The sequence below is a fragment of the Moorena sp. SIO1G6 genome, assembly GCF_010672795.1.
GTDB classification, from domain to species: Bacteria; Cyanobacteriota; Cyanobacteriia; order Cyanobacteriales; family Coleofasciculaceae; genus Moorena; species Moorena producens.
Genome location: NZ_JAAHFZ010000002.1, coordinates 202935 through 260605 on the forward strand (window position 1 = coordinate 202935; position 57671 = coordinate 260605).

The window sequence follows — 57671 nt, forward strand, 5'->3', positions numbered from 1 at the left end:
TGAAGCTTGCAAAGCGCGTTGGTAGGCACTGCCCACCCTACGATTAATGACAATGGTGCAAGATCTCAGTTATACAGATTTTTTGGCGTTGCTGAATCAAGGAATGAATGCGCGATCATCTGGTTTTGGTCAAGCCCCCGTGGGTCCCCCAACTTTGCGGTGCGACCCAAGGGCGATTTACTCGCCCTAGGAGGCGCGCACCGGAAGGGACGCAAGAAAGTCTTGTTCCCCCACCGGTGCGCTTTCCGTCGGCGAATTAAATTCGCCACGGGTCGCACCGCAAAATTGGGGGGCTAGGGGGGCAAAACCATACCCATAATCAGCAACGCCGATTTTTTTACTGTTATCTTTTTACTGTTCCATAAAATCAAAAATGGACATAAACTAGTTGATAAATACTATATCAATACCCGTTGATGGAGCCTTAACTATGAGTAGTCTATCTCAACTTCAAAGCCGAAAACTTGGATTAATCGAATTAATCTCAATGGGGTTTGATGTTTATCTGAAAAATTTGAAGCCTATCCTACTGTTGTTTTGTACAATTTATTTACCTTTGCTGATAATTTTATCAGCTTTGAACCCGGAAAATATAAATAACCCTTCAGGATTGTTTTTAGCATTTTTTGTAGTTGTTTCGATCATTGTCAATTTAGCAAGTTTGATCTATTACATAGCCCTATCGCTGATTACAGAAAATTATATTCATGGAAGAGATACCAGTTATCAGAGTGCAGTCCAAAAAATAGTTTCGAATTTACTTCCTCTAGTTGGGCTATGTTTGAGATTTAGTATTAACTATTTTATCCGATTTATGCTACTTATAATCCCAGGGATAGTTTATGCGGTAAATAATCAATACTATGGGCTGGCTTTTATTCTCCGAGACCAAAGGGGAAAAGATGCTTTCGATTACAGTCGCTCCAGAGTTGAAGGTAATTGGTGGAAAGTATTTTTCTTCATTTTTCTAAGTGGATTGAGTGCTTTATGCTTACAATTTATCTTGAATAGTGTATTAACTAGTCTTCCTTTTATGAAAAATTTTTGGGGTGATTTACTTTCAGTAATTTTACCTCAATTTATCGTCATCGGGATTGCCATTGGTAATATACTTCTATTTCTTAACTTAGATGATCAGAAAAGTTTGGAGAGCTGATTAAAATTGAAGCATTAATAGGCTAGCTCAATCCGGTGACTTAAAACCAAGTTCTGTATTCATCTAAATAACCGTCGTAGTACAATTCTTCTTCTTCAAGGCAATCTGGAGTATCGACAGTCGTCTCTTGTGTTAAGTCTATTCCGTGGTACTCTTCCTCTAGTTTTTTCATCTCTTCAAACAGACCTTGTTTCTTCAGCTTAGATCTTTCTGCAACAAATTTGTTCCATTTTTTACACTTTTTCCTAGCCCGTTCTCCTGGGACGTTTTTACAGTTTACCGGCCTGTAGTCGCTAGGTTCATAAAACTTATGTCCCCCAGGATGTTTTTTCTTTTTTTTCTTACTCATATTAATAGATTTTACTTTTTATGAATTTTTATAATTTTTGGCCGAAAGTCAATTGATTAAGGTTTGATACCAGATTGTTATAAGTCACTAGTTAATCTCTGTCTTATTTTACCTCATAAGTAGGATAAACGTAAGCATATGCTGATAGCTGATAGCTGATAGCTGTTCGCGTAGCGTGTGCGTAGCACATAAGCTGATAGCTTACTCGCTCTTTCATCAGTCCAGACACCCTAAAAGGGTTCACGCTCCCAAGTTGTAGTAATACCCAACGTCTCAAAGGAATTTTCTACCAGAGTTCGGAAATCCTTACTATAGCCACCAAACAGATGAACTCGTGGTTTTCGACCTGGAAAGTAGGGAGCATACAGAAGCACTTTAGTGCCGTCCTTCCAGACTTTAACGTGTTTGACCTCAATTACATAATCATCAGTTAACAAATCAACGTAGCCAACTGGTGACTCCACCTCACGTTCTCCACCTTCTCGTTCTTGAAGGATAGCTTGAATCATCCTTTCATCTTCATAAGACTGACCGGTATATTTTTTCTCGGCAAGAGGTTGTGGAATAGGTTCTCCAGAGGCTTCCATATCTTCGAGCACTTCTGCGACTAAATTAGTAATGCCTTGTAAGGCAGCAAAACCAGATGTGTCAAGGTGAGATAAACTGGGAAATTCTGCACACAATCCTACAAAATCTCCGTCTTCTTTTGACCATTTGATGCTATAAGTGTAGTGTTGGGGATTAACTTTCATTACTCTGCTCCAACTTATCAATAGTTTTTAATACTTGAGGAACTTGATAAACTTTAGCCTTTACACTCTTTACCTTTTGAATATTGAAACAAAGATTTCCTTCCCACAGAGTCTTATAAACAGAGGTCAAGATGATACAAACACCTGCGAGTCCAGAAACCGAAACTCTATTGATTGAGTTGCCTAGGACAATCGGGTTGTACGTCACCCAGGAACAGTTTGCAGCCCTCGCAGCAGCCAACCGCGACTTGAGACTGGAAAGAACGGCACTTGGAGAGTTAATTGTGAACCCACCAACAGGCTGGAAAACTGGAAAGCTAAATTGGAGTATTTCTGGAGAGTTGTATGTGTGGTGGCGTAATGCGGGGGAACCGGGTAAAGCTTTTGATTCTTCCACTGGCTTCATTTTACCTAATGGTGCCACTCGTTCTCCCGATGCCTGTTGGGTGAGCGGAGAACGTTGGCAGGCACTTACTCCAGAACAAAAAGGAACGTTTGCTAATATTTGCCCGGATTTTGTGGTTGAGTTACGGTCTAGCTCAGATCGGGTTCAGTCTCTGGAAGCTAAAATGACCGAGTATATCGACAATGGGGCGAGATTGGGTTGGTTAATCGATCCACAGCAGCGACTGGTGGAAGTTTATCGACCAGGTTTGGCGGTGGAAGTGTTGGAGAATCCAACTGAGTTGTCGGGGGAAGAAGTGTTACCGGGTTTTGTGTTGGATTTGCGTCGGGTGTGGGATTGAAAAGACCTCTTGCATAAGTCTCATAAACCGTGGGTTTTGACAAGGCAATAGGCAATAGGCAATAGGCAAAAGGGATAGATTTTGATTTGATATTTATTTTTGCAAGAGGTCTAAAACTGAAATGCCATCGCCTTTGGCGGGCTCTTCGAGCCATCGCACTATAGTATTTCTATTTGAGTTGTGAACAGAATCTCTTCGGGAAAGGCAAGAGGCATGCATACAAGAGGCAAGAGGTAATCAAGTAGCGATGCAGTGCTTTTTACAATTAATTATCAAACGCTGTATCATTCTCACACTCAATTGAAAAGCGATTGCTTGTTCTCGATTGCTGTATGATGGTGCTATAGGAGAGGTGCGAAACCTTCCCACGGAATTATCTGGTGAGAATCTATTGCCCGGATTTAGGTTGACTTTATCCCGGTATTTGTAAGGCGACAGGAATATAGGTTTTGCTCATTGAGCCTCAGTTTCGTTTAGCTTCAAAAATGCCCTAGCTTTGGCGATTCTAACAATATTCTCTAAATATTGATAATGTTGCCAGAGCTGTTCTTCCGCTGGAGTCAAACCTACTGTCCGATTTTTCTCTTTGAGGATAGATAACTGAGATTGTAAGGCTTCTGAGGGGCGTAGAGCAATAATAGCTGATTCTGTAGGGAGGCTTGCCAAAAATTCCAAGACTTCAGCCAGACCAGAAAAACCTTCTTGAGGAATAGCATTAAATTCTCGCAATCCTAAGGCTAGGATTTGAGGTAGCTGATCACAAAAGGGTTGAAGCTGAGTGACCACTTCATCAGGTAGATCAAAGGTAACTTGCATGGGCTTTTCTTTCTGGGATTGTTATGCCGTTAAATCCATTTTAGTTATTCAATCATCGATTTAGGACTCTTTGAAATCCTGTAAAGTTCAGCTTTTAAGGCAGTCTGAATTGGCACCGGCACTAAATAGTCTCCGCTTTCCGGGGGTGAGGGATTGGGGATGTCGAGTTGGTGATCAATTCCTGGGGGGGCGACATGAGAGCTAAAAAGTAGACTGTATAAGCTTCATAGCTCTCATACCTCGTAAATAATGATCGAGCTTATGACGACTTAAATGCATCAAATTTTCAACTAATCCCCAACATTTATTTGGTATAATTCTGGTATCATTCTAACTTGATAGGTCGTCTTGACAATTTCTGACCTATCTTTTTTTACCATAATTCGCTCAATTTAATATATATCAAGGTTTACGGGGCGCTTGTCGCCCCCCCAGCTAGTAATCATGAAATTAGACATAGCATCACATATTCCTTTATCCTTTGACGATATCGTTAATGAAATTACTAAATTTACAGATTTATCGGAGCAAGAAGTTAGACACAGAGTATGGATGGAAGGTATGAATCTGGGCTGGAATGTCCTACAGGATATACCTGTCTTCCAGGTAACACCCCACCACTATGACGAACATATGGAGCAACTCTACCGCGAGAGCTACGGATTTATCTTTGAAACCCTTGTTTTCTGGATAAACCCTGCTCGACAAAAATGGACTGAGTCAGCACTAAACCGAATCAGCTTATACACTGAAAAGTGGGGATTAGATCCTAAGCAAATCAAAATTCTCATGCTAGGTGACGGTAGCGGTAATGATTCTATTTCTTTAGTTAAAAATGGCTTCAATGTTAATTATTTTGATTTCCCAGGTAGCAAAACCTTCGACTTTACTACAAAACGGTTTGCTAATTATGGTTTATTAGATGAATCTATAACTCTTATAAGTGATTACAACCAATGTCTATCTAGTAAATATGACGTAGTCTTATCCTTTGAAGTGCTAGAGCATCTGAGTGATCCATTTGCTGCTATTGGAGATATACACTCCATGCTAAAACCAAATGGCATTGCACTGATCACCGAGGCATTTAGAAAGGTGAATCCTAATCTACCTACCCATCTAGCAGCAAATGCTAAATATGATGGGCTGACACCATTTATGTTTCTAAAGCAAGGCATGTTGTTGTCTTGGTATGATCGCAAAATGGGGGGGAAACCCATGGAATTTTTAAGATTAAACAATAATGTATCATTTATAACTAAACTTCTCAAGTTTATGGATCTGATCAAAGACAAAACCATCAGAGCAGGCTATTTCAAGGCGATCAGGCGAAATTACCAGAATGCTGTCAAGCATTCTATCAAAAAATGTATAGGTAAATAGGTTTTAATAAAGTATTTTTATACCTGTATACCTGTATATAGGTATAACATAAACCACAGTTAAATCTAGTTCATAATGATACTATAATATAAAAAATATCAACTAGTTTTTATTAAAAAAAATAATATATGATGAGATATGTTATATGAATAAAATCATCAAAACCAGGTTGATACTTCCACCAAATTGGTTAAAATTACTGATTATATGTTTATTGATATTAGGGGTATTTTTTAGATTTTGTAATCTTGAAACAAGAGCTTATTGGCATGATGAGACTTACACCTTACTAAGAATTTCTGGTTATACGGTACCGGAGGTAATTCAACAAGTATTTACGGGTCACATAATTGGAGTTGAAGAACTAAGACAGTATCAAAGTGTTAATCATGAAAAAACAATTTTTGACACTCTCAATGGGCTGGTAACAGAAGATCAACATCATCCGCCCATCTACTTTTTAATAGCACGGTTTTGGTTTCAGTGGTTAGGGGATTCTGTAAGCATCAACAGAAGCTTACCTGTCTTAATCAGCCTGTTGGCACTCCCTTGTATCTACTGGCTTTGTCTGGAACTTTTTAAGTCCTATTTGACAGCATGGATAGCGATGGGATTAGTAGCTATCTCTCCTTTCCATGTGTACTATGCACAAGAAATACGGGAGTACGGTTTGTGGGCAGTTACGACTTTACTAATGAGCGTGTCACTGCTGCGGGCAATGAGGTTAGGAACAAAATCTGCATGGGTGATTTATACAGTAACTACAATACTATCGCTCTATTCTGCTGTATTTTCTGTCTTTGTCTTATTTGGTCATGGAATTTACGTGGCTGTCAATGAGGGATTTCGGCTAAGTCAGAAAGCTGTTGCTTACTTATTAACATCATTTGTTTCAGTTGTGGCGTTCTCGCCCTGGCTTCTGGTGATTTTGACCCATCTGGACAAACTAAAGGAAGTAACAGCCTGGATGGATATGTCACTGCCAGTAAACACTTTAGTAAAAAGTTGGATTTTCAATCTTCAATCCGTCTTTTTTAAAACCCAATTTTGGCTTCCAGAATCTCTGAAAACCTTGCTAGCCTTTGCTATGGCAATTCTAGTGGGGTACTCAATTTATGTTCTGTGCCGACACACCCCCAAGCAAATATGGCTATTTGTTGTCACCTTAATCATACCAATTTCACTGAGTCTAGCTCTTCCAGATTTAGTGTCTGGTGGAATACGTTCAACTAACGCTCGTTATTTCGTTCCGTCTTACTTAGGATGCCAACTCGCCGTTGCTTACTTTCTTTCTACTCAGTTCACTTCCACGAAAATAAAATTTTTGCAGCGGAAGCATTTGCGAATAATTACCATAACAATCATGGCAGCAGGAGTTTTGTCTGGTGCTATTCAATCAGTGAGACCTAGTCGCAGTGATAATCAAAAAATCGCGGAGATTATTAATCGAGCAAATATGCCATTAGTAGTTAGCGGTGAAGCCTCCAAAAATGGCGGTGGTACCTTTGGTGACATCATGGAATTGAGTCATTTACTAGATCCCAAGGTCAAACTTCAGCTAGTTATCGAGCCTAACCAACCTACTATTCCTGAGGAATTCCAGGATGTTTTTTTATATAAGACGCCAGAATTATTTAAGCATAAAATTGAGCAAAAATACAGGATAACTTCTGCCTATAAAAAACAAATATTTTTATTAAAAAAATAAAATAACTTCCAATAATATTGATATTTTTTTTATAAAATATATTTAATATATATCCGTTATTTATGTGAAATATCAACAAAATAAACGATAATTGTATTGTTATACAATGGCGATTATAGGTTGCTTGTTATGTTCTCTAACTCAGAAGACGATATCGAAATTTCCGTTGTGATTCCTCTTTATAATGAAGAGTCCAACATTGATTACCTGTTTGAACGCCTTACGATAGGGCTAGACAATCTCAACATCAACTATGAGATTGTTTGTATCAACGATGGCAGCAAGGATAACACGCTAAAGTTACTGCTCCAGCACCATTACTCAAATCCTGTAATTAAGGTTATCAATCTATCTCGTAATTTTGGTAAAGAGGCTGCTCTAAGTGCTGGTATCGATTTTGCTAGTGGTGCAGCCATTATACCAATTGATGCAGATCTCCAAGATCCGCCTGAAATCATGGGGGAGATGATTAACAAATGGCGTGAGGGCTACGATGTTGTTTATGCAACACGCCGTTCTCGTCAGGGAGACACTTGGGCTAAGCGTTTTACTGCCAATCTTTTCTACCGAGTTATTGGTCAAATAAGCCATGTGCAAATTCCCTCCAATACTGGAGATTTTCGTTTGCTTGATCGGCGTGTAGTTGATGCTGTCAAGCAAATGCCAGAACGAACCCGTTTTATGAAAGGGATATTTGCTTGGGTTGGTTTTAAGCAAACTTCTATACTCTACGATCGCCCTCCACGTTATGATGGAATCACTAAGTGGAACTATTGGCGACTTTGGAATTTTGCCATTGATGGTATTACATCATTTAGTCTCCTGCCTTTAAAGGTTTGGAGTTATGTCGGTCTCATCCTTTCTATAGCTGGATTCCTCTATGCTGCTTTCCTAATAGTTCGTACGTTACTGTTTGGGATTGATCTTCCTGGCTACGCCTCATTAATGGTAGTCATACTTTTTTTAGGAGGAGTGCAATTGCTGACACTAGGTATAATTGGTGAATACATTGGTCGCATCTTTGAAGAATCGAAACAAAGACCGATTTATCTAGTTCGTGAACTCTACGGTTTACCAAAAACATATTCACTAAATGAGAAAGTTATTTCCTCAAAAAAATAATATAAAAATAGGTTATAATTACGGTATTATATATGATTAAATTTAATTTAATTTACTATTACGGTAGATAAAAATAACTTTTTATCGGAGATAAATGTAATGACTGATTGGATAATTAGGAGCGTTATTTGATGCTCAACTATAAGCGGTTTGTTGTCTTGCTCACATTTGTTTGTCTCTTTGCAACTGCTTTAGTGATGCATTTACTTGGAGGCATTGAGCCAGAGCAACTTCAGTCTTGGCTGAGACAGGCTGGGATCTGGGCACCAGTGATCTATATCATCTTTTATGTTGTAGCGACTGTGTTAATACTCCCTTCAACAGCACTTAATTTAACTGGAGGAGCCATCTTTGGTCCGTGGTTAGGTACACTCTGGACTAGTGTTGCTGCGGTAATTGCCGCAGTGGTATCCTTCGCTTATACCCGCACTGTCGGGCGTAAGCTAGTGGTTGAGAAGCTAGCTAAAAGTTGGCGGGCGATGGACACTGAAGTGCGTCGCGGAGGGGTGTTATACATATTTGCGATTCGACTACTGCCAATCATTCCCTATGGTTTAGTCAATTTTGCTGCTGGTCTCACCTCAGTTAGCTTCAAGGACTATTTTCTGGGTACGGTTCTAGGCATCATTCCGGGTGTTTTCCCTTTTGTGTTAATAGGTAGCTCTGGTTTAAAGGCACTGAGAACAGGAGACATACTGCCACTGATTGCAGCATTAGGGTTGACAGGAGTTTTAGTCATGGGAGCTACCTGGTACCGAAGTCACCGAACCTAATCTTAAAAATTTGGTTGACAGCTCTAGCTTTAATTGATGGTACCTGTATATAGCAACTATCATACTCATCAGGTACAAATCTCTGGGTTTTAGGGAGCAGGGAGCAGGTAATAGGCAATAGGCAATAGGCAATAGGCAATAGGAACCCACCCCTAACCCCTCCCAGGAGGGGAAGGCAATAGGCAATAGGCAATAGGCAATAGGCAATAGGCAATAGGCAATAGGCAATAGGCAATAGGCAATAGGTAAAAAATAATGTGTACCTCATAGCTATGATAAACGCTATATTATGTCAGATTATTTAACAATAATTTTTTTATACATTTAAAAAAATATGAAACTATCGGTTTTAATTAACAACTATAACTATCAGCATTATGTTAGTGATGCTATCGATAGTGTGCTCCAACAATCATTTCCCGTAGATGAGATTATTGTTGTCGATGATAAATCAACAGATAAATCTGCCAAAATCTTAAAAGAAAAATTTTCAGATCACGAAAAAGTCAAGCTGGTATTGAAAAATAAAAATGAGGGGCAGCTTTCAAGTTTTAATGCGGGATTTATTGCTTCTTGTGGAGAGATTATCTGTTTTCTTGATGCCGATGACCTTTATAAAGAAAATTACATTGCAGAAGTAGTAAAATTTTACCAAGAGCACCCAGAGTGTGATTTTCTGTTTTGTAGCGCTGAGGTATTTGGAAATGAAGAACGAATCGCCAGTTGCTACAACAATACAAGAGATTTGGGCTATTCCAGAATCGCCACTCTCTATAAAAAAGCATGGGTAGGTCATCGAACTTCGACAGTTTCGATGCGTAGACATGTACTCGAGAAGTTCCTACCGCTTCCCCAGCAAGAAGATTGGCGCATTCGTGCAGATGACTGCTTAGTTTTCGGAGCTTCAATAGTAGGAGCTAGAAAATTTTATCTAGCCAAACCTCTGGTAAGGTATAGAGCCCATGGTAACAACAATCACTATGGGCAGAAGCAAAAAAGAACGCCGGAATACCTAGATAAATATAAACAGGCTGTAGATCACTTGTTAGGATTCTTAGCCGAAAAGATGAGCTATCCAAGTAACCTATATGAACAGGCCCATATCGAATTTAGGACAATTCCGAAACCGAATGAACAAGAATTTAACATCTACGAATCTATTATTGATAAATCTGAGCTTCTTGTCTTGAATAAGCTTTCCAGATTTTTGTCTATTTACATCCACTTTATCAGCAGAGGCGGATTCCTATCCCTAGTCAGGATAAAATTACTTTGGCTAAGGAACAAGATCCAACAATTTGCACTGAGGTTATATAGACTCCCTCAATCCAAGACCAATACCACTGCCTAAATCAGTGGAGTTCAGTTAAACCTGGAGTACCGCTCCGAATTAGAGAACCGTGAACAAAGGGACTTGCCTGTAAAAAAAATATCAATTAAAACTATCAATTAAAGTAGAGTGGGCAAAGTAATCTAATCTAGAATACTCAAAAGAAGCCAACTTTTTTTGCCCACCCTACAAGCTGGAGTACCGATCATAATGAGAGAACCATGAACAAATTTAGGAAACTCCAAGATGTTATTTAACTCATTTATTTTTGTCCTTTTATTCATCATTGTCTACACGCTTTACCTGTTTTTAAATAGGAACTATAAAGCCCAGAACATTCTGCTGCTGATTGCTAGCTATGTGTTCTACGGATGGTGGGATTGGCGGTTTCTCTCGCTCCTAGCTCTCTCCACGGTTGTTGATTTTACAGTAGGAAAACAGCTCCAAGACATCAAAGAAGAGCGAAAACGAAAACTACTCCTGTGTATCTCTTTAATTTTTAATCTTTCCCTACTGGGTTTATTCAAATATTTTAACTTTTTCGCAGAAAGTTTCAGCAGTTTGCTTAAACTTGTTGGACTCCAGGTTGACTGGGTTACCTTAACTATCCTGCTGCCTGTAGGGATTTCTTTCTACACTTTCCAAACGATGAGTTACACCATCGACATCTACCGAGGAAAGTTGAAGCCGATTAGTAATTTCCTGGATTTTGCACTTTTTGTTTCCTTTTTTCCCCAGTTGGTGGCAGGCCCGATCGAACGAGCAACTACGCTAATACCCCAAATCATATTACCACGTAATCTCAATATAGAACAAATTAATGCTGGGATATTACTAATTATTTGGGGGTATTTTAAAAAGGTAGTCATTGCTGATAATATGGCGACTATCGCCAATCCAATATTCAATAACTACACCCAATATCAGGGGTTGGATGTCCTGATCGGTATTCTGGCTTTTACCGTGCAAATCTACGGAGATTTCTCTGGTTACTCTGACATTGCGCGAGGAATTTCCAAGCTGATGGGCTTTGAGTTGATGGTGAATTTCAAGCTACCCTATTTTGCTCTCAATCCCAGTGATTTTTGGTTACGATGGCATATTTCTCTATCTACTTGGTTACGAGATTATCTTTATATTCCCTTAGGTGGTAACCGCCAGGGGAGTTTAAACACCTACCGTAACTTATTTTTAACAATGCTTCTGGGCGGTCTTTGGCATGGAGCTGCCTGGAACTTTGTGATCTGGGGTGCATTTCACGGGCTGATTCTGATCATCTACCGCATCTTTGATAAGAATCCAGAACATCAAGATCCTTGGAGCGGTAAGTATTCCTATCTAAGGATCTTGGGCAAAATGTTGTTGATGTTTATCCTGACTAACATTGGCTGGGTAATCTTCCGTTCCAGTTCAGCCGATCAAATCTATTACATGCTTACCAGAGTGGGGGTGGGTAGATCAGATCAGAGTTTACTCTTGGGATATGACTTAGTGTTTTTCTGCTTGCCATTGGTCATAGTTCAGATCTATCAGTATGTGACCCGTGACCTGCTTATCCTAACAAAGCTAAACTATTGGTGTCGGGTTCCGGTCTACAGTTTCTTGATTATCTGGATTTGTGTTTTCGGTGTTCGCACATCTGGAGAATTCATCTATTTCCAATTCTGATTTTGATTAATGACGAGAGTAAAGAGTTAAGGAAAAACATGGCACAACGCGCCAATCAACAGCTACCAGAAGAAATTATTGGCTCAGCCAACCGTCGAGGAGTCTTGCTATCTCTATTGGGAACTTTGATACTTGTTATTTTGTGCAATTTTGCAGCTAAATGGTATCTGAATGACCATCGACCTAATCGAGGCTATTGGTTGGTCAAGGAAAAATGGGAAATGTTACTGGGCTTGAAGCAACCTGTTGACTGGCTCATCCTAGGAGATTCCAGTTGTAACCAGGGGGTAGTTCCAAGTATTCTCAACGAGAGACTCGATGTTACCTCAATCAATCTCTGCACTATCGGCAACATGTTGAGCCTCAACGATGCCTGGATGCTAGAAAAATATATACAGCAATCTGGAGCTCCAAAAAATGTTCTGATCGTGCATGTCTACGATGTTTGGCATCGCGGAATTAACTTTCCGTTACTAGCGAGAGTTCCTTTGAGTTGGGGATACTGGCAGGAGCTTGAACCACCACTAAAGATTCGTTTACGCGGTCCGGGTATTTTATTTATCGAGCGATATTTTCCCCTCTATTCTGAAAACAAGAGTCTTTCGTTATGGTTCAGGTTTCCTCTGGATACGTTCAAGGAAGTCAGAAGCTACAATATAGAAGAAGATGGGTTCATGGTTTGGGAAAAACCCAACCCTAGTTATGTAGAAGCACAGAAGGAGTCGCATATCAATTTTGCCAGAAACAATCAATTTAATCTTTCGCCCTACAACCGTCAAGCTTTGGAACGAATAGTGGCACTGGCGGAAGAGTATGGTTTTAATGTTTACTTAGCCAACAGCCCAATGTATGAAGGTCTTTATGAGCATGAGGATTTTCAAGCCTATTTTAATCAACTTCAAGAAACTCTCGGTGCCTATGCTGCCAAGAGTGAACGAGTACACTACATTTTCCGAGAGCCAATGACCTTTCCCAAGGAGCAGATGGAAAATGCCGATCATCTGGTTTACTCTGCTGCCAAGGTCTACACTAATGAACTTGTGTCAGAAATTCTGTCCTTACAGTCGCAAACCACAACAAGTAATCATGATAAGATAAACGTTGTTGAGTAATTTAAGTAGTCGGACACAATTAAATTTATAGCGCTACGGGCAGGCAAGAGGCAATAGGCAAGCTATAGCAGAAGTCAGAAGTCAGAAGTCAGAAGTCAGAAGTCAAACTCTTGCGCTTACTTAGGTTTGAGACTTTTGTCATGTCCTAACTGCCCTGGCGACTGCTATAGCAATAGGCAAGAGGCAATAGGCAAGCTAGCAATAGGCAAGAGGCAATAGGCAAGCTAGCAATAGAGAATGCCGATCGCTATTGACATTATTTTTTGGTCATAACTCCCAAACTAGTCTATAAAAAAATTGTAATTATAGTGTAATTATTCAGATAATATAACATTTTTATCTTGGAGGATACATTTGTGTCTATACCTATCATCACTCTTCACCGGGGAAATTCTCTTCACTTACTCTATAGTTTAGCTCAAGCTAAACAAACTAATCCTAAATCGGACATTTTTTTAATTGGAGATGAGAGTAACCAGTGGATTAATTTCGTGAATCATGAAAATATCAAAGATTATTATAGTAGTGCTAAAAAATTTGAAGATGTGTATGGGGATAATCACCTGAGTCGGAATAATTATAGTTATGAGTTATTTTGTTTTCAGAGATGGTTAATTCTCAAAGATTTTATGATAAAAAATAAATTAAAAAAATGTGTCCATATAGATTCTGATTTGATGATTTATACTAACCTTTCAGAAGAGCAAGTAAAATTTGAAGCTTTTGATTTTACTTTATCTAAAAAAGGGTCTGGACACAACTCGTTTATTAAACTTAAGGGATTAGAAGACTTTTGTGAACTTTTAATGCATTTCTACACAACTTCATCAACCCTAGAAATCCTAAGATCATTATTGGCAGAGAAGCGGAATAATGGTGAGACCAGGGGTGGTATATGTGATATGACTTTACTGAATCAGTACTATCAGAGAAATGCTGATAAAATTGGCTTGACATCTGATATTATTAATGATTCCGTCTATGATGCTAATGTAAATATTTCAGACGGATTTGAAATGTGTAATGGAATGAAAAAAATTTATTGGATAGATAGTCATCCATTTTGTAGACATGTGGAGTATGGAAAGGAAATAAAATTTAATTCTATCCATTTTCAAGGTCATGCTAAAAAGTACATAAATGAGTTTTATCGTGGGGATAAAAAACTGATTTTATATAATCAATTTTATCGAAAAATGAAAGCAGGATTGACCAAGATTATTAATTAGATATAGCGGTTTATATCCTAATGAGGTACACAGGATTTTTTCCCTGTTCCCTGTTCCCTCCAGGGACTCTGTACCTCACCAAATTGAAAAGCGCTATATATACTTATTAATATCAATCATATCTATAGCGTTTTTCTAGATAAAAAAATATCACATACATCTTGTAACCTTTATATTACAATAATTGTGATATTTTTAATTCAACCGATAATACCCTACAACTGTTACTGGACATGAGATAAATTATTGATAATATAAACCTCCAAGCTTCTGTCTTGAGAAACCAACAGTCCTAAAACTCATGAATAATACCCAAATCACTGATACCCTCTCTATTGGCGATCGCTGCCCACTCACCCTGATTGGTGGTCCCTGTGTCATTGAATCGGAAGACTTTACCTTAAAAATGGCAGAGGAGATCCGCAAAGTATGCGATCGCTTGAATATTCCTTTGATCTTCAAGTCTTCCTTTGACAAAGCCAATCGAACTTCAATAAACTCCTTTCGGGGACAAACTCTAGACAGAGGTCTAGAAATTCTCCAGAAGGTCAAACAGAAGGTGGGTGTGCCAGTGCTTACCGATATCCACGGAAGTCACCAAGCTGCAACTGTTGCTGAAGTAGTCGATGTCCTGCAAATCCCAGCTTTTCTGTGTCGCCAAACTGACTTACTAATCGCTGCGGCTGCTACAGGTAAGGCAATTAACGTCAAAAAAGGTCAGTTTCTTGCCCCTTGGGATATGAAGCATGTGGTCAGCAAACTGGAAGCTGGGGGAGCCAAGAATATTTTACTCACTGAGCGGGGTACTAGTTTTGGTTACAATACCCTAGTGGTAGACTTTCGCTCCCTCCCTCAGATGCGCGAGTTAGGTTATCCTGTGGTTTTTGATGCCACTCATAGCGTCCAGATGCCAGGAGGAAAGGGAGATAAGTCTGGTGGACAGCGACACTTTGTTCCCTATTTGGCCAGAGCTGCGGCTGCGGTTGGCATTGATGCTCTGTTCATGGAAATTCATGAAAATCCTGACATCGCCCCTAGTGATGGTCCGAATATGGTACCCTTGGCCGAACTGGAAAATGTGCTAAAGGGAATTCTGAATGTTCGTGCGGGTTTGGACACTACAACTGGGGTAAATTTGCCATGAACAAAATCCCTGAAGCTGAATTACAAGCACGTTTATCCCAGGTCAAACTGCTAGCCCTAGATGTGGATGGTGTCATGACCGATGGCGGACTTTACTACACAGAAAGCGGTGAAGAACTCAGAAAGTTTAATGTCAAGGATGGCATGGGAATCAAGCTACTGCAACAGACTGGAATTGAGGTAGCTGTTATTACCAATAGCAGTTGTAGGGCAACCCGACATCGAGTCCAAAAGCTAGGAATCAAGTACAGTTTTTTTGCGGTTGAAGATAAGTTAGCTGTCCTCAAAGAACTCTGTGAACAGTTGAGTTTATCTCTTGCCCAAGTCGCCTATGTTGGTGATGATATCATTGATTTACCAGTTCTGGAAGCTGTAGGATGTCCCTTAACTGTTGCTGATGCGATGCCAGAAAACCGAGACTGTGCTGTGTATGTTACCAGATTAGCAGGTGGGCAAGGAGGGGTTCGAGAAATATGTGAGCTCTTGATGAAAGTACAGGTTTAAGGTAAGCATTTAGCTATAAGCTACAAGCTATCAGCGGTCAGCGGTCAGCGGTCAGCCGTCAGGGGTCAGCCGTCAGGGGTCAGCCATTCGCGAAGCGTGGCTAAGGCTCACGCTTCGCGAATGGCTGACGTAACAGAGATTAAACCAATGCTTATATCAAGTCCGGTTAAATACCCATCATAAAAGTGTGGGGAGGGTGGGAAGGGTGGGGCGGGGGCGCGGGGAGATGGGAACCCACCCCTAACCCCTCCCAGGAGGGGAAGATGGGGAGATGGGGGAGATTTTTATAAAGGGTAATTATCCGGAGATCATATTACTTGTTGTCTTGATGCAAAGCGCGAGTGGGGGAAACCCCCAAGACCGTAATGGTGCGTTTGACCCGTAATTAAATTCGCCACGGGTCGCACCTCTGCATCGCTTATTTAAAAGCTGAGAGCTGAGAGCTGATACGCGACACGCTGATAGCTGAATGCTTACGCCCCTGCAGCTGATAACTTAAACTCTACAGCTGAACCAAAAGCTCAGTTTATGCCCACTGGAAGTATAGAATACTATCCCGATTCAAAAAATAACTTCTGAAAGGGTTAGTAGGCAATGCTTCTCAAGTAGAAGTCTCGGATGATACCAAATCGGCGTTAAAAACCCCCTTTATAGTTTAGTCCTTGAGGTGCGGACGAAAGTTTGTGGACACGCGACTTCGTCCTCGTCTGGGCTAAAGGGGGGTTATCAAAGCTGATTGGCTATGACTGTGCAAGCCTTCAGCTTGGGAGGGTTAAGACTTTTGTCTGTTAACCAGGAGCAATGCTGAATATTCCCATAAACAAAATGACTAATCCTAAACTTGTTAAACGCATCATTACCTGTCAAGGCAGCATTCAACTAGTGACTGCCTTATCAGTCCTTAGTTACAGAGAAAAAGAGCAAAAAGACCTTAATATTAAATACGAAGACTACCTTGTTATTTATCATCTCTATTCTCCCCCAGGGCAAATTGATGAATTTGCCGCCTTTATCAAAACTATAGCAGAGTTAGTGGGTGAGTGGCATAAAATTGTGTACATCACCCCTGAACAGCTCAGTGATATTGAGAGTCGATTAGACTATTCCAGCCCATCAAAAATTTTCCGGATGGTCCATGAAATGGTTGGCACTAATAGGGCTGATGAAATTTACCTGTGCCGGAATTGGATGTTTGGAAATAAGCTAATTATTAATATTTACAAATCTGCCCTAAAAATTTGTTACGGTGATAGTATTGGCTTTTATTTTTCGGTAACGTCAAAAGCTTTTTTTTCAGAGCCTCAAGAAAAAAAGCATAATTTGATTAACTATTTTAAATCAAAACATAAATCTTTATTAAGTAGACTTAAGACGATTTTAAGACTAAAAACGTCCCTAAAACCTAGACTAAAATTTGATATCGGTTATTTTGTATTGCCTGACGTTTTTGGGGAATCACCTCCCATGAAAACTGTCACCTTAAATAAGGTGTGGCTTCTCGAAACTTTTCAAAAGCTGGGGGGTTTGGTAAACCCAGAATACATTCTCCAGTTTCGCAAGAACATTGCTGAGTCTCCCGTCTCAATCCTACTCACTTCAAATTTGTCTGAGGCGGGTAGAATGTCTCTGGAGAATGAAATCGCTGCTTACCGTGAATTCCTGATCTGTGAAGGTATAGAGCCAAACACAGTACTGGTGGTAAAACCCCATCCTAGAGATGACAATGTCAAACTCCAGAAGTTGGAGTATGCCCTATCTGACTTGTTTGATAAAATAATAGTTTTATCAGAACCAGACCTCTTTTTTCTGCCATTTGAGGTATTTTTTTCCGAAGCTTTCCTCCCCCTAGATTCAAGCCGAAATAATCAACCCAGGGTGTTTGCCGTCAGTACAGCTTGTCTGTCCCTAAAGCTACTGTTTAATGTTCCAAGTATTGTTGGCTTTGGCGACCAGATTACTACCAAGCTTTTCTATGAAAATTATGCAGCTGGTAGGTTGGAACACGAGGGGGAGTTAAGAGCAGCAATCAACAAAGTTGAAGTACCTGCAATCATTACCAATGGATTATCTGGCGTTGCTGAATTAAGTAATGGATAGGAGTAGAGTGGGCATCCTGCCCGCAAGGGCAAGATATCGAACGGGCAAGATGCCCATTCTACAGGTGCGACCCAAGGCCGCGAGCAATCCCTCGCGGCCTTGGAGGCGCGCACCTACTCTTAAAATCATTCTATTATTCAGCAACGTCGATTATCTTAATCTCGGCTGCAGATTTATCGCTTTGTTCGCTATTCCACTTAAGCTGTTCAGCATTTAGATTGGGATACCTAAATTCCTCAAAGGTAACGGGGAACAGGGAACAGAGAACGGGAAATAACCAATTTAAATGCACATTAGCTTCTAGCATTTATCAAAAGTACCTCACCGAGCACCATGAAAGTCCTACATATCAATCAGTCTGATATTTCTGGGGGAGCCGCGATCGCAGGCTACCGACTCCATCAAGGTTTGCTGGGTCAAGGCGCAGACTCACGCTTGTTAGTCTGGAGGCTCAAAACTAGTAGTGATCGCGTAGATTCTGCTCCCCGTTTACCGATTCTAGATAAACTAACTGACCCGATTACCCAACAACTAGGACTCTACTATATTAATAAACTGGGCACCTTTAATATTCCTAAGCACAGCTTTTACAAAAACGCCGATGTCCTCAATTTTCATGTCCTTCATGGTGCCAGTAGTGGATACTTTAACTATCTAGCAATCCCTTCATTAACTAAACGTAAACCTGCTGTGTTTACCTTCCATGATATGTGGAGCTTTACGGGACATTGTGCCTATAGCTATGACTGCGATCGCTGGAAACGTGGTTGTGGCAAGTGTCCCGATCTAGATACCTACCCAGCTATTCCAAAAGATAACACTCATATAGAGTGGAAGCTAAAAAACTGGGCTTATAGTCACTCAAACTTAACAATTGTCACTCCCAGTCGCTGGCTTTGTGAGCAAGCTAAGCAAAGTATGCTCAACCGCTTTGGGATTCATCATATTCCATATGGTATTAATACCGAAGTCTATCAGCCTCTCGAATCCAAACAGTGCAAATCTCTACTCGGCATTCCCACGTCCAAAAAAGTTCTGATGTTTGCAGCAACAAACTTAGCAGAGAACCGCAAGGGCGGCGATTTGCTATTGAAAGCGTTGCAAAGTCTACCCCAGTCCCTCAAGGCTGAAAGTGTAGTGCTAACGTTTGGTAGTGGTGGCGAAACAATTGCTGAGACTGTTGGCATACCAGCATTGAATCTTGGTTATGCCAGCAATGATCGCTTTAAAGCCATTGCCTATTCTGCTGCTGATTTGTTTCTTTTCCCCACCCGTGCGGACAATCTTCCCTTGGTGCTGCAAGAGAGTATGGCTTGTGGTACACCCATGGTGTCTTTCAAAATCGGTGGCGTTCCCGATTTAGTACGTCCTGGTATTACTGGTTATTTAGCTCAACCAGAGGATACTCAAGATTTCTGTAATGGCATTGTGCAGCTACTGGAAGACAAACATCTACGGGAAACCATGGCACAACAGTGTCGTGCTATTGCCTTGGAAGAATACTCACTCGAACTGCAAGCCCAGCGATATATCGAGCTATATCATCAGGTGTTACAAAACTAGAATGCGATCGCATCCGTCAACAGGGGTGCATCTCATATAGCGCTACGCTTAGCGTCAGAAGTCAGAACTCAGAACTCAGAAGTCAGCTTAGACTTACGTTTCGGAGTTTAGGAGCGATGCAAAGGTGCGACCCGTGGCGAATTAAATTCGCCACGGGTCGCACCGCTCCCTACTCCCTACTCCCTACTCCCTACTCCCTACTCCCTACTCCCTTTGCTATATCAATTTCATGTGGTGGGTGATTAAATGTGAGCAATATTTTTTGAAATTAGTATTAGAGAGAGCATATCAATAAATCTGGAAAAGGAAAATTCTGGTAGCCAGTATTTATATCAGTATGTATTGTTAGCTGGTCGTGAGATGTAACTATTTGAAGAGGTTATAACCTTGAAAACCATTGCTCTGATTGAGGAAAATTGGAATGGGCACCGTCCAATATACCTCAAGGTTTTCACCAAAACTTTGCTTGAGCTTGGTCATCAAGTGATAGCCTTCTGCCCAGAACCATCAGAATTGAGTGAATGGGTTGCCTTTAACTGCTCTAAGTATCAAGAGCAATTCCAGGTTTTTGAATGTCAAACACCAGAGCCTAGCTCATTTCCGATCAATGGAATTCGCGCAGCCCTGAATGCAGTAAAACGTTGGTGCTACGCCAAAGTTAGCATTCAGCATGCTTCATCGAAGATTAGTAAAGTACCCGATCTAGTGTTTTTTCCCTGGGTTGATAGTTGCTTAGCACCTTACCTGCTACACCATGTAGTAGACAGGATTTTCCCTTACCGTTGGTCTGGTCTCTATTTTCACCCTCGTCATTTGAGGCTTAAACAAAAGTTTTGGTCTATCAATAGAGGTCCTCTAAAACCTCATGCTGTTTTAAAGTCTTCTCATTGCCCAGCTATTGCTGTTCTCGACGAAGGGATTGCTAACAAATTACAAAGCAAAATCAATGGTAAAAATGTAATTACTTTTCCCGATTTTGCCGACGAGTCAGCCCCAGACTGGAATTGGTCAATCGTGAAACAAATTCAAGCCCAAGCCGATGGCAAAAAAATAATTGGATTACTAGGGGTACAATCCAAGCGCAAAGGAGTTCTGACACTTTTAGAAGTTGCTAAGCAGATGGTGAAAGAAGACTATTTTTTTGTCTTCGCTGGTCAGTTATCCAAGCAGACCTACACTTCCCAGGAGCAAGCCAGACTCCAGACTCTTCTTAACTTAAAGTTACCTAACTGCTTTTTTTATTTTGAGCGTATTCCTGATGAAGCAAAATTCAACGCTTTAGTTAGTACTTGCGATATCTTATTTGCTGCCTATAATAACTTCCCCCACAGTAGCAATATCCTGACTAAAGCAGCAGTCTTTGAAAAACCTGTGATTGTGAGCAGCAACTTTTGTATGGCAGAGAGAGTTCGCAAATTTAAATTGGGTTTAAGTATCAATGAGGGGGATGTGCTGCAATGTATTTATGCTATCGGTCGCCTCTGTAGTCAACTGGAAAAATATAACCAAGAAGTGCAACCGGATTTTCAGGGTTATAGACGTCTTCACTCTACTGATCAGCTCATAGAGAAACTTCAGACTATTTTAAATAGTATTTAACAGGTCGCTATTGAAAACTAATAATTTCTAGATTAATTCTATAGATCGAGATGAAAACTCCAGTTGCGTTCATAATCTTCAAACGACCAGATACTACTGAGAGAGTATTTGAGGTAATTCGCCAAGCCAAACCTCCCAAACTTTTAGTCATTGCTGATGGACCTCGTGCCGATCGACCAGGTGAAGCAGAAAAGTGTGCTGCAGCTCGTGCAATTATTGAGCGCGTCGATTGGGATTGTGAGGTTTTGGAAAACTACTCTGATGTAAACATGGGCTGCTGTCAGCGAGTGTCAAGTGGCATAGACTGGGTTTTTAACACCGTTGAAGAAGCAATTATTCTTGAAGATGATTGTCTTCCACATCCCGATTTTTTCCCATTTTGTGAAAATCTGTTAGAGAGATATCGAGACGATGAGCGAATCATGCTCATTAGTGGGACTAACTTTCTAGGTCAATGGAAGTCTGATATTCAGAGTTATCATTTCTCATATTATACTGCAACTTGGGGTTGGGCTTCTTGGCGAAGGGCATGGAACTATTATGATATTAATATGAGTCTTTGGTCAAATCCTGAGATCAAAAATCGGATCAGGGATGTCTTGGCAAATAAAGAGCATTACAAAGCACTTAAAAAATCTATTGAATATACACTAAACGGTAAGTATGATGCTTGGGATTACCGATGGACTTTTGCAATACTTGCCCAGTCTGGATTATCAGTTGTTCCTGCTGTAAATCTGATTTCAAATATTGGTTTTGGTGAAGATGCAACTCATACATTTTCCCCCGATAACGAACGAGCAAAAATTAAAACATTAAGTCTTAAATATCCGATAAAATATAACAAATTTACAGCTGTAGATAGAGATTTTGATAACAGTTATTATCAAAAGTTTCTTAAACGCTCTAAAATTAAAAAAATCAAAAAAATCTTAAAGTATTTTATAAAATAGGCAAGATCAGGGAGCAGGTCAAAGTTGCAGAACAGATGAACTATATACTATATACTATATACTATCAGAGGAAGCTCAAACACATGAGGGGGCTATAGCTTTAGTACAAATGTTCTACATAAGTGACATGCTCGCTCTCGTATCGGTAGCAATGCCGATCTATTTTTGGATAAAAACTCTGAAAAACAATCATTGATAGAGCGACTAGCCTCTAAGGATGCCTATTGGTTTTACAAAACGTTTAGAACGTTTAATCTCAGAAATAATATTGCCAAATATCTAATGACTCTGATCCCAGGCAATGAAGCACGACGGGCATTTGAAGTAGGGTTGTTTCGGAATTCAGGTGAAATTCATTATTGGATGTATGACCGCTTTTCTTTACGACGACTGCTTGAGCGCTCAAGATTTGTGGAGGTGCGCATTTGTAGTGCTGATTCAAGGCGTATTCAAGATTTTAATAGCTACGGTCTAGATATGGTTAATGGCAAAATGCGTAAACCTGATTCACTGTTCATGGAAGGTATTAAACCATGAAGACTCTAATTGTTAGTAGTTTCGATATATCTGGTGGAGCTGCTCGTGCTGCCTATCGATTACATCAGGGCTTGCAAAGCATTAATTTAGATTCCCAAATCCTAGTGCAGGAAAAATTTAGTCATGATCAAACAGTAATTGGACCGACAATCAAGTTGAAAGAGGGCCTAGCCAGGATGAGATGGACGTTTGGCGCTTTACCTCAAAAGCTTTACCCTCAACGGGAAGATACGACGTTTACTACCCAGTGGCTTCCCGATGCAGTTGTCCCTAAAGTTGCCCAACTTCAGCCGGATATTATTAATCTCCATTGGATTTGTGCTGGCTATGTGCAAATTGAAACCATTGCGAAACTAAAGCGACCGATTGTTTGGACTCTTCATGATATGTGGCCATTCACAGGGGGATGTCACTACAATCACGATTGCGATCGCTATACAGCCTCCTGTGGTGCTTGTCCTCAACTTCACAGCAGCAAAGACTGGGATTTATCCCGTTGGGTATGGCAGCGCAAAGCCAAGGCTTGGAGAAATCTTGACCTGACGGTTGTCGCCCTTAGCTCATGGTTAGCCAAATGTGCCAGTGCCAGTTCCCTTTTCCAGGATCTGCGCATTGAGCTAATTCCCAATGGGATTGATACTCAAAAATACAGACCCATCCATCAGCAGGTAGCGCGAGAATTACTTAGTTTGCCCCAGGATAAGCAACTTATTCTGTTTGGAGCAGTAAATGCCACTAGTGACAAACGAAAAGGGTTTGAATTGTTACAACCAGCGCTGCAAGAGCTGAGCCAATCCGGGTGGCGAGATCAACTAGAGTTGGTTATTTTTGGTGACTCTCAGCCAGACAATCCACCTGAGTTTGGTTTTAAGACTCACTACTTAGGTACATTGAGCGATGATCTCTCCCTAGCACTAGTCTATGCAGCAGCAGATGTATTTGTTGCCCCTTCCCTTCAAGATAACTTGCCAAACACAGTGATGGAAGCGATCGCCTGTGGAACTCCTTGCGTCGCCTTCAACATTGGCGGGATGCCCGATCTGATTGAGCACCAGAAAAACGGCTATTTAGCCCAACCTTACAAAATTGAGGCTCTGGCTCAAGGAATTGCTTGGGTGCTGGAGAACACAGAGCGACATCAAAAACTATCCTACCGCGCCCGCGAGAAGGTAGAAAAAGAATTTACCTTAGAAATTCAAGCAAGACGCTACTTATCTCTTTTTAATGAAATTTTATCGGGGGTATAATTATAGCAGTTCTCAGGACGAGTGAGGGACATTACTTATCCCTTTAAGGCAATAGGCAATAGGCATGCTAGCAATAGTAAAGAGGGTTTTAAGCGATGCAGCGCGGTCTTGGGGGTTCCCCCCACTCGCTATTGCATCAAGACAGGGAATCAGTGTCAAAGAAGACTGTACCTCATAACTGCGAGCAACGCTATATAACTAATATGAGAGATATTATTTCTGAGATAACTAGGGCTATAAAAGTCGTATTAATAGATAGTTTATGGTGAATTTAAAAAGGTTATCGCCTAATCAATTAATAACTTTTTTTTTGCTAAAGTTAGAACCTTTTATGATTGGCATCTGCTTATTTTCTGGCATGTTTCTTGACATACCAGGCTCTCTACTTACGCTTTTAAAACTTGCTAGCTATCTAATCTTGTTTTTTTTACTTATTTGGCGATGGAAAAGAGTTGCATATGTTTTTACAAAGGATATACCTTTACTATGCTTAGTGGGGACTGCTGTGTGGTCGATTGCATGGTCTGCCGTTCCCGGTATTCCAGCATTACTTAGAGCCGTCTTACGTGCAACTGCCCTCGGAGGATACTTAGCAGCTCGCTATAACCCTAAGGAGCAAATGCGTCTTCTGGCATGGGTGCTAGGCATAGTGGCGATTCTAAGCTTATTAGTCACTCTAGGTAATGGCTTCGGGGGAGCTCCCGCTCAGGGTATCCTTAGGCATAAAAATCATTTGGCTCGTCTGATGTCCCTAAATGCCATAATGTCTTTATTGACCGCTCTCAACCACTGGAAATATCGCTGGCTAGGGTGGGCTGGATTTAGCTTGTCTGTTTTGATGCTCCTGCTTTCTCAAGGAAAATCAGCGTTGGTAATCTTTTTAGTTATGATTACCCTCCTGCCCCTTCAAAAGTTTGTAAAACAGCACTATAAGTTACAAACTTTTCTTTACATGGTCTCAGCTCTCCTGGCTTTTGTTGGATCTATATTAATTTTAGGGAACCTGGAATTCATAGTAGTTGATACTCTAGGCAAAGATCTTGAATTTAACGGGCGTTTACCTATTTGGACTTTGGTATTTGAGAGAATTTTAGAACGACCTTGGTTAGGTTACGGTTTTGAGGGATTCTGGTCTTCCGACGCCGGTTACTCTGTAATCAACTCTACATGGCTTGCCCATGGAGGATATGGTCATTCTCATAGTGGTTATCTTGAGTTAGCTCTGCAACTTGGATTTTTAGGTGTTTTACTTTTTGTCCTTAGTTTCTTGACGGCATTCTTTAGGATAATTAAATTACTAAGCTTAAGGAAAAAAAACGAATTTTTCTGGATGTTTCTCTACCTAATATTTTTCAGTATTGCTAACTTTAGCCTAGAACCATCAATTCTTGTCGAGGACATATTGTGGACTCTATACGTATCAACCGCTCTTTCAGCAGCTGTTTACCAGAGTCGAATTGTCAAGAATCGCCACTTAATGAAAGCTGCCCAAGTCTGATCTAGCATTTTTAGTTGAGATGTGAAACTAGATTTGATGGGTAAAGGGAACAGGGAGTAGGGAGCAGGGAGTAGGGAGCAGGGAGTAGGGAGTAGGGGAAATAAAATTGACTGTACCTCATAAGTACGAGAAACGCTATCTACTAACTAAGTATTAAGTTTAATGAGATAATTTAAAATGCTATATCATTAAACTTATCCTGATAATTAAAAGTTTATTTTATTAATTTATTTCATTAATTTAAACGGGATAGTAAGCCATGAAAAATTCAGAGCAAAGTACCATTTGTGAACAAGAAGCCCCTCACTTAGCCAAACTTCCGACCATTTCGATAGTTGTTCCTAACTATAATAGCGGAGCAACTATCGGTGCAACGTTGCAAAGCTTAATCGATCAGAACTATCCCAAGCTGGAAATCATTGTAGTGGATGGCGGCTCCACTGACAACAGTGTGGAGGTAATTAAGCAGTTTGAACCATACATTACCTGGTGGGTTAGTGAGAAGGACAATGGTCAATCTAATGCCATTAATAAAGGTTTTGCTAAGTGTAATGGTGATATCGTTAATTGGCTGTGCAGTGACGACCTCCTAGCACCAGATGCCTTGCACACAGTGGGCAAATACTTTGCCGAGTCACCTGATATTGATGTCCTAGTTGGTCGCAGCCAAATTGAATATAGGACTGAAAATTTAGGTCAACCACTCAAGGGAGCTAATTTTTGGATGAGCCTGTTTGGGCGAGTCTTGCCCTTAGGATTAGGCTCACGACCTATGATCAAGGATGCAGAAAACCAGATCTACATCAAAGCTCCTACACTCAAACAAATTGACTTAATCGCTGTTGCTTGTCCAATTCACCAACCTAGCTGCTTTTATCGGCGCAAGCTGCTTGATCGACCTCAACCTTTAAATGAAAGTTATGAGTACACCATGGATATTGAGCTATTTAATTATTTCTACTCCTGTGGTGTGCGCTGGCGCGTTATCGACGAGGTGCTAAGCATTGCTCCAGTAAGTGGTGATAATAAAACCAGCATTGCTGGTGTAAAAGCCACTTATGAATTAGAGCAGATCTACAAAACTTACACCAAAGAATGGATCCCTCTAACCTATTGGCATAGACGACTACGTTATCCCTTGGAGCGTTTTCTCAAACGTCATCGTGGCGGTATTTGGTTATACATAGTCGGACCAGTATGGGTTGCACTCACACTACTATTAGCCCCATTTTATGGTGTTGAAAAAGTTTGGGCACTCAGGTGGACAAAGTGGATTTGATTACCTATTTAACTACCTATTTAACTTTATAGCCTTTGTGAGAGCGTTAAAGTCAGGATTTACCCAAAACTGGACTTTTAACTCTATATGTAGTAGGGGCGCACGGCGTGTAACCATACAAGTAGAGTTACTGCAGCAGTCCTGAAAGGATTAAAATTATGGAAAATTATGGTTCACTATCCGTCTTCACACACAAGTCAAGACACAAGTCAAGACACAAGTCAAGACACAAATCAAGACAAAACTTTAGACCTGAAAACACAAAATCCTTTTCCTGTCGTGGGATGTCAGGTGGTAATGCTAGGCGACAACCTTCAGTTCAAGGGTGGTATCGCATCAGTGCAGAAGCTTATTGTTCGTAATGCACCCTCTCAAGTTCAAATTCAGCATATTCCTACCACCTGTGTTCATGGGCTAAACGGATCGACTACTCGTAAGGTGTTGGCTTTTGGGAAAGCTTTAGGGAAGTTACTGTGGAGGTTATCCAGAAAAAAGGCTGATCTTATTCACGTGCATTTTTCTCAAAGGAGCAGCACGATCCGGAAAATGATTTTGATGCTCATTGCACTAGCTTTTCATGTCCCTGTAGTTTTGCACGCCCATGGTAGCCAGTATCATTTATTTTACAATGGGTTGCCTCAATGGGCTAAACGAATAATTAGCTCGCTGTTTCGACAATCTGCTTACTTGATTGTTCTATCACAGAGCTGGAAAAACTTTTACCAGTCTAGTTTCGGACTAAAAGCAGAACAGGTTGTAATCCTTCCTAACCCAGTAGAGTTCCCGTCGAAAATTCCAGAGCGCACAAGCTGCAACCAGATAATGTTGGTTTTTTTGGGACAAATCGGTCAACGCAAAGGAGTATTTGATCTGATCCGGGCATTTGCCTCCCTCCCTCCTGAACAGAAAACCTGCTCAGAATTAATATTAGCAGGGGATGGAGAAGTAGAACAAGCCTGTCAATTAGTTGAGAGTCTGGATTTAGGAGACTATATCAAAGTCCCTGGCGGGATAGACTCAAGGCAACGGGATGCTCTTTTAGCAAAAGCTGACATATTTATCTTGCCCTCTTACAACGAAGGTCTGCCGATGGCATTGCTGGAAGCGATGGGTTGGGGCTTACCTGTGATCACCACACCAGTAGGGGGGATACCAGAGTTGGTAGTACATGGCGACAATGGTCTGCTAGTTAAGCCCGGAGAGATACCAGAACTATCTATGGCGATGCAGACTCTGATTAATGATCAAGCGTTACGGCTTTCCTTAGGACGTACCGCCAGAGCAAGCGTTGCCCATCTCAATATAGAAAACTACTGTAGTTCCCTGCTCAATATCTATTGCTCCGTGCTGGAATCTAAGGGAGTAGCTCTTTGAAAACACCATTTAAGTCCTACATGGGTACACATAACCATAAGCCAATCCCTCTATCTGGTGTGTCAAGTACATTTGTTCGAGGTCAGTTCAGTTCTAAAGGCTGTAGATACCAGGACTTACCCAGCAACTATACCTGTAGGGTGCGTTAATAACGCACCCTACTACTACATAAGCGCGTTTTTGGCTCAGTTTTGCCTAAGTCCTGGATACTTGACACTGCCTAAGTAATCGGAATTGAAACCCTGGCTTTTGTAAGCCAAATAAATTTATTAGCGAGGAGAGCAATGAAGCAAGTTAGTCAGAATTACAAGAGCGGTGCCATTCGCCTCGAAAAGGTCAATGCTCCAGCGCTCAAACCAGGTGGGGTACTGGTTCAATCACTTTATACCGTAATATCTGCTGGAACTGAGGGCATGAAAGTCAAAGAGGGCAAAATGTCCTACCTTGAGAAGGCCAAAGCACGACCCGACCAAGTGAAGAAGGTGATACAAAGTGTGCAACAGAATGGTCTAGTTGCCACCTACGAAAAGGTAATGAACAAACTTGACTCCCTCACCCCACTTGGCTACTCCCTCTCAGGCATTGTTATAGCCGTAGGTTCCGGTGCAGAAGAATTTGTCGTAGGTCAGCGTGTTGCTTGTGCAGGTGCTGGATATGCTAACCATGCACAAGTCAATTTTGTGCCCAAAAACCTAGTAGTACCTGTCGAAGATCATGTTTCTATGGAACATGCTGCTTTTGCCACCATTGGCGCGATCGCTATGCAAGGATTTCGTCAAGCTGAACTGCAACTTGGGGAGACAGCCTGTGTGATCGGTCTAGGTTTAATCGGTCAACTGCTTGTGCAAATACTACGTGCTGCTGGGGTAAATGTGATTGGTGTAGACCTATCCGAAGAACGCTGCCAACTGGCAGTAAAAATGGGTGCAGCGGCAGCGAGTACACCTGATGACCCTAAATTAGCTTCACATATTGAGCGTCTTACCTTTGGCAAAGGGGCAGATTGCATCTTTCTAGCCGCAGGTGGTAACAGTAATGGTCCCGTAGAATTAGCAGTGGAAATAGCACGGGATCGGGCAAAAGTTGTAGACATTGGCAAGACAAAATTAGATTTACCTTGGAAGGATTACTATGAAAAAGAGCTAGATGTCCGCTTCTCTCGGTCATACGGCCCTGGGCGCTATGACCCCAACTATGAAGAGCGAGGGATTGATTACCCGATTGGCTATGTGCGTTGGACTGAGGGGCGCAATATGGCTTCCTTTCTGGATTTGGTAGCCAAGGGACAGATAAATTTAGAACCAATTATTTCCGCAGTTCATCCCTTTAGTGAAGCAGAGCGGGTATATCAGGACATGGCAGAAGGTAGAGGTGGAGGCTTAGGCATTCTCTTCCAGTATCCCGAGCAAGTAGAGCCAGTGCAGCATCTGCCAACTCTCCAAGTCACTCAGAAGCTGACAGAGGTTATAGAAGATAAGGTGAAATTGGGAGTCATAGGTGCTGGAAACTATGCCTCTAGTATGTTGTTACCCCATCTTGTCAAGCACAATCATGTTCGTTTGCTAGAAGTGGCGACATCAAAAAGTTTATCGGCAGCAAATGCTGTCAGGAAGTTTGCCTTTGAACGTAGCAGCACAGACTACCAAGCACTACTTAAATCTTCAGATATAGATGCTGTAATCATTGCCACCCGCCATGGCTCTCATGCCAAGATGACAGCCGAGGCACTGCAAGCTGGTAAAGCTGTGTTTGTGGAAAAGCCTCTGGCCATAGATCTAGCTGGTGCTGAGTTGGTACGTCAGGCAGTTATCGATTCCGGCAATGAACGCTTACTAGTGGGATTCAATCGGCGATATTCCCCCTTAGTCAAGCAAGTGGCGAAGGTTTTTGACGGTGACGGGATACCCTTGATGATGAACTACCGGGTACATGCGGGTCAAATGGAAGCCGGTTCATGGTACTTAGATACTTCCGAAGGTTCCCGATTTGTCGGAGAAGCAGGACACTTTTTAGATGTTTTCTCGTTTATTACGCGATCGCGTCCAGTGTCAGTGGTAGCCAGAGCCTTGCGCCCCATGCAAGTGACACAGGATGACCTGGAAAATATCTCAGTCACTATAACTTATGAGAATGGCTCAGTAGGTAATCTAATGTACCTGACCCAAGGGGGAAAGAAGGTGCCTAAGGAATTCCTAGAAGTTTTTGGTGGTGGGTGCACGGTACAACTGCACAATTTTGAATCACTGACTGTCTTTCAAGGAAACATGCAACGAAAGGTTAAGGCAAGGGGAATCAATAAAGGGCAAAAGGAAGAAATTCACGCTTTTGTATCTGCTGTCAAGTCAGGACTGGAGATGCCCATTTCCATAGATAGTTTGCTAGATACAACATTGGCAACTCTAGCAACTGTGGAATCCCTGAGAACTGGACAAGCTGTGCAATTGGCAGACTATTGGATTAGGGAAACTGTAGAGTAAAAATATGTAAGCATTCAGCCGTCAGCGGTCAGCCGTGAGCTAAAATCTCACGCTACGCGAACAGCTTTCCGTAACTCAGATTAAACTAATGCTTACCTGTTGTCTTGATGCAATAGCGAGTGGGGGAAACCCCCAAGACCGTAATGGTGCGTTTTCCGTAGGCGAATTAAATTCGCCACGGGTCGCACCTCTGCATCCCTTATTAAAAAGCTGTTTCCGTAGCTTGCCCATAGCCCATAAGCACATCAAGTAGCTTGCCCATAGCCCATAAGCTGATACGCGACACGCTGATAGCTGAATGCTTACAAAAATATTACTCTCAGCTTACCATTGCTAACCATAATCAATGCTCCAAAGACCGACTCGGCCTAAGTCCTATTCTGATAACTTGACTGCTGTTAGTAATAAGTAACTAAACTGTTTTAATTTGTGAAAGTGAAGCTTAGATGGTACTTAAACCGCTTACGAGCCATGTCTCTACAGGAGATTGCGGCTCGTGGGCAATTAGCATTAAAAAAGAAATGTTGGCGGCGTCGTACCTCCTGGGTCGCTCCAAAACCTAATGGTATTCAGAAGGATATCTGGAAACTATCACCCCTCCTACAAGAGGCGACTGAGGAACGTCAAGCTCTCCTTGATGAAGCAGACCGCTATCTCACAGGAAAGTACACCCTGTTGAACATTTCCTTTGAGGAATCCAAAATCGACTGGCACCTCGACCCCCAAATGGGTAAGCGTGCTCCGTTGCAGTTTGGGCTGGATTTAGACTACCGGAACCCTTCCTCAGTTGGGAATGTCAAAAACATCTGGGAGAAAAATCGACATCACCACCTCACCATCTTAGCTCTAGCTTATGCCCTCACTGGCAATAAACATTATGCCAAGGCTGTGGAGGAACAGCTGCTCTCCTGGGTAGAACAAAACCCCTTTCCTCTAGGGGTCAACTGGACAAGTTCCCTAGAGTTCGGTGTGCGTCTGATCTCCTGGGTTTGGATCGAGCGGCTGCTCAGAGGAACATCAAGCCATAAACACTTGTTTGGTGAAGGTGGGGCGTTGTGGTCGATGATCTACTGGCATCAGTGGCTAATCACCCAACACTATTCCCACGGCTCCTCAGCCAATAATCACTTAATCGGGGAAATGGCAGGGTTGTTCATTGCTACTTCCGTCTGGCCAGTATTTCCAGAATCAGCCCAGTGGCAGTCTTTGGCCAGGAAAATACTGGAGCGAGAAGTATCCCAGCAAACCTTTCCTTGCGGACTCAATCGTGAGCAAGCCTTCTCCTATCAGATTTTTGCTCTTGAATTTTTCCTCCTAGCAGGACTAGAAGCAGAGTGGCTGAAGGCTCCTTTTTCTACTAACTACCAGGACTGGGTACGACGGATGCTGGAGGTAATTCCTCTTCTAGTAGATGTCGGAGGCAATTTGCCCCAGTACGGAGATGGGGACGACGGCATGGCACTTCAGCTACGACCCCTAGGCTCCTCTCGTCTGGACTGGCTTTTCCGCCTCGGTCGCCAATGGTTAAATGCCCACGTCCCCCTGCCATCCAATAATTCAGGTGTTTTAGCTGCTACTGTTATCGGTAGCAATGCTGAAGATAAGGTGGGAGAGGTCAAACCCGTTCAAGGTTCAATAGGCTTTAATGATCCTGGACTCTTCGTCCTAGCATCCCGGCGAGGAGAGTCTGACGAGGTACTTTGCCTAGCTGATGCTGGTCTTTTAGGGTATCTCTCCATCGCTGCTCATGGTCATGCGGATGCCCTTTCATTCACTCTAAATGTAGGCGGTGTACCGATAATTGTCGATCCTGGCACCTATGTTTATCATGCCGATCCCCAAGAACGTGCTTATTTCCGCAGCACGAAAGCTCATAACACTGTGGTAGTCGATGGTGTTGACCAATCGGAACCAGCAGGCACGTTTCTCTGGACAAGACAAGCCCAAGCCAAAGTTCTGTCTTGGCAGGGGACACCGAACGGAGGTGTCCTGGTTGCAGAACACGAAGGGTATACCCGATTGCCCAATCAAGTCATTCATCGTCGTAGACTCGCTCTCGAAGGCAAGCGACTTGAAATTATCGATGAACTGCTAAGCGTAGCCCCTGGTTTGAACCAGGGAGGAGTACATGATTTCCAGTGGCGTCTTCATTTTTCACCCCTTTGTCAAGTGAGCTTGAAAGAAAACTTCTGCCAAGTCAGTTGGCAGGGAGGCAGTCTGGGGATTTACCTAGATAACCAGCTGGAATGGATTTTAGCCCATGGAGAACAGGAAGCTGGCTGGTATTCACGAGGCTTCAATCTCAAGGAAGCAACTTATACATTATCAGGCTCTGCACGTACAACAACACCAATGTCTCTAAAGAATTATTTAGATTTGTCCGATGAAGATTAGTATTTTTGGTCTTGGATATGTCGGTGCTGTCACAGCAGCTTGCTTAACACGGGATGGACATGAAGTAATTGGGGTCGATGTTAATCCAGAAAAGGTGGCTCTGATTGCTAAAGGAAAGTCTCCAATTGTGGAGCCCAAGTTAGGTGAATTGCTGGCTGACGGAGTAGCAGCTGGCTTAATCGAGGCTACCACAGATGCTGAAGCTGCAGTAGTCCAGTCAGATCTTTCCCTGATCAGTGTTGGCACGCCTCCCGCAGAAAGGGGAGAACCAGACCTAACCTACGTTTGGAATGTGTGCAAGGAAATTGGAGCCGCTGTTAGCCGCAAAAAAACAAACCATGTTGTTGTATTGCGCAGTACAGTTCCACCAGGCACCCTACAAAAATGCCAGACTCTGCTCGACAGTGTTACCGGTGATGGCTTTATACACCTAGCGTTTAACCCAGAGTTTTTACGGGAGGGTTCCGCTATCCGGGATTACGATCAGCCACCTTACACCATCATTGGTACCAAATCCCCTGTAGCAGAAGCAGCGGTGCGGCAGATGTATGCCAAGATAGATGCTCCGGTCATAGTGGTCGAACCAGCTGTGGCGGAAATGGTTAAATATGTTGCCAATACGTGGCACGCTGCCAAGGTCGGTTTTGCCAACGAAATTGGTAGAATCGCCAAGGCATTTGGGATAGACGGACGGGAAGTCATGAACATTATCGTCCAGGACACAAAATTAAACGTCTCCCCGGTCTATATGCGTCCCGGCTTTGCCTATGGAGGTTCCTGCCTACCCAAAGATTTAAGTGCCTTACTTTACTATGCACGGAGTATGGATTTACCAGTCCCCCTGCTCAACACCCTCCCTGCTACTAACAACCTCCAGGTTGATTTAGCTGTGCAGGAAGTATTACGCCTAGGTGTGAGAAAAATCGCACTATTTGGTCTAGCATTTAAACCGGGTACAGACGACCTGCGGGAAAGTCCAGCAGTACTCCTAGTAAAGCGATTGCTGGGGGAGGGATGCGAGGTAAAGATTTACGACAAAGCCGTCTATAAAGCTCGGCTAATGGGTACCAATCTCGCCTATATCCAGAGTAATTTGCCTCACTTCGAGGCTTTGCTAATGGCAGAACCCCAGCAGGCTTTAGAGGGAGCAGAGCTAGCGGTGGTAACCCATGCCACACCAGAGTTTCGTCAGGTGTTACTAAAAGCTCCTGAAGCCACTCAGATTTTGGACCTAGCAGGTATTTTTTCTGAACCGGTTCAGCAATTAAATTACCGTGGAATCGCTTGGTAGTAGTTTGTCAGGATTACTCTAAACAGTTTACCTGTAGCTACCCCCATTCAAAAAGTAATCCGTTGCCACGGAAAGCCAACAAACAGGCTTTAGATGGAAGTAAAAAAGGATTATCCAGGCGATGTAAGCTATCAGCCGTGAGCCAAAGGCTCACGGCTGATAGCTGAATGCTTACGCACTAATATCATGTCAGGATAATTACCCTTAATAAAAACCTCCCCCATCTCCCCACACTTCCCACCCTCCCCACACTTCCCACCCTCCCTCTAATTATGGGTATTCAACCTGACTTGATATAACCTGAAGTACTTGTCAACACCTTGATGCCCATAGACTGGGTTTTATTGCTTGCCATGATGTTTAATAAACTATCCGTTCTTGAAAAAGAAATCTGATTCTCAATATTAGTCTAGAAAAACTAAATTGGTGAATTGTAAAAAATTCATACAAAACCAAAATTTATCCTTTGCATAACTTTGGCATCGATCGTGGATCTCGAAGTTAGTAAGCATTTTTATTTAGTTTATCAAGGAATTCAATTTTTATGGCTTCGTTTGATAAAGTACTGATCGTCGTAGAAAATTTGCCTGTCCCCTTTGACAGGCGAGTGTGGATGGAAGCCACGACCCTAAAAAAAGCTGGGTATCAAGTTTCGGTCATTTGTCCGACAGGGAAAGGCTATGAAAAAGACTACGAGGTAATTGATGATATTCACATCTATCGCCACCCCATGCCACCTGATATAAGCTCAGTTACAGGATATCTGCGAGAGTACGCCACAGCGGTTTTTTGGGAATTCCGCCTTGCACATCGGGTCTGGCGGGAACGTGGGTTTAATATTGTCCATATTTGCAATCCACCTGATTTACTCTTTTTGGTCGCGGGTTGGTACAAACTGCTCCGGGGTGTACGGGTCATCTTTGACCACCACGATATCAATCTGGAGATGTACGAAGCCAAGTATGAACGCAAAGACATATTTTACTACGGACTGAGTCTGGCTGAACGCTTGACCTTTGCGACAGCAGACGTAGTAATCTCCACCAACGAATCCTACCGAGAGGTAGCACTCACCCGTGGTAAGAAGAAACCAGAGGATATCTTTGTAGTGCGCAGTGGACCAGATCTTTCTCGGTTTAGACCTACACCGCCTAATCCGGCCTACCGTAAGAACAAAAAGTACTTAGTCGGGTATGTTGGGGTGATGGGAGAACCAGAAGGCATCGACTACCTGCTGAAGTCTGTGCGCTACATTGTCTATGAAAAGCAACGCCAAGACATTCAATTCATGCTGATTGGCAGTGGACCGATGTTCGAGAAACTTCAGGAATTATCTGAAAAATTAGGGGTTGCTGACTACGTGGAATTCACTGGACGGATTGAGGATCAGGAACTTTTGGAACGGCTTTCTAGCTGTGATGTGTGTGTCAATCCTGACAAGAAAATGCCCTACAATGAACGCTCCACCATGAACAAAATTATGGAATACATGGCTATGGGCAAACCCATTGTCCAATTTGATCTCTTGGAAGGAAGGCGTTCAGCGGCGGGAGCCTCTGTTTATGCTAAGGGTAACGACGAAGTAGATTTTGCCGAAAAAATACTGGAGCTTATCGAAGATCCAGAACGCAGAAAGCAGATGGGATTGGAGGGTCAGTGCCGGATGAAGGAGAAGCTTGAGTGGCGTTACCAAGCCCCTAAGCTGTTGGATGCTTATGGTGCAATTTCTCTCAAAAATAACAAATGTATTACTAATAAAACCGGCGTTGCATCATAGTGTATGAATTCAGGGGATCTGACCATGCCATGTCCTTCGTGTGGCTCGGAGTAGATCCCCAAGAATGGCAAAAAACCAGGGCAGCAAAATCACAGTAGCATCGGTAGTGTTTACTAAGGTAAACGCAACAAGTATACAACCCTCCCAATATCAGGGTTTCAAGATCAGAACTAGCCCCTATTAATGTAAGCATTCAGCCGTCAGCCGTCAGCCGTGAGCTTTTAGCTCACGCTACTTGAGGTGCTTTTTGGCACAGGCTTTGGCCTTGGCCTTTTGGCCTTTTGGCCACGCTACGCGAACGGCCACGCGTGCGCGTTTGGCCACGCTGTGCGAACGACGCTGGGACTTCACTCAGCATTATTCCAATGCTTACTTGTTGTCTTGATGCAATAGCGAGTGGGGGAAACCCCCTTTGGCGGCGCTGCATCGCTTATTCAAAAGCTGAGAGCTGAGAGCTGATAGCTGATAGCTGAGAGCTGATAGCTGAGAGCTGATAGCTGAATACTTACCTATTAATCAGGGAGGATAAGAGATATCAAGGGCAGTTTATCCCCCTGTAAATTATATCTCTGCTACAGTTTAAGTCGCCAGTTAAACTTTTCGGATAGTGGTAAAATGCTTGAGCAAAAATTGCCGATTATCGACCCACAGCACCTAGGGGGAACTAGTCCAACTAATATTATCATGTTGGGGCCGAGCTTGACTGTTAATGGTGGCATATCAAAGTATGAAAAGCTCTTTCTTGAACATGTTCCTCCTGAGGTTAAAATTTTTCATATTCCTACCCATAAAGAAGGGTCGAGCCCCTATAAGATTATAGTGTTTTGTCAAGCGCTAGTGAATTTACTGTGGATGTTATTAAGAAAAGACATTGCTCTCGTCCACATTCATATTTCACAGCGGGGCAGTGCTTTCCGAAAAGCAATTATGACATTCTTGGTTTGGATATTTCGTAAACCTATTATTTTACATGCCCATGGCAGTGAATTTCATCTATTCTACTCCCAGCTCGCCCCATGGGTTCAGCAATTACTGAGATGGGTGTTTGGCAAATGTAGCCGTTTAATGGGACTTTAGCGAAAATTATAAACACAAATCGTGCTACTCTATATAGAGTATGCTTTTTAGGTTCGTATTCTTCTCCACTCAATCCGATGAAAGAAACCGTTTCCACAGCAATGCCCCCCTGCTTTGAAAGATGGTGTCAGCGTTTTGATGATATCTTCAAAACGAAAGCTCAAAGAAAGGAGTTTAGACACTATCTGGGGGGATTATTGGGAGAAAGTGAAAGAAAAAACCTATCTCAACTAGCGGCTGACGCTGTAGATGTGTCTTACCACAGCTTACGGCATTTTGCGGTTCGGGCAAACTGGAGTGAAATTGACATCAACGAACGCCGATTACAAGTGATGAATAGCTGTCGTCAGACGAAAATCTCTCGTGGCTTCTCACTGATTGTAGACGACAGCGGACACCGAAAGAGCGGGAATTTTACCCATGGAGTGGGAAGGCAATACATCGGAGAAATTGGTAAAACTGATAATGGGATAGTCCTGGTAACAACCCATCTGTATGATGGTAGAAAAAGTCTGCCATTGGATATTGAATTATATCAACAGGGTTTTTCATTGCCTCAAGGAAAAGAAGACCCGGAATTCCTCAAAAAACCGGAGCTGGCATTAAACTTAATTGACCGGACATTAAATCGAGGGTATCATCCGGCAATTGTCCTCATTGATGCTGGATATGGAAACAATACATCTTTTCTGTTTGAGCTAGAAAATCGAAAACTTAAGTATTTAGGAGGAATTGCCAAAAATCGAAAAGTGACCGTAGAAAACTCGGAGAATTCTGGGGAAACCGTTCGTGTCGATGAGTTAGCCCAAAGCTTACCAGATGGGGCTTTCACTGAAGTGCAGCTCAATCCCAATAAGTCAAAAACCCTATGGGTCGCCACAATGGAAGTGGAAGTATCTCGTCTGAGTGGAAAAAGAAGTCTGGCAATCGTCATGAATCAACCGACTTTTAGTGAAGCCACAGATATTGCGGTGCGACCCAAGGGCGATTTACTCGCCCATTGGAAAGCGCACCGTGACTATTTTTTGACTAATGTCGAAGCAAATATAGTGACTCCTAAATGGGTAGTCGAGACTTATTCTCAAAGAAATTGGGTGGAAGTATTTTATCGAGAAGCTAAGGTTTGGTTGGGACTCAAAGAATATCAAGTTCGACAAAAACGCAGTCTAATGAGGCATTTTATATTGGTGATGTGTGCCTATACTTTTATTCTTTGGCATCAACTCACTGGGGGATTGCGAAGGCGATGGGCAACAAAACCTTTAAAGACATTTACTGAGACTTTGGAGGCATTTCGGAGTGCCATATCTTACCGTTTTGTATGTTGGCTTCAGGAAAATCGGGACGTATTTGTCAGATCTAAAGCGAGTAAGGGCTTGATTTGGGCTTGATTTTTGCTAAAGTACCATTAATTGTTTTATCAGAAAGTTGGAAAAAATTTTCTATCAACAGTCTTGGGCTAAGATCAGAACAAGTTGTTATCCTCTATAATCCAGTAAAACTTCCCTCGCCGGTTCCCTATCGCCCAGGTTCCCAAAAAGTGACCATCCTCTTTCTAGGACGCATTGGTCAACGCAAGGGAGCATTTGATCTAATCAAGGCTTTTGCTGCTTTACCTGCTGAGGAGAAAAATCAAGCGAGTCTAATTCTGGCAGGAAATGGAGAGCTAGAACAAGCATACAGCTTAGTCAAAAGTCTGGAGCTAACTGCTAACATAACTATTCCTGGTTGGGTAAGTTCAGAAGAGCGTGATCATCTTTTAGCAAAAGCTAACATATTTATCTTGCCGTCTTACAACGAAGGTCTGCCGATGGCAATGCTGGAAGCAATGGGTTGGGGCTTACCTGTGATCACCACACCAGTAGGGGGGATACCAGAGTTAGTAGTAGATGGCGACAATGGTCTGCTAGTTAAGCCTGGAGAGATACCAGAACTATCTATGGCGATGCAGACTCTGATTAATGATCTTGGGTTACGGCTCTCCTTAGGATGTAGCGCCAGAGCAAGCGTTGCCCATCTCAATATAGAAGACTACTGTAGTTCCCTGCTTAATATCTATTGCTCCGTGCTCAAATCTGAAAAAACAGCTCCATGAACACACTATTGGGCTTCTCTAGATGTCTCTTCTACAAATGTCGGCTTATGTCTTGGATACAGGAGGTTGACCAATGAAAGTATTACTTTCAGCCTATCAGTGCCAACCTAATACAGGTTCAGAGAACGGAATCGGCTGGGCTTGGGCGACACAACTGGCTCGAATGGGGCATGAAGTCTGGGTGATTACCTGGAGTTATAATCAGATTCCGGTAGAGCAGGAACTTCAGGTAAATCCAATCCCTAACATACATTTTATCTTTTGCAACCATCCTACCTGGTTATCTCGGTTGTTCAAAATCCTGATTACCAGACAGGTAATGTTGCTCTCAGTTGCCTTGTGGCAATTGATGAGTATCTGGTGGCAATGGGATGCTTATCGAATCGCCAAATCATTGACCCAGGAGGTGGTATTTGATCGGGTTCATCACGTAACTACTACTGCTATTCGACGCCCCAGTTTCATGGGTCTTTTAGGCATCCCTTTCATTTTTGGACCGGTAGCTGGTGGAGTAAAAGCACCTTGGTTTCTCAGGAAAAGCTACCCATTGAAAGGCTGGTTATTTGATTTTATCCGCGATATTTCTAATACTATTGTTAAATTTGATCCGCTGATGAACTTAACGTTTATCACAGCATCAAAAATCTATTGTCGCTCGAAGGATACCCAGGAGCTGATCCCAAAATTTTACAGGTATAAGTCTGAAGTTATTTTTGATATCCCTCTACATGAAATTAGGGAAATGCCTCTGGTAAGTGAACAAAAATTCATACAAAAAGATACTTTTAATGTTCTTTTTGTAGGGCGTTTTTTATATTGGAAAGGTGTACATCTGGCGCTGACAGCCTTTTCTCTGTTGCACCAAAAGATTCCCAATTCGCGTTTTACAGTCATTGGTCGTGGTAGTGAGGAAACTTGGCTGCAGAGACTGAGTGAAAAATTGGGTATTAAGGATGCTGTAGACTGGATACCTTGGATGGAGCAGAAAAAATTGAGTTCGGCCTATCTGCAACATGATGTTTTTTTATTCCCCAGTCTCCATGATTCCGGCGGGCTAGTGATTCTAGAAGCTTTGTCCCATGGCTTACCTGTAGTTTGTCTGGATTTAGGAGGACCAGGGGTGATGGTGGATGAAACCTGTGGACGGGTGATAAAAACGCATGGGTTCACGGAAGAAGCTGTTATTCAGAGGCTTAGTGATGCCTTAGTAGAACTAGCAGAAAACTCAGAATTGCGACAGCAGTTGAGTGAAAGGGCATGGGCGCAACCAACTAAATTTGAATTTAAGAATGTTGTGGAACAAATATATAGTTCTTCGGTACTTGTTGAGAAAACATTGAAGGAAGCACCCCTAGATGATAAAAGTTGATTAACTTTTTCAGTTATTAACAATACAATTATCTTTTACATCACTTCGGCATCTATCATTAAAAGTATATTTAATGATTAGTTTGACGGATTTGATTAAGGAAATAATGTTTAATGACTTCATTTTATAAAGTATTAATAATCGTCGAAAATCTACCTGTTCCCTTTGACCGAAGGGTATGGATGGAAGCCACTAGCTTACAGAAAGCTGGCTATCAAGTTACTACAATTTCTCCCAAAGGGAATGGGTTTGACAAAGATTATGAAGTCATTGAAGGGATTCATATTTATCGCCATCCCCTACCACCGGAAGAAAGCTCCGTTACTGGCTATCTTCGAGAGTACAGCTGGGCTGTGAATTGGCAATTTCGCTTAGCTTGCCAAGTATGGCGAGAGCAGGGTTTTGACATTATCCACATTTGCAATCCCCCAGATTTAATCTTCCTAGTGGCGGGATGGTTTAAATTGTTCCGGGGCGTAAAAGTAATCTTCGATCACCACGATCTGGCTCCGGAGATGTACATCGCCAAGTATGGACGAAAAGATATCTTCTATCATGGTCTACGCTGGGCTGAGCGCTTGACTTATGCTACAGCAGACATGGTGATTTCAACCAACGAATCCCATCGCAAGGTCGCCCTTACCCGAGGGGGGAAGAAACCAGAGCAAGTATTTGTAGTGCGCAGTGGACCTGATCTGGCACGGTTTCGGATTATGCCCTCAAACCCGAGTTACCGCAGAGGTCGTCAATATCTGGTAGGTTATATGGGAGTGATGGGGGAACCAGAGGGCATTGACTATCTTCTGAGGGCAGTACGTTACATCGTGCAGGAAAAGAAGCGCCAAGATATTCACTTCATGCTAATTGGCAGTGGCCCTGCTGCTGAAACCCTCAAGGCTTTATCTAAACAGCTTGACCTGACTGATTTTGTAGAATTCACAGGATTTAAGACCGGGGAAGCACTTTTAGAGCGGCTTTCCAGTTGCGATGTATGCGTGGAACCGTCTCCCACATCGGCTTACAACGAAAACTGCACTATGAATAAAATCTTGGAGTACATGGGATACTCTTAAACCGGGATTATTAGGACAAGTCCCTACAAATCGGTTAAGGTAAATTTTATTGTTGCCCAAGTGAGGAGTGGTCAAGCAGCAATCGGAGTTAAGCCTCCCACTCATCTATTTGGNGGAACACACAGGGTTTATGGTATTTGTAAGGCATGGGTTTTACCTCTTGCTGTAATTAATTTCAATCAACACATTTATATAATGTCAGATCTAAATCCCTCTTGGCAGTACCCTTGAGGGTACCTTTTATGAGCTGATGATAGTCTCCCATAACTTAGCCTCGGTATTGGTGGGCATTGCCCATTTCATTTATAGGCTCACTAATTTTAATCTTCCTGATCAATGCCCACCCTACGATTTTTATCTGGTTCAGTATTGGTGGGCATGATTATCGCTTAAGGTCTACAATAAAACTCCTCCCTCCTGAGCTCAGGAGGGAGGAGATATAGGACTTAATTTCTGCCCAGAATTTAAAAGCCAGCTGTCAAAGATTGCTAAAGAGATTAAGTGGTAACTGGTTCGGCTGGCTCAGTAGCCGCTCCGTTCTCTTCGATCTCCATTTCCTCATACTTAGTAAAGCACTTACGCTTAGCACCTACAGCTAGATCGAGCACAATGGGCACCTCTAATTTGATCGGAACTTGGAACACACAGGGTTTATGGTATTTGTAAGGCATGGGTTTTACCTCTTGCTGTAATTAATTTCAATCAACACATTTATATAATGTCAAATCTAACCCTGGCTTGGCAGTACCCTTGAGGGTACCTTTTTTTCAACTGATGATAGTCTGGCCTAACTTAGGGGGGATATAGGTTTTGGTCTACAATAAAACTCCTCCCTCCTGAGCTCAGGAGGGAGGATATAGAGGAGAGATAGGAATTAATTTATGCCCAGAATTTTAAAGCCAGCCGTAAAAAAATCATTTCAAAGATTCCTAAGGATACAAAGTGGCAACTGGTTCGGCTGGCTCAGTACCCGCTCCGTTCTCTTCGATCTCCATTTCCTCATATTTAGTAAAGCACTTACGCTTAGCACCTAGAGCTAGATCGAGCACAATGGGTACTTCTAATTTGATCGGAACTTGGAACACACAGGGTTTATGGTATTTGTAAGGCATGGGGTTTACCTCTTGGTGCAATTAATTTCAATCAACACATTTATATAATGTCAAATCTAACCCTGGCTTTACAGTACCCTTGAGGGTACCTTTTTTCCCTATAGACCTACTTAATCATTAATGGGAGCACATTCGACTTTGAGTAAATCGTCGCGAATCCATCCTTTGGCACCACTTACTGGAAAACCTACTCTGTGCCAACCATAGCCAAAGCTGTCTATTTTGTAATCTGGCTCTGGAGGAGTGGCTGTCAGCACGTAGACATTATCACCCACTAAACCATAACCCAAGCTTCTATAATTAGTTCCTGGTCCAGAACGTAAGGTGATCCGAGAATCGGGGTTGCTAGCAGTTAGGGTGGCTAGACAGTGGGAACGCTCACTAGGAAAAGTATGCTGAGCAAAAGCCTCAGTTGTAGGGACGGTAATTGCAGCAGCTGTAGCTAATAAGAAGATTGCTTTTTTCATTTGTTTTCTCCAATCATCAAGGTTTCTTATTTACTAGTAAAATAGAAATAACAGTTGGAGTGATTGGAGACAGTGCCACTTTATCAGTAGTCCTAAAGCTGACACCAATAAAGCCTTATTTTTCCATAGTTAACACTGTTTATAGTACAGACAGTTGAGAAACTGGTCTATGGTGGTCTTGTGGGCGGGGAATAGGGAATAGGGAATAGGGAGTAGGGAGATGGGGAGATGGGGAGATGGGGAGATGGGGAGATGAGCAACTGGCGTGAAAACCACTAAGATCTCGCTGCATCGCTGCTACCTGCTGCCTGCTCCCTCCTCCGTGATCCCTAAAAGCAAGCACGAGACTGGCAAAAAAAATCCCCTGGCTTGATCAGCCTAGGGGGGTTTCAGGGATTAATTATTATGAACTAATTCAAAGCCAGCCGTTAAAGATTCCTTTCAAATATGCCTAAAGGGACTAAGTGGTAGGAGGTGCGGGTGACTCAGTAGTTTCGTTACCTTCCGCCTCTTCGATCTCCATTTCCTCATATTTGTCAAAGCACTTGCGCTTAGCAGCGACAGCGATGTCGAGAACAATGGGTACTTCTAATTTGATCGGAACTTGGAACACACAGGGGTTAGAGTATTTGTAAGGCATGGGTTTTACCTCTTGGTGCAATTCATTTCAATCAACACATTTCTAGAATGTCAGATCTAACTCTGGCTTCACAGTACCCTTGAGGGTACCTTTTTTTTGAGCTGATCAGCTCATGGCCTAAGAGACTGTTTATCAGAGTGAATCTAATCACCGCTTAAGTCGCTGACTATTGGTGGGTTACGGCGGACAGCTCTCTTAAAGCGATGCAGTTGGCCAAAGGGGAGGCAGTGAGGCCAAAGGGGGTTCCCCCCATGAGCAACTGCCGTGGTTTCCACGGGGCAAACAGCGGTGCTCCCGCAGGTGACCCACACAGACCCAAAACCACTCGCTATTGCATTAAGACAAAGTGAGCTTTCAAAATATAGCAAGGGAAGTATAGTTTAGGACATAGTCTTTTGGTTGAAAGGGAGCAGGGACTGAGGCCGTAGGCCACGCGGGGCGCGTTCGGAGCAGGGAGCAGAAGATGTCTTAAGCTTTACTTCGACTGCTATACTTGCCGCCTAACCCACCCTACGCCAGAATTTAAGCAAAGTTAACTTATATCATGTCGGGATAATTACCCTTAATAAAAATCTCCCCCATCTGACCATCTGACCATCTGACCATCTCCCCACACTTCCCACCCTCCCTCTAATTATGGGTATTCAACCTGACTTGATATTAGTGATGAGGGGTATTAGATAATAAGCCAGACTTATCTGACCATAATTGAAGGATAAAATCCAAAGATCAGACATTATTTAGAGCGACTACAACCCAAGAGTCTTTGTTATTGAAAATGTAAGCATATGCGCTACGCGCACGCTGCTTGAGGTGCCGTCAGTTGTCAGCCGTCAGCAGACTTAACTCAGATTAAACAAATGTTTACCTCTTTTATTCAACAGGTGTTCGCAAAGGGTGCCCATAGCCCATAAGCTGATAGCTGAATGCTGATAGCTGAATGCTTACTTCAAAATTCGAGGAAATGCTAAAATATTCCATTCGTTTCCTGATTCACTATCTCCGATTCTGGGATGTTCCAGGTCCTGATCGTTATCTTTTCAGACCTTAATTAAGCAACGCCCGTATTTTTTATCCAGAACCCAACGGTTTACCAATAATTTTTTAGGTATAATATCGCTCCAAATAATAGGTTTTTTTATGTCCTTTTTTTTGATATGAATATCTCTCAATTTCAGCCTCAATATAAGAACTAAACGTTTTCATAACAAATGTATTATTGTTATCGTCTACCCTACACAATCTACATACTTCATTATCAATTAAGTCATTGACCCATTTAATCATATTAGGTAATATATTAAGTTCTACTAATAGCTTCGCTACCTTTTATTTTTCACATTCAAAGCCCTCGATATATAAATCATTGTTATTTATATTGTGCGAGTAAGATAAAACAAAATGTGAGCCACAATATTCCACTAAGGCTTCTTCTCGATAATCGTTGAGATCAAGAAAATAACCTCTATTTATAAAAACGCCTATATCTTTTAGTAATTGCCCATTCCCACAATCTATACCCACAATAGTATTGTATACTTTTTTAACTGGTTGGATCTGATGGGGTCTGAGTCTCACAATATTTCCAGATATTTCTGTGCAATCTTCTTCGTTTAAGCAAGCTAGATATTCTTCAAGATCTACATCTCGAATAAACTGTTCACCAGGACTATCAAATTTTCCAACCCCGACCTCATTAATGCAGAACAAAGCAAACATTACAAATTCAGCAAATCTATTTTTCATCCCGAAGCTCATGCAACCAGGGAAGATTATAGAATGCTCTTTTTGCATGCCGATGATCCATTCTTTTACCTCAGATCTAGAATAACTATTTTCTATTAAACCGAGGACAATATCTTTTACTACTTCAACTTTAGGGGGGACAATTGGTATCATTTTTACTACTATTATATAGTTTTTATATAGCCTAACTATTGATCTATAATGCTATAGGTGTTACTCAATATTTAAGCTCAATAATACCAAATTTTTATACTGATAAATTTAATACCGATTACTTACAAAGGGCATAATTAAAAATTCTAGCAGTTTTCAATTGGGTGCTGAATTTAAGTATGAATTTCTTGGTATTATTTGGCTACTGCCCCAATTATCCCCCAAAATTGGGGGACGAAAGAGAGTTTCGTTCCACCCAAAGTTGGGGGGTTATATCATGTCAGGATAATTACCCTTAATAAAAATCTCCCTATCTCCCCACACCTCCCACCCTCTCCTTAATTATGGGTATTCAACCAGACTTGATATTAGGGGGGCGAAATCATACCCATACTCAGCAACGCTGTAAAAAAAAACCTGGCTTGATCAGCCTAGGGGTATTGCAGAAATTAATAAAAATGAACTAATTCAAAGCCAGCGGTTAAAGATTCCTGTCAAAGATTGCTGAAGGGACTAACTGGTAACTGGTTCGGGGGACTGATCAGTAGCCGCTCCGTTCTCTTCGATCTCCATTTCCTCATATTTATCAAAACACTTACGCTTAGCAGCGACAGCGATGTCGAGAACAATGGGTACTTCTAATTTGATCGGAACTTGGAACACACAGGGGTTATAGTATTTGTAAGGCATGGGTTTTACCTCTTGGTGCAATTCATTTCAATCAACACATTTCTAGAATGTCAGATCTAACTCTGGCTTCACAGTACCCTTGAGGGTACCTTTTTTTTTTGGGCGTTGCTTAATAATGGAATGATTTTAATAGTTTTGTGGAACGGGCATCTTGCCGTGGAACGGGCATCTTGCCCGTTTCATTTTCGCGCGGGCAGGATGCCCACCCCACTCATATTCATTCCGCCCCTCAGCAATGCCAAAAATCGAGGAGCTCTCGCAGGTTGGTAGAGATGCTTGAATCACGTTTGGTTTGATCACGCAGCTTGGCTGGGGTAACTCCAATGGATCTGCTACACGATTCTCTGAAAGAGCCGCTACGCGAACGCATAATTTCCCTGTCAACAGTAACGCGATGCTCTGAAAGAGCCGCTACGCGAACGCATGATTACCATCTCAACTGGAATGCGATGCTCTGAAAGAGCCGCTACGCGAACGCATGATTACCATCTCAACTGGAATGCGATGCTCTGAAAGAGCCGCTACGCGAACGCATAATTACCATCTCAACTGGAATGCGATGCTCTGAAAGAGCCGCTACGCGAACGCATGATTACCATCTCAACTGGAATGCGATGCTCTGAAAGAGCCGCTACGCGAACGCATGATTACCATCTCAACTGGAATGCGATGCTCTGAAAGAGCCGCTACGCGAACGCATAATTACCATCTCAACTGGAATGCGATGCTCTGAAAGAGCCGCTACGCGAACGCATGATTACCATCTCAACTGGAATGCGATGCTCTGAAAGAGCCGCTACGCGAACGCATGATTACCATCTCAACTGGAATGCGATGCTCTGAAAGAGCCGCTACGCGAACGCATAATTACCATCTCAACTGGAATGCGATGCTCTGAAAGAGCCGCTACGCGAACGCATGATTACCATCTCAACTGGAATGCGATGCTCTGAAAGAGCCGCTACGCGAACGCATGATTACCATCTCAACTGGAATGCGATGCTCTGAAAGAGCCGCTACGCGAACGCATGATTACCATCTCAACTGGAATGGGATCACATCATTACCCTCTCACACTAAAGCAATGCTCTAAGCCGCTACCAGAATAAACGAAGTAGAGAACAAATATTACTCAACCCTAGAGTCTAATGTTAGGTGCAGCTAATCTGACTTCCCTACTCCCTACTCCCTGCTCCCTCAAAAACTAACCTAATTGAAAACCGCTCTACTACTACGGCAAATCAATCCTTCTGAGCCAAAATGTGTGTAAGAGTATGGATTATTCTGATCTGGCCACAGTTGTTGACCTTTCTCAACTCCAATTTCTTTAACTACCTCTAACTTACCGTCATCGATCGCTTCATTAACTGCCCTATAGACGCTTTCCCATGCTCCATAATCATCAAAAATTATCAATGCATTATTAAATCGCTTTAAACAGTTATCAATATCTTGTTTGATATACTCATATTTATGACGTGCATCTATTAAAACCACATCAGCAGGAAAGGTTAACTGATTCCAATCAGAAGTATACACATCAAATCTTTGGAATTTGACATGGTAATTAAAAATATTGTTTAATCTTGCTACTCTCAGGTACCTATCGTTAACATCTAAACCTAGATATTTAGTAAAGTGATCGGATAAGTGCTTTGCCGTCAGCCCCTTGTAACATCCCACCTCTAATAAGGAATATTGTTTTTTCGGTAAAAATTGTTTGACATGATCACGGAATTGTTGGCTAACTGTCCAACAATCTTTTCTTTTATCTACAGGTAGGACTATATCCTGCCATGTATTCTGTATTTCAGTTAAGAGCTTAAGCATAGGTTGTCATTAGTAACAGTAATAAATCTAAGCATTCAGCCGTCAGCCGTCAGCCGTCAGCTTATTTTATTCAAAAGCTGTTCGGAGCTCAAGTAGTGTGGCCACAGGCCTTTGGCTGATAGCTGATACGCGACACGCTGATAGCTGAATGCTTAATAATAAATAGCAAAGGGCACAGGGAGTCGGGAGTCGGGAGTCGGGAGTCGGGAACTTTGGCTCAAATAGGTACCCCGTTTAATAAAATAACTGACTTCCCACACTTCCCACACTTCCCACACGCCCTATTCCCCATTCCCTAGGCCCAGGGCTGTAGCAGCACCTAAGTGCTTGAGCAAGGTGGCCTGGGGAAGTGGCCCAAGCAGATGACTCCAAGGCAAGACTTGCTCTGTTGACCAGTCGGTATAGACGTAGAAGTCTAGTTCAGGTAACTGTCCTCGCAATTGTTTAAAGGCACGGCGGAAACTGCCTAAGGAATCCCCATAATGCCTGGTTAGTTCTAAGAGTTGGGATAAGCGACGATCCCCTCGGGAAATCAGTGCTTGAATTACTGACCAGTTGTAGCTTTCTGGTCGAAAGTCTATGGCTTGCGATCGCAATTTTTTCTGCAATAACTTGAGGCGCTTCTGGGCTTGGGGATTGACACCAAACCACTGAAAGGGTGTATGAGCTTTGGGAACAAAGGTGGAGCATCCGAGGGTTAAGCCTAGACCGGGGGCTGCTCTCTTAATCTGTTCCATCATCCCTACAGTTTCTTCAACATCTGCTATTTCCTCTCCCGGAACTCCTACCATCCCATAGATTTTGAGACGTTTTAATCCCCCTGCTTTAGCATTCACTGCTGCCTGGATAATTTCGTCATTGCTGAGCTTCTTATTAATAATCTCGCGCAACCGTTGTGAGCCACTTTCCACTGCAATCGTAATCGAACGGGTGTTACGTTTAGTTAGGGTTTGGGCAAGCTTTTCCGTTACTGTATTGGTTCGCACTGAGGCAATACTCAAGCGCACATGGTCGTATTGTGGCTGATTTAGGTAATCTAACAACACATCAAACTCGGGATGCTGGGTGACTGATGCTCCCAGTAAGCCAATCCGGTCTGTTACCTTTAATCCCCGTTCTATAGCTGGAATCAACGAATCGATCGCGCTAGGAGTACGAAATGGTAAAGTGAGGTAACTGGCCAGACAGAAGCGACACATTTCTGGACAACTGCGCACCACTTCTACCATGTAGATGTTTTCCCAAGCGGCTTTTTCGGTAACCACTGTGGAAGCAGACAGGGTATTGCCCCGATAGGTCTGTTTAGATACCGTGGTAGGAATCTGATCAGACACTGGTTTAATGGATGCGATCGCACTCGTTAGGTCATGGTAGGTTACCTGATATAGACTGGGTATATAGACTCCAGGGACTTGGGCCAGATGCTGCAATTGAGTATTACGTTCAGCAGTGCGAACCTCTTGATAAGCATCGATAAAATTATCTAGCAGGATTTCCCCATCTCCGAGCAAAATCACATCAAAGAAGTCAGCAAAGGGTTCTGGATTAGCGGTTAACACGGGACCGCCACCAAACACTAGGGGATGGCTAGAGTCCCGTTGTGCTGAGTATAGGGGTATCTCCAAAAATTCCAATCCCCCTAAGATATTGACATAATCCAATTCCCATGATATAGAATAACCAAGTAATTCTGGCTGTCTCGGTAATGGCTCATGGTAATCCGTGAACAAGCGGCTGACCATTAGGTCAGGGCGCAAGGCTAGAGATGCCCACACTATCTGATAGCCGAGACTAGTAATACCGATGTTGTATTGATTAGGAAAGGCAAAAATAGTAGGAATAGCATGGTCGTCAGGAGTGGCTGGTGTAAACAGAAGACGCTCGGAGGAAAATACCACAGGGTTTAAAGAGGACGAATAATGTTGAAGAATAGCAAAAAATAAGGTTTAGTTTAATATTTTCATTATGCTTGGTTCATGAGTAAGCATATGGGCTACAGATGGTGCTACTTGAGGTGCCGTCAGCTGTCAGCAGTCAGCTTAATGCTTAAGGGAACGGAGTTGCCGAACTAGCCGGTTTCCTTCAAATTGCTATGGGTTCAGCCAGTGAACTTGAAGATCAGCTGTTACGGGCAGAAGATCTTAACTTAACTATTAGCCAAAGACTATGAATCCCATCCCAGCAGAGGTAACTCAGATTAAACTTTTGCTTACCTGTTTTATTCAAAAGCTGATAGCTGATAGCTGATAGCTGAATGCTTACCTAGTACGTAGAAATCCGGATTTTCCCCAAGCAGAAGGAAAAAAGTGACAGATCCACTAAATTAAGATTTCAAGCCCTAAAATAGACAACAAGTTATAAGACAAAAAGTTATGGCTGCTTTTGTATTGCTAAGGAGTTGATGTGTCAATATTTTCCCCGAAGCCCCAAGATCGACATAGTCACAACCCTCCGAATCCCTCAAAGAAACTGACGGAGAAATCGGATAAGAATGGGAGTGTTGCGTCTAATGATGGCAAGCACCCCTCATCAAAGCCAAGACGGCGGAAGCGGTCGAGGGTAGTTGCCCAAACTCTAAACGGAATCAAGCGTGTATCTACTACGGTTATCAAACCGCTAATCGGACCAAAAGCAATCTATCGTCGCTCCTGGTTTTGGATCGGACTAGGGGTGGGTGGCAGTGCGATCGCATTGGGTTGGGGTTGGCAAAAGCTAGAAAGCTCTCTGCCAGATTCTACTAAGGATGTCTTGACCTATGTTCGAGATGGCACCATCACGATCAAAGCTGCCGACAGCACTATTATCCAGCAAATTGGGCCAGCTAGCCATGAGACCCTGAAGATTTGGGAAATACCCGAAACCCTGATTCAAGCCTTCATTGCTATTGAAGACCAACGCTTTAAAGAGCATAAAGGGGTAGATTCCCAGGGTATTCTTCGTGCTACTGTGGCTAACCTCAAAGCTGGGGGAGTAGTAGAAGGTGGTAGCACGATTACCCAGCAACTCGCTAGAATTGTTTTCTTTGATCACGAACGCAGCATCGTACGGAAACTCAAAGAAATGCGCATGGCGCAGAAAATTGAGCAGGATTTGACCAAAGATCAAATCCTGGAGCGCTATTTAAACTTAGTCTATTTGGGTTCCGGTGCTTACGGGATTGCTGATGCGGCTTGGGTCTATTTTAGTAAACCCGTAAAAGACCTGACCTTGGGAGAAATGGCAACACTGGCGGGATTACCCCCAGCTCCTAGTGTTTACTCGCCATTGTTGGAGGGTAAAATCAATAGCTCTAGGCAAAAAGCAGCCAAAGAGCGTCGTGATGTAGTATTGCAGCGGATGTTGGAAAATGGCTACATCTCCCAGGCTGAAGCCAACAAAGCTATGGCTGAACCCCTAACTATTAAGGCAAGCCAACCGAAGCGACTGGAGCGTAAAGCCTTTTATTTCACGGAATATATTCAACAAGAATTGCCCAAATACGTTTCCAAAGAAGTACTGGGTAAGAAAGGGCTGACCATTGAAACTACAATTAATTTAGAGTGGCAAGATGCCGCTGAAACTGCTGTCCAAAAGACCATGAAAACCTATGGTCGTTACCAGCGGTTTGGACAAGCTGCACTAGTTGCCGTGGATCCCCGCAATGGTCAGATCAAAGCCATGGTCGGGGGTAAGGATTTTAATGACCTAGATAGCAATAATTACCTCAATCGGGTCACCCAAGCTCAGCGTCAGCCTGGTTCTACATTCAAAACATTCGTGTATGCCGCAGCACTAGCAACAGGGATGTCTCCCTATAAAGGCTACATGGATGCGGGGTATATAGTAGATGGTTACGAACCTAAAAACTACAGTGAGAGATTCCGGGGTTCGATCTCAGTGCGGGATGCCCTGATTTCTTCGGTGAATGTAGTAGCAGTAAAAACCCTAGTGGATGTGGGCTGGGAGCCGATTATCAAGCTGGCTCAAAAAATGGGGATTAAATCTAAACTCCATCCCACCTACTCCCTCGCCCTAGGAGCATCTGAGGTAAACCTGTTAGAACTCACCAGTTCCTATGGCACCTTAGCCGCCCAAGGCATTCACCACGATGCTCATGGGATTCGCCGGATTATTGACCAGCACGGTAACGTGATTTACGACCACAAACTCGAGGGTGAGCGAGCTATTGATGCAGAAACAGCAGCCATTGTGACCTGGATGCTCAGGGGTGTGGTTACCGGGGGTACCGGGACAGCGGCTCAAATTGGACGACCAGCAGTTGGCAAAACCGGCACTACGGATGATGCCCGTGACCTCTGGTTTGTGGGCTATATTCCCCAATTAGTAGCTGGGGTTTGGTTAGGTAATGATGATAACAAGCCTACCAGGGGGTCTAGTGCAACTGCTGCTGCCACCTGGCGTCGGTTCATGTTGGAGGTAATCGAAGACTTAGACCGTGAGTCTTTTACTGAGCGCCCCAGGAAGTTATCAGGTAGGGAAGCTACCATTGAAGCTCAGCCGATTAAACCCAAACGAGTTATTAACAAAAAATTTGTTCCCACTACCGTTACCGCTTCCACAAGTCGGTCAAGGAGAAGAACTAGTTCAAGACGAGGTAGTTCAACTAGAAGAGCCAGTTCTACACGGCGGCGTAGTAGTCGGGTCAGGGTGTCTAGGAAGAACTCTCAACCCAAACGGTATTACCGTCGCAAAGCTACAACTAAACGGTCTTATCCCCGTAAAAGTACCACCAGACGCTATACGCCTAGAAACACTGCCCCGAGACGACGGTCAGCACCAGCCAAGCGCAGGTATGCACCAGCACCAGCAAGGCGCAGACCAGCACCAGCACGAGCAAGGCGCAGGCCAGCACCAGCACCCAGAGTTGCTCCCAAACCGGTGGCTCGTCCTAAGCCTCAACGCAGGCCAGCAGGAGGTCCGTTAGCTCCCCCAGCAGCTAGAAAGTAGGTGCTGTTAGCCGTCAGCGGTCAGCGGTCAGCGGTCAGCCATCAGCGGTCAGCGGTCAGCCATCAGCGGTCAGCGGTCAGCGGTCAGCGGTCAGCGGTCAGCGGTCAGCGGTCAGCGGTCAGCCATCAGCCGTGGGCTTTTGGCCCACGCTGCGCGAACAGCTTTGTGGCACAGGCTTCGACCCTGTGACCTAAGCCATAAGCTGAAAGCTGAAAGCTGATAGCTCAATACTGAAAGCTGAAAGCTGATAGCTGAAAGCTGAAAGCTGATAGCTGATAGCTGATGGCTGAAAGCTGATAGCTGATAGCTTAAGCTATCGAAGCCATCAGGCTGGATGGTACGATAACGGAAATACCAGAAAATCTAAACCGGCTATGTATGTATTGATGGAAGCAGGCAGTTTTCCCTTGTGGTTTACCCTAGTGTATGTTGTGGGTTTTGTGGCAGCAGTTGTGATTGGCTCCATTGCCTGGTACAACTCTAAACGTCCTGCTGGTTGGGAAGGGTCAGAAACTCCTAATTGGGTACCAAAGATCGATTCAGAGGATAATTCTAAGGGAGAGAGCTAGCTAAACCGGAGTAATTTGGTTGGGAAAACCAGAAGATTTGACTGAAAAAGAGCCCTGACTTCAACACGGTAAGTTAGGGTTCTTTTTCAGCACTACTAGGGTAATCAGGCCACTGGTCAGAATTTGTTGGTATCTTAGAGATGTCTTACTAAATTCCGATCATGACCGGAGCTGCTGAAACTAAGAAAAAAGGCAAGTCACTCCCGCCAACACTAATCATCAGGTTGGGAAAGTTTGTCTGGACAACTCTCTGGCAAATGATGATGTCGAAGCTGGCTCCACGGAATAATTCTGGAGAGTACATTCGCCCTGCCAGCGAGTTTAGGAATTTTATTGGGACAGAAGCAGAGAATCCTTACCAACCGGAAGCAGGACGCTACTGTCTTTATGTAGGACTCGGTTGTCCTTGGGCCCACCGCACTCTAGTGGTAAGGGCACTCAAAGGACTCCAAGACTCAATACCGGTATTCATTGCCTCTCCTTCTTCCAATCAGGGGATTTGGGTATTTAATCAGCAGCAGGAAGGCTGCGACACGCTTCCTGAGCTTTACGAGCTGGCAAAAACAGGCTACAACGGTCGTTGCACAGTTCCAGTGCTGTGGGATAAACAGAGCAAAACCATTGTCAACAATGAGAGTGCAGAAATTATAGTAATCCTGAACTCACAGTTCAATGAGTTCGCTACTAATCCTACCCTAGACCTTTATCCAGAGGAACTGAAGGAAACCATTGATGTGTGGAATGAGACTATCTACCACGCTGTGAATAATGGAGTCTATCGCTGCGGTTTTGCCCAGACCCAAGAGGCTTATGAGAAAGCTTGCGACCAGCTATTCACAACCTTGGATAAGATTGATCGAGCCCTAGAGACCAGTAGATACCTGTGTGGGGATAGGGTAACTCTGGCAGATGTGCGTCTATTTACCACTCTGTTCCGTTTTGATGTGGTCTATTATGGATTGTTCAAGTGCAACCGTTTCAGAATTCAGGACTACAATAACTTAGGCCCCTACCTGCGTGACTTGTATCAGCTTCCTGGAGTTGCCGATACTTGTAGCTTGGAGGATGTCAAGCGCGATTACTACGGAAATCTGTTCCCCCTCAATCCAGGTGGAATTATTCCCAGTGGTCCTGATTTGGCTAGTCTCCTTAAACCTCATGGTCGGGAATAGGGAGTAGGGAGTAGGGAGTAGGGAGTAGGGAATCGGGAGTAGGGAATCGGGAATCAGGAATAGTGCGATGCTCCAAAAGAGCCGCTACGCGAACGCATCCAATTTAATCCACACGATAGGGTACCTAAATGAATTGTGATAATTTTTGTTACCTACTCCCTACTCCCGGGTGCATCTCAATGCATGAAATTAGGCAAAAATTCTAATAAAATTCCCACACTCCCCACACTTTCCACACTTCCCTTCTTTTTTACAAATATGAGATGCACCCCGACTCCCGACTCCCGATTCCCGATTCCCGATTCCCGATTCCCGACTCCCGATTCCCGATTCCCTATTCCCTTTTAATACTTAAAAGGATATAATTTTTTTACAGATTGCCGAGATAGAACAACAATCGTTAAAATTCCAATAAGTGTGCCAAATGGTCTGAACCAGCAGAGTAGGCAAGCTATCATAAATGAAAACCAATAATTCTTGCTTTTTCTGAGCATATATCCTGAGAGAATGATAGCAAAAGCAAATATTTCTCCAAGGATGAAAAGTATGGCACCAGAAATGACTAGCAAATAGCCAGGCAAGTCCGATGATACATTTCGTGATAACTTAAACCACTCTGATAACTCTCCTGATAAGTCTGCAGGAATTGAGTCAGTTGCACCAATCATGAACAGACCAAAAGGAATATATAACATTAGTATAAACAGGGAGTAAAATCCGCAAAATCCCCCAAACATGTAGTGAGTCCATGATAAGATAGTTAACTGCTTTTTAGGATTTCTCATAACTAGAAATTAGTCGAATTCCCAAACTTCCCAAACTGTCCCAACTTAGCACACCTCCCATACTTCCCTTCAAGACTCTCTAGGTGAGCAAAAGCCTTAGTATGATGAATGGCGGCATTTCGATTCAATGCCACAAATTTTCCTAGTTTAACTCCCTGCGTCATCACCGAAAACTCAAAAAACTGTTTTACCTTCACCATCTTTCCTAGCTCGACGCTCCGGCTCAGGAGATTTTTCTAGTGCGATGCTCCAAAAGAGCCGCTACGCGAACGCATTTTGTCCGGTGGCCATTGGCGCTTTGGAAGCGATTGACCTTGGCCTTTGGGCCACGCTACGCGAATGGTCACGCGGGGCGCGATTGGCCTTGGCCTTTGGGCCATGCTACGCGAATGGCCACGCGGGGCGCGATTGACCTTTGGTCACGCTACGCGAACGCATTTTGTAGGGTGGGCATTGCTGGTTTCCAACCCCAAATCCTGCCGGAATTAACCTGAGCAATGCCCACCAACCTTCAATCATGATTTTAATCAGTAGGCATTTTGTAGGGTGGGCATTGCTGGTTTCCAACCCCAAATCCTGCCGGAATTAACCTGAGCAATGCCCACCAACCAGGGGATCTCGGCCTTCAATTTTGATTTTCATCCGCAATGCCCACCCAAAGATTCGATTCCCGATTCCCGATTCCCGATTCCCGATTATAATTGGGTATTGGTGGGCATTGCCTATTTAATTGTTCGCCGTTCAATCATGATTTTAATCAGCAATGCCCACCCTACGATTTTTGGTATTGGTGGGCATTGCCTATTTAATTGTTCGCCGTTCAATCATGATTTTAATCAGCAATGCCCACCCTACGATGTTTATATTAATAAACCCAAATTACCTTAAAAAAATGATTGTTTTTATCTATAAAATCCCAAACTAGTCAATTTCTTAATATTGTAAAAAAATATTAAATATTAAAATAACTCTTGACTTTTTCCAAGATATTAGTAATAATAAAAATGTCCGTTATTTCGATACGATTCTTGGACAAAAAGCCGCGCTTATAGCTTGCCACCTGGAAGCGCGGCTTATACCCCCAAGCAAACACTATGTTTGAGGTAATTCCATCATGCCAAAAAAACGCTCGAATGATCATCTGATTAAGTGTCAGCGAGCCCTAGACCGCCTTGCCCAAATTGCCCAGAGCCAATCCACAAGGCCACTTTCAATGCCTCGTGCCATCACTGAGCGAGAGCGAATCTTGATCAACCTATACAGCTTCTGCCGACTATCCATGACTCCCCAGGCGTTTTATTGGAAATGGCAAGTTAACCAAGAAGACATTGCTCAAATCTGCTGCCGCTCAACTTACGCTGTTAACACCTGGCTCGCTCAAGGTTCTCGCTATAAATCTCCTTCTTCTGATTCCTTATATCATTTGGCCTTAATGGATTTTTTGTTAGAAAATTTTGAAGCCATTCCAAAAGAGTTATTGAATCAACTCTGCTCAAAAGTTGAAGGTTGAAAGTTATTTGGTTGAAGGTTTTATTTCATAATTAAAAATTAATAATTTTGTAGGGTGGGCATTGCTTGAAACGAACTCCAAACCCTGCCCAAATTCATCTGAGCAATGCCCACCAAGCAGGGTACCCATTGCTGGTTTATAACCCCCAATCCTATCCGAATTCACCATTGCTTTACCCACCCAAAGATTTAAAGGTATTGGTGGGCATTGCCCATTTAATTGCTTGGGGTTCAATCATGACCAAGCTCAGCAATGCCCACCCTACGATTCTCCCGACTCCCGACTTGGTGGGCATTGACCATTTAATTGCTCGGGGTTCAATCATGATCAAGCTCAGCAATGCCCACCCTACGATTCTCCCTAAATTCTAAATTCTAAAATAATGATTCTTGGGTATTGGTGGGCATTGCCCATTTAATTTATTCCTAAACAATTTTGATATTGCACAGCAATGCCCACCCTACGATTATCTATTCCCTCTTCTCTCTTCCCTGTTCCCTGTTCCCTGTTCCCTGTTCCCTAAAATTCAAAAATTGTGTACCTCATAGCTATGATAATT

At 42.9% G+C, this 57671-nt stretch carries 62 protein-coding genes and 2 pseudogenes; 44 read left to right on the forward strand and 20 right to left on the reverse strand.

All coding sequences use genetic code 11. The features are described from left to right. Positions 1–65 precede the first annotated feature (65 nt). A complete protein-coding gene (locus tag F6K63_RS03760) occupies positions 66–269 on the reverse strand; it encodes a hypothetical protein (RefSeq protein ID WP_165691856.1) in 204 nt (67 codons plus the stop codon). Positions 270–430: 161 nt separating this feature from the next. On the opposite strand from F6K63_RS03760, the gene F6K63_RS03765 reads away from it, so the two are divergent. Next, positions 431–1156 carry a hypothetical protein gene (locus tag F6K63_RS03765; protein WP_287310854.1) on the forward strand — a complete coding sequence of 242 codons (726 nt, stop codon included), beginning with the start codon at positions 431–433 and terminating at the stop codon, positions 1154–1156. 40 nt (positions 1157–1196) lie between these two features. On the opposite strand, the gene F6K63_RS03770 is transcribed toward F6K63_RS03765, so the two are convergent. Then, entirely contained in the window at positions 1197–1505 is a 309-nt protein-coding gene (locus F6K63_RS03770) for a hypothetical protein (protein WP_287310856.1), read from the reverse strand. 230 nt (positions 1506–1735) lie between these two features. Beyond that, the gene (locus tag F6K63_RS03775; protein WP_008185148.1) at positions 1736–2257 is read right to left on the reverse strand and encodes a hypothetical protein; all 522 of its coding nucleotides are present in this window, start codon (positions 2255–2257) and stop codon (positions 1736–1738) included. A 131-nt stretch (positions 2258–2388) separates the two neighbouring features. On the opposite strand from F6K63_RS03775, the gene F6K63_RS03780 reads away from it, so the two are divergent. After that, positions 2389–3003: a Uma2 family endonuclease gene (locus F6K63_RS03780; protein WP_287310857.1), complete on the forward strand. Its 615-nt coding sequence runs from the start codon at positions 2389–2391 to the stop codon at positions 3001–3003. A gap of 349 nt (positions 3004–3352) precedes the next feature. Further along, positions 3353–3433, forward strand: a pseudogene (locus tag F6K63_RS37595) (Uma2 family endonuclease); the annotation flags it as partial. A 23-nt stretch (positions 3434–3456) separates the two neighbouring features. On the opposite strand, the gene F6K63_RS03785 reads toward F6K63_RS37595, so the two are convergent. The 3 genes and pseudogenes from F6K63_RS03785 to F6K63_RS03790 form a co-directional block, all read right to left on the reverse strand. Continuing rightward, complete coding sequence (locus F6K63_RS03785; protein WP_287310859.1) at positions 3457–3819, reverse strand: hypothetical protein; 363 nt, start codon at positions 3817–3819, stop codon at positions 3457–3459. Positions 3820–3863: 44 nt separating this feature from the next. After that, positions 3864–3998 (reverse strand): hypothetical protein, encoded by a 135-nt coding sequence (locus F6K63_RS37600; RefSeq protein WP_502708276.1) that lies wholly within the window; start codon positions 3996–3998, stop codon positions 3864–3866. 2 nt (positions 3999–4000) lie between these two features. Further along, positions 4001–4122 (reverse strand): annotated as a pseudogene (locus tag F6K63_RS03790) (IS4 family transposase); the annotation flags it as partial. 141 nt (positions 4123–4263) lie between these two features. On the opposite strand from F6K63_RS03790, the gene F6K63_RS03795 reads away from it, so the two are divergent. The 4 genes from F6K63_RS03795 (at position 4264) to F6K63_RS03810 (ending at position 8805) form a co-directional block, all read left to right on the forward strand. Next, a complete protein-coding gene (locus F6K63_RS03795; RefSeq protein WP_287310861.1) occupies positions 4264–5202 on the forward strand; it encodes a class I SAM-dependent methyltransferase in 939 nt (312 codons plus the stop codon). A 145-nt stretch (positions 5203–5347) separates the two neighbouring features. Beyond that, a complete protein-coding gene (locus tag F6K63_RS03800; RefSeq protein ID WP_287310863.1) occupies positions 5348–6910 on the forward strand; it encodes a glycosyltransferase family 39 protein in 1563 nt (520 codons plus the stop codon). A gap of 129 nt (positions 6911–7039) precedes the next feature. After that, complete coding sequence (locus tag F6K63_RS03805; RefSeq protein ID WP_287310865.1) at positions 7040–8032, forward strand: glycosyltransferase family 2 protein; 993 nt, start codon at positions 7040–7042, stop codon at positions 8030–8032. Between the two features lie 131 nt (positions 8033–8163). Beyond that, positions 8164–8805, forward strand: a complete 642-nt coding sequence (locus F6K63_RS03810; protein WP_071107471.1) for a TVP38/TMEM64 family protein — start codon at positions 8164–8166, stop codon at positions 8803–8805. Here the strand turns inward: F6K63_RS03810 and F6K63_RS03815 are convergent. Beyond that, on the reverse strand, positions 8777–9073 hold the full coding sequence (locus F6K63_RS03815; protein ID WP_287310867.1) for a hypothetical protein: 297 nt from the start codon (positions 9071–9073) through the stop codon (positions 8777–8779). The two genes, F6K63_RS03810 and F6K63_RS03815, sit on opposite strands and share 29 nt — an antisense overlap. A 66-nt stretch (positions 9074–9139) precedes the next feature. Between F6K63_RS03815 and F6K63_RS03820 the strand changes: the two genes are divergently transcribed. From F6K63_RS03820 to F6K63_RS03850, 7 genes are all read left to right on the forward strand, one after another. Further along, positions 9140–10156 carry a glycosyltransferase family 2 protein gene (locus F6K63_RS03820; RefSeq protein ID WP_287310869.1) on the forward strand — a complete coding sequence of 339 codons (1017 nt, stop codon included), beginning with the start codon at positions 9140–9142 and terminating at the stop codon, positions 10154–10156. Between the two features lie 225 nt (positions 10157–10381). Then, complete coding sequence (locus tag F6K63_RS03825) at positions 10382–11803, forward strand: MBOAT family O-acyltransferase (RefSeq protein ID WP_287310871.1); 1422 nt, start codon at positions 10382–10384, stop codon at positions 11801–11803. 38 nt (positions 11804–11841) lie between these two features. Next, positions 11842–12915: a hypothetical protein gene (locus F6K63_RS03830; protein ID WP_287310873.1), complete on the forward strand. Its 1074-nt coding sequence runs from the start codon at positions 11842–11844 to the stop codon at positions 12913–12915. A 356-nt stretch (positions 12916–13271) separates the two neighbouring features. Next, a complete protein-coding gene (locus F6K63_RS03835; protein WP_287310875.1) occupies positions 13272–14144 on the forward strand; it encodes a hypothetical protein in 873 nt (290 codons plus the stop codon). A gap of 301 nt (positions 14145–14445) precedes the next feature. Continuing rightward, on the forward strand, positions 14446–15288 hold the full coding sequence (gene kdsA, locus F6K63_RS03840; RefSeq protein ID WP_008179263.1) for a 3-deoxy-8-phosphooctulonate synthase: 843 nt from the start codon (positions 14446–14448) through the stop codon (positions 15286–15288). Further along, positions 15285–15791 (forward strand): KdsC family phosphatase, encoded by a 507-nt coding sequence (locus F6K63_RS03845; protein WP_071107476.1) that lies wholly within the window; start codon positions 15285–15287, stop codon positions 15789–15791. Before kdsA ends, F6K63_RS03845 begins: the two co-directional genes overlap by 4 nt. Positions 15792–16616: 825 nt before the next feature. Then, positions 16617–17888, forward strand: coding sequence for a polysialyltransferase family glycosyltransferase (locus tag F6K63_RS03850; RefSeq protein ID WP_287310877.1), 1272 nt, complete (start codon positions 16617–16619; stop codon positions 17886–17888). A 133-nt stretch (positions 17889–18021) separates the two neighbouring features. On the opposite strand, the gene F6K63_RS03855 is transcribed toward F6K63_RS03850, so the two are convergent. Next, the gene (locus F6K63_RS03855; RefSeq protein ID WP_008179257.1) at positions 18022–18195 is read right to left on the reverse strand and encodes a hypothetical protein; all 174 of its coding nucleotides are present in this window, start codon (positions 18193–18195) and stop codon (positions 18022–18024) included. Between the two features lie 26 nt (positions 18196–18221). Here F6K63_RS03855 and F6K63_RS03860 point away from each other — a divergent pair, with 26 nt between their 5' ends. The 19 genes from F6K63_RS03860 (at position 18222) to F6K63_RS03950 (ending at position 41491) form a co-directional block, all read left to right on the forward strand. After that, positions 18222–19451, forward strand: a complete 1230-nt coding sequence (locus F6K63_RS03860) for a glycosyltransferase family 4 protein (protein ID WP_287310878.1) — start codon at positions 18222–18224, stop codon at positions 19449–19451. A gap of 116 nt (positions 19452–19567) precedes the next feature. Beyond that, complete coding sequence (locus F6K63_RS03865) at positions 19568–19693, forward strand: hypothetical protein (protein WP_267871980.1); 126 nt, start codon at positions 19568–19570, stop codon at positions 19691–19693. A 145-nt stretch (positions 19694–19838) separates the two neighbouring features. After that, positions 19839–21050, forward strand: a complete 1212-nt coding sequence (locus F6K63_RS03870; RefSeq protein ID WP_071107480.1) for a glycosyltransferase — start codon at positions 19839–19841, stop codon at positions 21048–21050. A gap of 50 nt (positions 21051–21100) precedes the next feature. Beyond that, on the forward strand, positions 21101–22003 hold the full coding sequence (locus F6K63_RS03875) for a hemolytic protein HlpA-like protein (RefSeq protein ID WP_071107481.1): 903 nt from the start codon (positions 21101–21103) through the stop codon (positions 22001–22003). A gap of 165 nt (positions 22004–22168) precedes the next feature. Continuing rightward, entirely contained in the window at positions 22169–22540 is a 372-nt protein-coding gene (locus F6K63_RS03880; RefSeq protein ID WP_071107482.1) for a hypothetical protein, read from the forward strand. Continuing rightward, entirely contained in the window at positions 22537–23787 is a 1251-nt protein-coding gene (locus F6K63_RS03885; RefSeq protein WP_071107483.1) for a glycosyltransferase family 4 protein, read from the forward strand. The genes F6K63_RS03880 and F6K63_RS03885 overlap by 4 nt, the downstream gene beginning before the upstream one ends. 262 nt (positions 23788–24049) lie before the next feature. Beyond that, positions 24050–25285 carry an O-antigen ligase family protein gene (locus tag F6K63_RS03890; protein WP_071107484.1) on the forward strand — a complete coding sequence of 412 codons (1236 nt, stop codon included), beginning with the start codon at positions 24050–24052 and terminating at the stop codon, positions 25283–25285. A gap of 259 nt (positions 25286–25544) precedes the next feature. After that, on the forward strand, positions 25545–26564 hold the full coding sequence (locus F6K63_RS03895; protein WP_071107485.1) for a glycosyltransferase family 2 protein: 1020 nt from the start codon (positions 25545–25547) through the stop codon (positions 26562–26564). 168 nt (positions 26565–26732) lie between these two features. Then, positions 26733–27938, forward strand: a complete 1206-nt coding sequence (locus F6K63_RS03900) for a glycosyltransferase family 4 protein (RefSeq protein WP_083374037.1) — start codon at positions 26733–26735, stop codon at positions 27936–27938. Positions 27939–28222: 284 nt separating this feature from the next. After that, entirely contained in the window at positions 28223–30415 is a 2193-nt protein-coding gene (locus F6K63_RS03905; RefSeq protein WP_071107486.1) for a bi-domain-containing oxidoreductase, read from the forward strand. A 429-nt stretch (positions 30416–30844) separates the two neighbouring features. After that, complete coding sequence (locus F6K63_RS03910; protein ID WP_137985855.1) at positions 30845–32809, forward strand: alginate lyase family protein; 1965 nt, start codon at positions 30845–30847, stop codon at positions 32807–32809. Then, positions 32799–34100 (forward strand): nucleotide sugar dehydrogenase, encoded by a 1302-nt coding sequence (locus tag F6K63_RS03915; protein ID WP_071107488.1) that lies wholly within the window; start codon positions 32799–32801, stop codon positions 34098–34100. The genes F6K63_RS03910 and F6K63_RS03915 overlap by 11 nt, the downstream gene beginning before the upstream one ends. Before the next feature lie 544 nt (positions 34101–34644). Continuing rightward, positions 34645–35877, forward strand: coding sequence for a glycosyltransferase family 4 protein (locus F6K63_RS03920; protein WP_071107489.1), 1233 nt, complete (start codon positions 34645–34647; stop codon positions 35875–35877). Between the two features lie 247 nt (positions 35878–36124). Then, complete coding sequence (locus tag F6K63_RS03925) at positions 36125–36262, forward strand: hypothetical protein (protein ID WP_287310885.1); 138 nt, start codon at positions 36125–36127, stop codon at positions 36260–36262. Between the two features lie 230 nt (positions 36263–36492). Continuing rightward, entirely contained in the window at positions 36493–36954 is a 462-nt protein-coding gene (locus tag F6K63_RS03930; protein ID WP_287310887.1) for a hypothetical protein, read from the forward strand. Positions 36955–37031: 77 nt separating this feature from the next. Beyond that, on the forward strand, positions 37032–38345 hold the full coding sequence (locus F6K63_RS03935; RefSeq protein WP_287310889.1) for an IS701 family transposase: 1314 nt from the start codon (positions 37032–37034) through the stop codon (positions 38343–38345). Continuing rightward, positions 38342–39049 (forward strand): glycosyltransferase family 4 protein, encoded by a 708-nt coding sequence (locus F6K63_RS03940; RefSeq protein WP_287310891.1) that lies wholly within the window; start codon positions 38342–38344, stop codon positions 39047–39049. Before F6K63_RS03935 ends, F6K63_RS03940 begins: the two co-directional genes overlap by 4 nt. A gap of 73 nt (positions 39050–39122) precedes the next feature. Then, entirely contained in the window at positions 39123–40418 is a 1296-nt protein-coding gene (locus tag F6K63_RS03945) for a glycosyltransferase family 4 protein (RefSeq protein ID WP_287310893.1), read from the forward strand. A 113-nt stretch (positions 40419–40531) separates the two neighbouring features. After that, on the forward strand, positions 40532–41491 hold the full coding sequence (locus F6K63_RS03950; protein WP_287310895.1) for a glycosyltransferase family 4 protein: 960 nt from the start codon (positions 40532–40534) through the stop codon (positions 41489–41491). 497 nt (positions 41492–41988) lie between these two features. Here the strand turns inward: F6K63_RS03950 and F6K63_RS03955 are convergent, their stop codons facing one another. The 7 genes from F6K63_RS03955 to F6K63_RS03985 form a co-directional block, all read right to left on the reverse strand. Continuing rightward, positions 41989–42162 carry a hypothetical protein gene (locus F6K63_RS03955; RefSeq protein WP_287310897.1) on the reverse strand — a complete coding sequence of 58 codons (174 nt, stop codon included), beginning with the start codon at positions 42160–42162 and terminating at the stop codon, positions 41989–41991. 258 nt (positions 42163–42420) lie between these two features. After that, on the reverse strand, positions 42421–42603 hold the full coding sequence (locus F6K63_RS03960) for a hypothetical protein (protein WP_287310899.1): 183 nt from the start codon (positions 42601–42603) through the stop codon (positions 42421–42423). Positions 42604–42713: 110 nt separating this feature from the next. Beyond that, complete coding sequence (locus F6K63_RS03965) at positions 42714–43070, reverse strand: SH3 domain-containing protein (protein ID WP_287255543.1); 357 nt, start codon at positions 43068–43070, stop codon at positions 42714–42716. Between the two features lie 139 nt (positions 43071–43209). Next, complete coding sequence (locus tag F6K63_RS03970) at positions 43210–43362, reverse strand: hypothetical protein (protein WP_287310901.1); 153 nt, start codon at positions 43360–43362, stop codon at positions 43210–43212. Positions 43363–43530: 168 nt separating this feature from the next. After that, entirely contained in the window at positions 43531–43710 is a 180-nt protein-coding gene (locus F6K63_RS03975) for a hypothetical protein (protein ID WP_008184255.1), read from the reverse strand. Positions 43711–45039: 1329 nt separating this feature from the next. Then, positions 45040–45609, reverse strand: a complete 570-nt coding sequence (locus tag F6K63_RS03980; RefSeq protein ID WP_287310903.1) for a hypothetical protein — start codon at positions 45607–45609, stop codon at positions 45040–45042. Positions 45610–46122: 513 nt separating this feature from the next. Then, the gene (locus F6K63_RS03985; protein ID WP_008184244.1) at positions 46123–46299 is read right to left on the reverse strand and encodes a hypothetical protein; all 177 of its coding nucleotides are present in this window, start codon (positions 46297–46299) and stop codon (positions 46123–46125) included. Between the two features lie 323 nt (positions 46300–46622). Here F6K63_RS03985 and F6K63_RS03990 point away from each other — a divergent pair, with 323 nt between their 5' ends. Continuing rightward, a complete protein-coding gene (locus F6K63_RS03990) occupies positions 46623–46757 on the forward strand; it encodes a hypothetical protein (RefSeq protein WP_287310904.1) in 135 nt (44 codons plus the stop codon). Positions 46758–47508: 751 nt separating this feature from the next. Here F6K63_RS03990 and F6K63_RS03995 read toward each other — a convergent pair. The 3 genes from F6K63_RS03995 to F6K63_RS04005 all read right to left on the reverse strand — a co-directional run bounded on the left by F6K63_RS03995 (position 47509) and on the right by F6K63_RS04005 (position 50027). After that, positions 47509–48129, reverse strand: a complete 621-nt coding sequence (locus tag F6K63_RS03995) for a class I SAM-dependent methyltransferase (RefSeq protein ID WP_287256824.1) — start codon at positions 48127–48129, stop codon at positions 47509–47511. A gap of 152 nt (positions 48130–48281) precedes the next feature. Further along, a complete protein-coding gene (locus tag F6K63_RS04000; protein WP_267875695.1) occupies positions 48282–48407 on the reverse strand; it encodes a hypothetical protein in 126 nt (41 codons plus the stop codon). Positions 48408–48410: 3 nt separating this feature from the next. Beyond that, entirely contained in the window at positions 48411–50027 is a 1617-nt protein-coding gene (locus tag F6K63_RS04005; RefSeq protein ID WP_287310907.1) for a B12-binding domain-containing radical SAM protein, read from the reverse strand. A 194-nt stretch (positions 50028–50221) separates the two neighbouring features. Between F6K63_RS04005 and F6K63_RS37070 the strand changes: the two genes are divergently transcribed. From F6K63_RS37070 to F6K63_RS04030, 6 genes are all read left to right on the forward strand, one after another. Continuing rightward, the gene (locus F6K63_RS37070; protein WP_083374173.1) at positions 50222–50299 is read left to right on the forward strand and encodes a hypothetical protein; all 78 of its coding nucleotides are present in this window, start codon (positions 50222–50224) and stop codon (positions 50297–50299) included. 233 nt (positions 50300–50532) lie between these two features. Continuing rightward, the gene (locus F6K63_RS04010; RefSeq protein WP_287310909.1) at positions 50533–53076 is read left to right on the forward strand and encodes a transglycosylase domain-containing protein; all 2544 of its coding nucleotides are present in this window, start codon (positions 50533–50535) and stop codon (positions 53074–53076) included. Further along, a complete protein-coding gene (locus F6K63_RS04015) occupies positions 53077–53265 on the forward strand; it encodes a hypothetical protein (RefSeq protein ID WP_287253729.1) in 189 nt (62 codons plus the stop codon). Positions 53266–53450: 185 nt separating this feature from the next. Next, complete coding sequence (psb35, locus tag F6K63_RS04020; protein WP_044493155.1) at positions 53451–53645, forward strand: photosystem II assembly protein Psb35; 195 nt, start codon at positions 53451–53453, stop codon at positions 53643–53645. Between the two features lie 161 nt (positions 53646–53806). Next, positions 53807–54817 (forward strand): glutathione S-transferase family protein, encoded by a 1011-nt coding sequence (locus F6K63_RS04025; RefSeq protein ID WP_008184227.1) that lies wholly within the window; start codon positions 53807–53809, stop codon positions 54815–54817. A 135-nt stretch (positions 54818–54952) separates the two neighbouring features. Further along, positions 54953–55165 (forward strand): hypothetical protein, encoded by a 213-nt coding sequence (locus F6K63_RS04030; RefSeq protein ID WP_131827153.1) that lies wholly within the window; start codon positions 54953–54955, stop codon positions 55163–55165. Here the strand turns inward: F6K63_RS04030 and F6K63_RS04035 are convergent. Continuing rightward, complete coding sequence (locus F6K63_RS04035) at positions 55162–55602, reverse strand: hypothetical protein (protein ID WP_287253727.1); 441 nt, start codon at positions 55600–55602, stop codon at positions 55162–55164. The two genes, F6K63_RS04030 and F6K63_RS04035, sit on opposite strands and share 4 nt — an antisense overlap. 2 nt (positions 55603–55604) lie before the next feature. Continuing rightward, positions 55605–55802: a hypothetical protein gene (locus F6K63_RS04040; RefSeq protein ID WP_008184222.1), complete on the reverse strand. Its 198-nt coding sequence runs from the start codon at positions 55800–55802 to the stop codon at positions 55605–55607. A 39-nt stretch (positions 55803–55841) separates the two neighbouring features. On the opposite strand from F6K63_RS04040, the gene F6K63_RS04045 reads away from it, so the two are divergent. The 4 genes from F6K63_RS04045 (at position 55842) to F6K63_RS04060 (ending at position 57483) form a co-directional block, all read left to right on the forward strand. Continuing rightward, positions 55842–56096 carry a hypothetical protein gene (locus F6K63_RS04045; RefSeq protein ID WP_287310911.1) on the forward strand — a complete coding sequence of 85 codons (255 nt, stop codon included), beginning with the start codon at positions 55842–55844 and terminating at the stop codon, positions 56094–56096. 103 nt (positions 56097–56199) lie between these two features. Further along, the gene (locus F6K63_RS04050) at positions 56200–56490 is read left to right on the forward strand and encodes a hypothetical protein (protein ID WP_271968685.1); all 291 of its coding nucleotides are present in this window, start codon (positions 56200–56202) and stop codon (positions 56488–56490) included. 226 nt (positions 56491–56716) lie between these two features. After that, positions 56717–57112: a hypothetical protein gene (locus tag F6K63_RS04055; RefSeq protein WP_083373870.1), complete on the forward strand. Its 396-nt coding sequence runs from the start codon at positions 56717–56719 to the stop codon at positions 57110–57112. A 65-nt stretch (positions 57113–57177) separates the two neighbouring features. Further along, the gene (locus tag F6K63_RS04060) at positions 57178–57483 is read left to right on the forward strand and encodes a hypothetical protein (RefSeq protein ID WP_071105798.1); all 306 of its coding nucleotides are present in this window, start codon (positions 57178–57180) and stop codon (positions 57481–57483) included. Positions 57484–57671 lie beyond the last annotated feature (188 nt).

Excerpts from the sequence above, each read along its gene's own strand:
- F6K63_RS03765 (WP_287310854.1), top strand. The coding sequence starts at position 431 with ATGAGTAGTCTATCTCAACTTCAAAGCCGAAAACTTGGATTAATCGAA.
- F6K63_RS03770 (WP_287310856.1), bottom strand. The coding sequence starts at position 1,505 with ATGAGTAAGAAAAAAAAGAAAAAACATCCTGGGGGACATAAGTTTTAT.
- F6K63_RS03775 (WP_008185148.1), bottom strand. The coding sequence starts at position 2,257 with ATGAAAGTTAATCCCCAACACTACACTTATAGCATCAAATGGTCAAAA.
- F6K63_RS03780 (WP_287310857.1), top strand. The coding sequence starts at position 2,389 with ATGATACAAACACCTGCGAGTCCAGAAACCGAAACTCTATTGATTGAG.
- F6K63_RS03785 (WP_287310859.1), bottom strand. The coding sequence starts at position 3,819 with ATGCAAGTTACCTTTGATCTACCTGATGAAGTGGTCACTCAGCTTCAA.
- F6K63_RS03795 (WP_287310861.1), top strand. The coding sequence starts at position 4,264 with ATGAAATTAGACATAGCATCACATATTCCTTTATCCTTTGACGATATC.
- F6K63_RS03800 (WP_287310863.1), top strand. The coding sequence starts at position 5,348 with ATGAATAAAATCATCAAAACCAGGTTGATACTTCCACCAAATTGGTTA.
- F6K63_RS03805 (WP_287310865.1), top strand. The coding sequence starts at position 7,040 with ATGTTCTCTAACTCAGAAGACGATATCGAAATTTCCGTTGTGATTCCT.
- F6K63_RS03810 (WP_071107471.1), top strand. The coding sequence starts at position 8,164 with ATGCTCAACTATAAGCGGTTTGTTGTCTTGCTCACATTTGTTTGTCTC.
- F6K63_RS03815 (WP_287310867.1), bottom strand. The coding sequence starts at position 9,073 with ATGAGGTACACATTATTTTTTACCTATTGCCTATTGCCTATTGCCTAT.
- F6K63_RS03820 (WP_287310869.1), top strand. The coding sequence starts at position 9,140 with ATGAAACTATCGGTTTTAATTAACAACTATAACTATCAGCATTATGTT.
- F6K63_RS03825 (WP_287310871.1), top strand. The coding sequence starts at position 10,382 with ATGTTATTTAACTCATTTATTTTTGTCCTTTTATTCATCATTGTCTAC.
- F6K63_RS03830 (WP_287310873.1), top strand. The coding sequence starts at position 11,842 with ATGGCACAACGCGCCAATCAACAGCTACCAGAAGAAATTATTGGCTCA.
- kdsA (WP_008179263.1), top strand. The coding sequence starts at position 14,446 with ATGAATAATACCCAAATCACTGATACCCTCTCTATTGGCGATCGCTGC.
- F6K63_RS03845 (WP_071107476.1), top strand. The coding sequence starts at position 15,285 with ATGAACAAAATCCCTGAAGCTGAATTACAAGCACGTTTATCCCAGGTC.
- F6K63_RS03850 (WP_287310877.1), top strand. The coding sequence starts at position 16,617 with ATGACTAATCCTAAACTTGTTAAACGCATCATTACCTGTCAAGGCAGC.
- F6K63_RS03855 (WP_008179257.1), bottom strand. The coding sequence starts at position 18,195 with ATGCTAGAAGCTAATGTGCATTTAAATTGGTTATTTCCCGTTCTCTGT.
- F6K63_RS03860 (WP_287310878.1), top strand. The coding sequence starts at position 18,222 with ATGAAAGTCCTACATATCAATCAGTCTGATATTTCTGGGGGAGCCGCG.
- F6K63_RS03865 (WP_267871980.1), top strand. The coding sequence starts at position 19,568 with ATGCAAAGGTGCGACCCGTGGCGAATTAAATTCGCCACGGGTCGCACC.
- F6K63_RS03875 (WP_071107481.1), top strand. The coding sequence starts at position 21,101 with ATGAAAACTCCAGTTGCGTTCATAATCTTCAAACGACCAGATACTACT.
- F6K63_RS03885 (WP_071107483.1), top strand. The coding sequence starts at position 22,537 with ATGAAGACTCTAATTGTTAGTAGTTTCGATATATCTGGTGGAGCTGCT.
- F6K63_RS03890 (WP_071107484.1), top strand. The coding sequence starts at position 24,050 with ATGGTGAATTTAAAAAGGTTATCGCCTAATCAATTAATAACTTTTTTT.
- F6K63_RS03895 (WP_071107485.1), top strand. The coding sequence starts at position 25,545 with ATGAAAAATTCAGAGCAAAGTACCATTTGTGAACAAGAAGCCCCTCAC.
- F6K63_RS03900 (WP_083374037.1), top strand. The coding sequence starts at position 26,733 with ATGGTTCACTATCCGTCTTCACACACAAGTCAAGACACAAGTCAAGAC.
- F6K63_RS03905 (WP_071107486.1), top strand. The coding sequence starts at position 28,223 with ATGAAGCAAGTTAGTCAGAATTACAAGAGCGGTGCCATTCGCCTCGAA.
- F6K63_RS03915 (WP_071107488.1), top strand. The coding sequence starts at position 32,799 with ATGAAGATTAGTATTTTTGGTCTTGGATATGTCGGTGCTGTCACAGCA.
- F6K63_RS03920 (WP_071107489.1), top strand. The coding sequence starts at position 34,645 with ATGGCTTCGTTTGATAAAGTACTGATCGTCGTAGAAAATTTGCCTGTC.
- F6K63_RS03930 (WP_287310887.1), top strand. The coding sequence starts at position 36,493 with ATGCTTGAGCAAAAATTGCCGATTATCGACCCACAGCACCTAGGGGGA.
- F6K63_RS03935 (WP_287310889.1), top strand. The coding sequence starts at position 37,032 with ATGAAAGAAACCGTTTCCACAGCAATGCCCCCCTGCTTTGAAAGATGG.
- F6K63_RS03945 (WP_287310893.1), top strand. The coding sequence starts at position 39,123 with ATGAAAGTATTACTTTCAGCCTATCAGTGCCAACCTAATACAGGTTCA.
- F6K63_RS03950 (WP_287310895.1), top strand. The coding sequence starts at position 40,532 with ATGACTTCATTTTATAAAGTATTAATAATCGTCGAAAATCTACCTGTT.
- F6K63_RS03955 (WP_287310897.1), bottom strand. The coding sequence starts at position 42,162 with ATGCCTTACAAATACCATAAACCCTGTGTGTTCCAAGTTCCGATCAAA.
- F6K63_RS03960 (WP_287310899.1), bottom strand. The coding sequence starts at position 42,603 with ATGCCTTACAAATACCATAAACCCTGTGTGTTCCAAGTTCCGATCAAA.
- F6K63_RS03965 (WP_287255543.1), bottom strand. The coding sequence starts at position 43,070 with ATGAAAAAAGCAATCTTCTTATTAGCTACAGCTGCTGCAATTACCGTC.
- F6K63_RS03970 (WP_287310901.1), bottom strand. The coding sequence starts at position 43,362 with ATGCAGCGAGATCTTAGTGGTTTTCACGCCAGTTGCTCATCTCCCCAT.
- F6K63_RS03975 (WP_008184255.1), bottom strand. The coding sequence starts at position 43,710 with ATGCCTTACAAATACTCTAACCCCTGTGTGTTCCAAGTTCCGATCAAA.
- F6K63_RS03980 (WP_287310903.1), bottom strand. The coding sequence starts at position 45,609 with ATGATACCAATTGTCCCCCCTAAAGTTGAAGTAGTAAAAGATATTGTC.
- F6K63_RS03985 (WP_008184244.1), bottom strand. The coding sequence starts at position 46,299 with ATGCCTTACAAATACTATAACCCCTGTGTGTTCCAAGTTCCGATCAAA.
- F6K63_RS03990 (WP_287310904.1), top strand. The coding sequence starts at position 46,623 with ATGGATCTGCTACACGATTCTCTGAAAGAGCCGCTACGCGAACGCATA.
- F6K63_RS03995 (WP_287256824.1), bottom strand. The coding sequence starts at position 48,129 with ATGCTTAAGCTCTTAACTGAAATACAGAATACATGGCAGGATATAGTC.
- F6K63_RS37070 (WP_083374173.1), top strand. The coding sequence starts at position 50,222 with ATGGGTTCAGCCAGTGAACTTGAAGATCAGCTGTTACGGGCAGAAGAT.
- psb35 (WP_044493155.1), top strand. The coding sequence starts at position 53,451 with ATGTATGTATTGATGGAAGCAGGCAGTTTTCCCTTGTGGTTTACCCTA.
- F6K63_RS04025 (WP_008184227.1), top strand. The coding sequence starts at position 53,807 with ATGACCGGAGCTGCTGAAACTAAGAAAAAAGGCAAGTCACTCCCGCCA.
- F6K63_RS04035 (WP_287253727.1), bottom strand. The coding sequence starts at position 55,602 with ATGAGAAATCCTAAAAAGCAGTTAACTATCTTATCATGGACTCACTAC.
- F6K63_RS04040 (WP_008184222.1), bottom strand. The coding sequence starts at position 55,802 with ATGGTGAAGGTAAAACAGTTTTTTGAGTTTTCGGTGATGACGCAGGGA.
- F6K63_RS04050 (WP_271968685.1), top strand. The coding sequence starts at position 56,200 with ATGCCCACCAACCAGGGGATCTCGGCCTTCAATTTTGATTTTCATCCG.
- F6K63_RS04055 (WP_083373870.1), top strand. The coding sequence starts at position 56,717 with ATGCCAAAAAAACGCTCGAATGATCATCTGATTAAGTGTCAGCGAGCC.